Here is a 47,901-nt window from a genome sequence, read left to right as displayed (position 1 = left end):
TATCTCGGGTCTTATTTTAAAGGTTATAGCAAAAATGGACTTATGATACAGCCCCTCTCTTTTTAAATTATTTATGACTAATTCCAGGACTTGTCATTTTTTCTGGAGCTAAAATACTTTCTAATTCTTCTTCATCTAGTATCTCTTCAGATAAGATGATATCTCTAACACGTTCATTGTTATTGAGTGCCCGTTTGGCAATTTCGGCAGCCTTCTGATAGCCAATATGAGGTACTAGGGCAGTAATCGTTCCGACACTTTGATCAACAAGTTCTTGACAACGTTCAGGATTAGCAGTGATGTCGGCAATACAATTATCAATAAAGGTCGCAATGCCATTTTGAAGAATTTTAATTGACTCAAAGAGTGAATAGAAAATGACAGGTTCAAAGGCATTCAATTCCAATTGTCCAGCCTCGACTGACATGGCGATTGTAGTGTCATTACCAACAACTCGATAAGCAATTTGACTCACTACTTCAGGAATAACAGGGTTTACCTTACCTGGCATAATAGAAGAGCCGTTTTGCTTTTTAGGTAGGTTAATTTCGTTAAAACCTGTTTTTGGTCCTGAAGACATCAAACGTAAGTCGTTAGCAATTTTTGAAAGACTAAGAGCGAATGTTCTTAGAACACCTGAAACAGCTGAAAACGAATCAATGTGCTGTGTGCCATCTACTAAGTCTTCGCTTTGTTGTAATGAAAGGTCGGTAATTTCAGCTAGAGTAGGAACAATTTGTTCGACATATTCCACATCCGCATTCAAACCAGTCCCAATAGCAGTTGCTCCCATGTTTACTACTAACATCTCTTCAATTACTTGAGTAAGTCTTTGATGAGAGCGACGCACTGCGCTGGCATAGGCTTTAAATTCTTGTCCTAAACGAATTGGGATGGCATCTTGCATTTGAGTACGGCCCATTTTGATGACATCGTTAAATTCTGAGGACTTTTTAGTAAGTGTTTTTTCTAAACGCTCTATTTCTTTAAGAAGGCCTTGAGATAGTTGATAAATCGTCAATTTACCTGCAGTTGGGATGACATCATTGGTAGATTGGCCATAATTCACATGGTCATTAGGGTGAACAGGATTATATTTACCTTTTTCTTTGCCTAGGATTTCATTGGCGCGATTCGCAACAACTTCGTTAATATTCATATTCATAGAAGTCCCTGCGCCACCTTGGATAGGGTCTACAATAAATTCTTGGTCTAATTCGCCTGTAAGAACTTCCTCACAAGCTTTAATGATTGCTTGCATAATTTCTTCACTGATAAGTCCCAGCTTACCATTTGTCATGGCGGAAGCTTTCTTAATATAAGCCAGGCTTTGGATAAAAATAGGATCTAGTAATTGTCCAGTAATAGGGAAATTTTCTTTTGCTCGGATAGACTGAACACCATAATAGGCAGTTTCCGGCACTTGATGAGAACCAATCGAATCATATTCTTCTCTAAATTCCTTGTTTTCAGAGTTTTTCATGGAATGCCTCCTAAAGTATTAGTATTTCTTGTTCATTATATAATGAAAGGGCTTTAACTTCAACATGGATTGAGTTATACTGGATATAACATAAATTTTATAAAGGGGTGCGGTAATGTTTCATGGAAAAGAATATGTTATGACCGTTTTTGAAGAGCAATCCTTTTCAAAAGCATCAGAACGTCTATTTGTCTCTCAACCCTCACTAAGTGCAAATGTTAAGCGGATTGAGAAACGTTTGGGTCATGATATCTTTGATCGATCCACTATACCGATCAAATTAACCGAATTTGGGGTGGAGTATATTCGTAATGCCAAGGAAATCCAACGAATAGAAGAAGATTTTCAGCAATATATTTCGAAGGTCGATAATTTACAGTATGGACGCATTGCTATTGGGGGAACAAGCCTCTTTGCTTCAATGATTTTACCCAAGTTAATGGCTAAGTTTAATGAGATTTATCCTGAAATTCAAATTGATTTATTTGAAGAAACATCAAGTAAACTAATCGCTTTATTGCACGAAGGAGAAATTGATTTACTACTTGATAACACTTTTTTAGATAGTCGTTACTATGATCATTATCAGTTTGTAACGGAATCTTTACTCTTAGCGGTTCCCGAAAAGTTTGAAGTGAATGACTTATTACAGGATTATCAGCTAAGTCTAGAAGTAATTAAAGCGCATGCTTCAGATTCTCTCAGTCTCCCGCTAAAATATTTGAAGGAATTTAAGGATGCACCCTTTGCTTTTTTGAAAGTAACCAATGATACTGGAGCTAGAGCAAGAACAATTTGTCAAGAAGCTCACTTTATTCCTAATATCGCTTTTGAAGTAGAGCAGCAATTAACGGCGTATAATATTTCTTCATCAGGTATCGCCGTTTCCTTCATTGGAGAAGCCTTGATCCAACATATTAGTCATACTGACCAAGTTAAATACTATCGTTTAGAGAGTGAAAATGCTAAACGACCGGTTAATTTCTATTGGAAGAGAGACCGCTATCAATCAAAAGCCGTCACTGCTTTTTTAGATATTTTGAGGGAAAAGTAAAATATTTTTTGTAAAGGGTTTCATTTTAGAACTTAGAGTGTATAATTGGTGATATAAGCTAAATGTTATATATTTTAAAAGGAGGAAGGCTTGTGAAAGTTAGAATTGAGCATGATTCGCTTGGAGAAATTCAGGTTCCAGCAGATAGGTATTGGGGGGCAGTGACGCAGCGATCTTATCAAAATTTTGAGATTGGTAGTGAAAAAATGCCTCGGGATGTTATTTGCGCCATTGCTTTAGTTAAAAAAGCGGCCGCAACTGCCAACCAGGCTTTAGGCGTACTCGATCAAGAACGCTCAGAACTGATTCAGCAGGTTTGTAACGAAATTTTAGCAGGCGATTTAGATGAACATTTCCCATTAATTGTTTGGCAAACAGGCTCAGGCACTCAATCTAATATGAATGTCAATGAAGTAGTTGCCAATCGTGGAAACGAGCTTGTAGGTAAACAATTACTTCATCCAAATGATCATGTTAATAAGTCTCAGTCTTCGAATGATGTTTTTCCAACAGCCATGCATTTGGCCGCATTAGTAAAAATCCATTCGCAATTGTTTCCAGTACTAGATCATATCATGGATACTTTAAGCATGATGGAAGAAAAGTACCGCCATGTTGTTAAAAATGGAAGAACCCACTTACAGGATGCTACACCCGTTACCTTTGGACAAGAAGTCAGCGGGTGGTTGTCATCGATTAAACAATCCAAAAGGATGATTGACTTAAGTTTACAACCTCTTTATGAAGTGGCATTAGGGGGAACAGCAGTCGGAACAGGCCTCAACACACCAGAAGGTTATGCTGAAAAAGTAGCACAAGTCTTAGCTGAAATAACGGATTTACCAATAGTTACTTCATCAAATAAATTTCATTCTCTAGCGAGCAAAGACGAATTAGTCTTTACACATGGGGCACTAGCAGCCTTGGCAAGCGATATGATGAAAATCGCTAATGACGTCCGTTGGCTAGCTTCCGGACCACGCAGTGGTATTGGGGAGATTACTTTACCAACCAATGAACCGGGCTCTTCTATCATGCCTGGAAAAGTGAATCCCACTCAATGTGAAGCATTAACAATGGTGGCAGCTCAAGTGATGGCTAATGATAGTTTAATGAGCTTGGCTAATTCACAAGGGAACTTTGAATTGAATGTCTATATGCCAGTGATGATTTATAACTTTATTCAATCCGTTCAATTGTTATCTGATGCGATTGCTTCATTTGATCATAAGTGTTTAGTAGGAATTGAAGTGAATGAAGGTCGTATGAAAGAACTAGTTGATCAATCGCTTATGCTTGTGACTAAGTTAAATACACATATCGGTTATGAGAAAGCGGCTGAGATTGCTAAAAAAGCTTTCAAAGAAGACACTACACTTAAAGAAGCCTGCTTAGCTCTAGGCTATCTAGAAGCAGAAGAGTTTGATCGTTTAGTTGATCCGTCTACAATGGTCTAATTAGAAAGGAAGTTAAAATGGATATTTTTGAAAAATCTTTAAAATTACATTATGATGTAGCTGGTAAAATTGAAGTAAATAGTCGTGTGAATATCGACACAGCTGAAGATTTATCTTTAGCTTACTCTCCAGGAGTAGCTGAACCTTGTCGTGTGATAGCTAAAGATTATGAAGAATCTTTTAAATTAACACGTCGTAACAATCTAGTAGCAGTTGTAACAAATGGGACAGCGGTTTTAGGTTTGGGAGATATTGGTCCAGCAGCTGGCATGCCAGTCATGGAAGGCAAATGTGCCCTATTCAAACGCTTTGCCGATGTGGACGCTTTCCCAATATGTGTGGATAGCAAAAACGTTGATGAAATCGTTGATACAATCGCTATGATTTCTAAAAGTTTTGGCGGGATTAATCTTGAAGATATCTCAGCACCCACTTGTTTTGAGATTGAAGCTAAGCTAAAAGAACGCACTGACATTCCTGTTTTCCACGACGATCAACACGGTACAGCTATTGTAACAGCAGCAGCTTTGATTAATGCTATTAAACTAACCAAAAAACCTATGGGTAAATTGAAAATGGTTATTAACGGTGCAGGAGCGGCAGGAATTGCCATTGCCAAATTATTAATTCAAATGAATTTTGGCGAAATCATTATGGTAGATCGTAAAGGGATTATTTGTGATGGGAATCCAGATTTAGATCCAGCAAAAGCAGCTATTGCAAAATTGACAAATTCTAGTAAAATGCAAGGTGAACTAGCGGATGCATTGAAAGGAGCAGATGTCTTAATTGGCGTTTCTGCCCCAGATGTTGTGAGTAAAGAAATGGTAAAATCTATGAATGAACCATTAATTTTTGCTATGGCAAATCCGGTTCCTGAAATTATGCCTGAAGATGCAATCGCAGCAGGTGCTAAAGTAGTTGGAACGGGCAGATCAGATTACCCAAATCAAATTAATAATGTTTTAGCTTTTCCAGGAATATTTAAAGGAGCTTTATCAGTGCGTGCAAAAGAAATTACTGATAAAATGAAGGAAAGAGCAGCTATCGCAATTGCAGAAATGGTAGCTGAAGAAGACTTACGCCCGGACAATATCATTGTCTCACCCCTAGCGGATGGAGTGGCAGATGCTGTAGCTAAGGCTGTAGCAGATTGTGCAGTTGAAGAAGGTGTCGCTAGAATTTAGGGGTTCGTTTAATAAATCAAAGGAGTCGGTTAGCACCCTGCTGATTGACTCTTTTACTTATAGGAGTGTTTAAGATTGAAGCAAAAGATTAATAACAGGGATTTTCTAACGCATGGCCCTATGTGGAAAGTTATCTTAACAATTTCGGCCCCCTTAATGATTAATAATTTGGTACGTACCTTTTATACTGTGGCAGACGGTTTATTTTTGGCTCAACTTTCCGCTGAGGATTTTGCAGCCTCTGCTTTTTCGTGGCCTTTAAACTTTTTTTTTATTTCACTAGGCATGGGAATAGGAGTAGCAGCCACAGCTCTTTTATCAAACTTTTTAGGGTCCAAACAGTATGAACGAGTTCAAGTATATGTAGATAATACCTTGCTGTTGACATTAAGTCTGGGTATTGTTCTTGCTTTCTTAGGTTATCTAGCAACTCCTTGGATGCTGTCAGTTATGGGCGGAAGCGGAAGTTTTTTAGACAAATCAATTATTTATTTTAAAATAAGTTTTATTGGTCTTGCCTTTGATTTTGCTTACTTCACCTACCAGGCCATCTTAAATGCTCAAGGGAACACCAAAATTATGACGGCTATTTCTGCTATTTCGATGACAATCAATATTATATTAGATCCTATATTTATTTATGACAAAGTCCCAATACTTAATATTCCTGGTTTAGGTTGGGGAATAGCAGGTGCTGCTTGGGCTACTGTTGTATCTAAGATTGTATTAATTGTGCTAGCTATTTATGTAGTTAGCCAACAATCTAGAATTCAACCTCAATTGAAGGGGATTCGCTTTGATTGGCCAACCAGTCAACATATTATGAAATTGGCTTTACCATCTTTCTTAGGTTATGGGGGGTCTTCATTAGGATTTACGGTTATGAACGCTTTGATTACCTCATACGGAACAAATACACTGGCAGCTTTTTCTATGGTTAATCGTATTTCAGATATTGTGATGCAACCGCAAATGGGAGTAGGGATGGCACTTACTTCAATCGTTGGTCAAAATATGGGAGCCAAACTCTATACTCGCGCCAATCAAATTTTTAAACGAGCTATTATTTTCATTTTGTTTATGTCGGTAATCTCTTCTGCTTTGATGATTCTTTTCCAACAACCGATTTTAAGTATCTTCATTAAAGAATCAGCAGATAGCGACCTCTGGATGCAAGCCAAAGAGTACCTAGCTTATACAGCTTTCATTATTTTCTTTATGGGTTTATTTGCTGCCCTCAATGGTTTTTTCCAAGGCTGTGGTCAAACCAAATATTCTATGTTAATGACCTTGGGACGTTTATGGTTTATCCGTGTACCAATTGTCATGTACCTGCGTTACTTTACAGACTTAGGATCGACAGGTATTTGGATTTCTATGCTGGTTTCTAATATGTTGATTGTAGTATGGGGCTTCTATATCTATCGTAAAAAAGATTGGAAGACCTTGGTACAAAGGCAGATAGGTTAGTCTAAAAACTTAAGCAAAAATTAAAAGTGTAGGTGAAATTTTCACCTACACTTTTAATTTTTAATTATATCAGGCCATGCATCTGAATGAGTTGAACAATTTTTTGATAAGAGGCTATATCTGCTGCAGTTGCATAATTCTTACCCAAATCAAACTTTAAACAAGTTTCTTTACAGTTAGCAAAGATATCAGACATAATTGCTTGTAGTTTGTGATCGACATCTTCAAAAGACCACTGGAGACGCATTGCGTTTTGTGACATTTCTAAACCAGAAACAACCACTCCTCCCGCATTAGCTGCTTTAGCTGGAGCCCAAATAAAATCTTTACTCTGGTTGAACACCTCAATAGCTTCCGACATGCATGGCATATTGGCTCCTTCAGCTAAAAAACGCACACCATTAGCGATTAAGTTTCTGGCTTGATGAGCATTTATTTCATTTTGTGTGGCACAAGGTAGGGCAATATCTGCTGCAATTTGACGCGACCAGATTGAGTCTTGTGAATAAGAAGCATGAGGGAACTCTTGAGTGTAAATAGATAGGTCTTTCTTATGGTGCGCAAGAATATCTTCTAAGTGATTAATATTGATGCCTCTTGGATCATAAAGTGATCCTTGACTGTTGGATACAGCTAATACCATTCCACCTAATTGCATAACCTTTTTGATAGCATTTAAACCAACATTTCCAAGCCCTGAGATCATAAAGCGTTTTTGTGATATTTGTTCCTTCTCTTCATTTAACATGGCTTGAAGGAAATAGATGAGACCGTACCCAGTGGCTTCTTCTCGACCAAGTGATCCATTAGCCAAGATAGGTTTTCCAGTCAAGCTTCCTAGCTCAACCCCCTTAAGGCGTTTATATTGGCCATACATATAACCAATTTCACGCTTTCCAACGCCGATATCACCGGCAGGAACATCTATTTTTTCATTAATATGTTTAGCTAGTTCAGTCATATAGGATTGACAAAAGCGCATAATCTCTTGATCAGATTTACCACGTGTTGAAAAATCACTTCCTCCTTTACCACCTCCCATAGGTAGACCAGTCAGGGCATTTTTCAAAGTCTGTTCGAAAGCCAAAAATTTCATTACACTCTCATTAACTTGTGTATCAAAACGTAAGCCTCCTTTGTAGGGGCCAAGTAAAGAAGAATGCTGGATACGATACCCCCAGTTTACATGGACTTGACCTTGGTCATCTTGCCAAGGGACTCGGAATTTAATGATTCTTTCCGGTGTAACCATACGCTCAAGTATCGCTTCTTTTTCTAGACTTTCATCTTGTTCAACTAGGGGCTCGATGGCGGATAAAAACGCTTTAACTGCCTGCAGATACTCGACTTGTTCACTGAATTTTGCTTGAAGATCATCATAAACATATTTCACATAGGGGTTTTTAAACATAATTGAGCTCCTAACTTATATTTTGAAATAAGTATAACATATAGAACAAAAGTTTAAGAGCAACCATCATGTTTGAGATCAATATAAGGTAAGTAAATTTATTTAGCGTCTATGCTAAAATATAAAAGTAATTGAAAAGAGAAAAAAGGGATGAGAATAATAAATAAGAAAAATTATTCATATATTTTAGAGGGTCTAATTTTATCAGCGCTGGGCATAGCTCTCTTGCTGTTTAAGCTAAAAATTGCAAATATACTTTTAAATGGTCTAGCTATAATCATCTTAATAATTGGAGGGGTAGATTTTCTGGCGTATCTATTGGGTCATATATTTAATAACTCATCAAAAGTGAGGTTTTCACCACCAATAATAAGTCTAGGGCAGATTATTTTTGCATGCGGACTCTTGACTAATTCGCCCAATTTTTATTTATGGATGGTGCGTTGCGTAGGAATTTATCAGTTATTATTGGCTCTCTTAAATTTCTTTTCTTATTACCTAATGTTTAAAGATAAGGCCTTTGAGCGTTATCAACGTTTAGCTTTTGCAATTGCGAATTTTATATTTGCTATTGATAGTATTTTAATAATGAATCAGGGTTATCCTGCTTTGCTTCGTTTGGGTATCTACCTTATTTTTCTTGGAATCAGCTATCTATATGATGGGGGCTTTAACCTACTTGATCTTGAAAAGCAGCATATTTGGCGAAGAAGTCTACGCCTACCCTTGCCAGTGCTCTTTTCAGCTTTGTTTCCTCAGAAGTTAATTAGAAAAGTAGATGAAATACTGATAGACACGACCCAAGATATTGAATCCGATTATAGAGCGTCACTTTTGGCTAATGAAAATGACTTGCCAAAGCAAGAAGACAATTTAATTACTATCCAAATACCTGTTGGAAAATCAACATTTGATAGGGTGGGTCATATGAACATTGCATATAAAGATACTGTTTATTTTTATGGCAATCAAGATGATGACACTAGAAATTTGTTGGATACAAGTGGAGAAGGTGTCTTGGCCTTAATTGATCGTTCAGAATATCTATCCTTTTCATTAAAAAATCGTCTGACGATTGTAGAATATGATATCGCGCTTTCTAAACAACAAGCCCAGCAGTTAGAGGAAAAGTTGAATGGCATTAAAGAAAAAACAATTAATTGGCATCCTCAATCCAAGACAGTCCTAAATTCTTTTGTAGGAAAATTGATGCGTCAAACTAAATATACAAAATTTTATAAATTCAAAGAAGGGCAATTTCAAACATATTTTGTTTTTTGGACAAATTGTGTTTTATTTTCTGATGATATTATTAAGGAAATAGGGTTGGCTCTTTCCCCTTTGGTTGGAATCCAAACGCCAGGGACTTATTATGATTTCTTGGAAAGAGAATACCAGAAAGAAAAATCAATTATTTTAGAGCGAAGAGTTTACAATCGAGCTTTAGGAAATTATTTATCAAAGCTAGAATTATCAGCGGCTAAAAAGGGAAATTAAAATTGTAAAGGGATTTTCACTTTTCAAAGAGAATAGTATGGATACTTTACCCAGACATGAAACTTTCCTATAATAAGGCTATTGAATTGTAAAAGAGGGTAGAGAATGAAACGTAGTGATTTAAAAAATGCAAAACGAATTATTATTAAGTTAGGAACAAACACAATATTGTCCGATGAAGGGATTAATTTCACTAAATTAGATCGCTTAGCTTATGTCTGTGCTAGTTTGATCCAAGAAGGTAAAGAAGTTGTCATTGTTTCCTCGGGAGCTATTGGTGTAGGGAGTATGGACTTAAATGAAGCCAACTATCCAACTACCATTGCAGACCAACAAGCAGCTTCAGCTGTCGGTCAGACGTTATTAATGGGACACTATTCTCGCTTCTTTAAATATTATGGCGTGAATGTCGGCCAAATTCTTTTAACACGAGATGTAGTTGATTATCCTCAATCGCTACAAAATGTTCAAGTAGCCATGGATACCTTATTAAGACGAAAAATTGTCCCCGTTATTAATGAAAACGATGCGGTAGCAGTTGAGGAGTTAAATCATCAAACCAAGTTTGGTGATAATGACACCTTATCTGCTATTGTAGCTAAAATTACAGATGCTGACCTTTTAATTATTCTTTCAGATATTGATGGTTTATATGACTCAAACCCACAACAAAACCCTCATGCTCAGTTAATTGATCAAGTGACTGAAATCACACAAGAAATTCAGCAAATGGCAATGGGAAAAGGCTCAGAATTTTCAACTGGAGGTATGGCTACTAAATTGAATGCAGCCGAGGTCATCTTTACTACCGATTCATCCTTAGTCATTACCTCAGGAGCCGATCCTTCGATAATTTTTGATATTCTAAAAGGTAAAAGTATTGGAACTTTTTTCCATCGGAAAGGGGATAAATAAAATGGCAACATCGATCGAATTATTAACCATTGGAAAAAGAGCAAAAGAAAGCTTTGAAAAATTACGTAAGTTAAGCAGTCAAGCGAGAAACCAAGCTTTATTAGCTATGGCTCAATCTTTAGAAGAAAAGCAAGAAAGTATTTTAGAGCAAAATATTCAAGATGTAGAGAACGCGCGTGCGGATGGCATGGTAGCTGCCATGATCGAGCGATTAACCCTAGATGAAAAGCGTTTTGCATCAATGGTAGCAGGTATTCGAAAAATAGCTCAGTTAGCAGATCCATTAGCTAACACACGCAAGCAATGGGTGAATGAATTGGGCTTGCGCATTAGTCAAAGACCTGTCCCACTAGGTGTAATTGGCATTATTTATGAATCACGTCCCGATGTGACAGCGAATGCTTCTGGTTTATGTCTAAAAGCAGGAAATGCTGTTATTTTACGAGGAGGTAAAGAAGCCATCGCCACCAACCGAGCAATCGTTGAAGCCATTCAAGCAGGCCTTGAAATGGCTGGCTTATCTAGGTACTGTGTTCAGTTAATTACAGACCCTGATCGACAGTTAGTTACTCAACTCATGCAAATGAATCATTATGTTGACTGCTTAATACCAAGAGGAGGAGCAGGTTTAATTCAAAATGTGGTGAAAAATGCCACTGTTCCTGTTATAGAAACGGGAGTAGGCAATGTCCATATTTATATACATGAAAAAGCAGACTTTAAAATGGCTCAGACGATTGTTGTCAATGCTAAAACACAACGTCCTTCTGTATGTAATGCTGTTGAGACAATCATTGTTGATGAGGCTTTCGCTAAGGCTTACTTACCACAAATAGGAAATGCCTTGTTTGATGCCAATGTTCAAATCTTAGGAGATGAGCAAACACGTGACTTATTGCCATATTCCGTACAGGTTAGTGAGGAAGATTATGAGACAGAGTTCTTAGATTTAGTAGTGGCAATAAAAATTGTAAAAAATTATGACCAAGCGATTGACCATATCAGCCGTTTTTCAACTGGACACTCCGAAGCTATTATTACGCAAGACTATTCAGTGGCGCAAGATTTTATGAATGATGTCGATTCGGCAGCTGTTTATGTAAATGCTTCGACGCGTTTTACGGATGGTGAAGTCTTCGGATTCGGAGGAGAAATTGGTATCTCAACTCAAAAACTTCATGCCAGAGGGCCTATGGGATTAGAGGCTCTGACTACTTACAAATACCTCATTGAAGGTTCTGGTCAAATTAGAGAATAAAACAAGGGGCTGGGACAAAAGCCTTGAATAATTAAAGAAAGTCCGGTCAACGATATAATCGTTAATCGGACTTTTTCTTTAACAATATAAACAAAGAAAGCGTTTCCTGCTGTAATCGTAGTAATCACAAAGCCATTCAGGAGGGGCTTTCTATCTAGCAACAGTATACTATGAATCAAACTTGCTTGCTACTGGAAATGGATTGTTTATTCCCTGAAAATCATAATGTTTAGGCGGATTCATGAGGTAGTCAAACAGATTCAATCTGAGATTCAGCAGCTCTTAAGTGAAGAAATTGAAACGCTTAACTGAGCGATTGAATCGCAAACTGTTGCCGGAGCGGATGAACGCAAAAAGAACGCGGTCGTCTCAAAAGTATCACCGAAAAATTGCCAGGATTTTATTCCTCGTGAAGAAAAACACACCACTCATCAAGCGATATTTAACGGTCGTAATAGCTTTTCTAAGACCGATGTCGAGCGGATATTTATGGCCAATAATCTACGTAAATACCCAAAGCAGCGAGCCTAGATTGGAAAGTTACTTTCCAATCTAGGCTCGCTGTAAATATTGAGGTGGCTGAGAGGTCCTTTTGTCCCAGCTTTTTTGATAGGCTTATTGATTATATTTGTCAGCGAACCCACTTAAACGCATAATAAATTTAACAATTTCTACCACCACCACAATTGAGAGGGCGGCTGCGACAACAATTCCCCATTGTCCAGCTGTTAAAGCATGAACATCAAAGAATTGACTGATACCAGGAATTAATACAACACCTAAAAGCATTGCTCCGGATACTAAGAAGGCTAAGTTTAGCCACTTGTTGTCAAAAGGATTACGGCTGAATAGGGAAGCGAAAACGGATTTGACGTTATATGAATGGAATAGTTGGATTAAACCAAGTGTAATGAAGGCCATAGTCTCAGCAAGAACGTGTCGTTCCTCTCCTATTAAGGATGTTTGCATTGGGCCTTCAGCAGCATACCAATATACGAATAGCGTAATTAAAGCTTCTAGAATCCCTTGATAAAGGATAGAGGGTGCCACCCCAAAGGATAAGAAAGAATCTTTTTTAGTACGTGGACGGTGTGACATTACATCAGACTCTGCTTTCTCCATACCTAATGCGATAGCAGGGAAGACATCCGTTACTAAGTTAATCCACAGGATATGAATTGGTTCTAAAATCACCCAACCGAATAAAGTGGCTGTAAATAAAGTGATCACCTCTCCAAGGTTAGCAGAAAGTAAGAACTGAACAGCTTTTTGGATATTAGCAAATACTTTTCGTCCTTCTTCGACTGCTACAACTATGGTTTGGAAATTATCATCAGCTAAGACCATGTCTGAAGCACCCTTAGAGACTTCTGTACCAGTGATACCCATACCGACACCAATATCTGCTTGTTTAAGAGATGGCGCATCATTAACTCCATCACCGGTCATTGAGACAACGGCATCATTGGCTTGCCAAGCACGGATAATACGCACTTTATGCTCTGGTGAAACCCTAGCATAAACTGAGTAATTTCCAACTTCTTTAGCTAACTGATCGTCTGTAATTTCATCTAATTGGGCTCCGGTCATTACGTGACGTTCATTTTCGCTGTCATTTGGGTCTAAGATAGTTAAACGTTCAGCAATGGCCTGAGCAGTCATTGCGTGGTCTCCTGTGATCATGACAGTACGAATACCAGCCATACGCGCTTTTTCAATAGAAGCTTTGGCTTCTGTTCTTTCTGGGTCAATCATACCGACTAAACCAGTGAAAACTAGGTCCTTTTCTAAGGTTTCCGTTGTAACTTCAGCGGGAATCTCATCAATTATTTTATAGGCACCTGCTAAAACTCTTAATGCTTGCCGACCTAATTTAGCATTGACTTCTATAATTTCTTCTCGATCAGCCTCAGTCATTGCAGTAACTTCTTGGGCTTTTTGAATAGAGCTTGAGCGCTTAATTAATTGATCAGGAGCTCCTTTAACAAAGACTAGATAACGGCCATCATCGGTCTCATGAATGGTTGACATTAATTTACGGCCTGAATCAAAAGGAATTTCCTCTACTCGAGGGAATTGTCTTAATTGTCCTTTGAGATCCATCCCATGGTCTAAGGCGTATTGAATGAGGGCTGTTTCAGTAGGGTCACCGTTGACATTTCCTTGAGCATCGACTTTAGAGTCATTAGGGAAAGCGAAAGAGCAAATAAATTTACCATTATTATCAAGTGGATCTTGAGCATAATGCAATTGACCATCATAATAAACCTTTTCAACAGTCATTTGATTCAGTGTTAAAGTACCGGTTTTGTCTGAACAAATAACCATAGTTGATCCTAAAGTTTCAACAGCAGGAAGAGTTCTTACCAAGGCATTTCTGGCAGCCATGGTTCGCGTGCCTAAAGATAGAATAATGGTTGAAATAGCAGGTAAGCCTTCTGGAATAGCGGCAACTGCCAATGAAATAGAAACTAATAACATTTGAATTGGCGAGAATCCTTTAAGAAAGACACCAACAATAAAAGTTATGATAGCGATTGCGATAATTAAATAGGTAAGTGTTTTACCCAATTTTTCTTGGTCTTTTTGAAGTGGAGTGAGCTGCTTTTCCGTCGAAGACAACATGGCTGCAATATGTCCAACTTCTGTATCCATCCCTGTGTGAGTGACGATTCCTAAAGCGCGCCCATAGGTAATATTGGTTGAAGAGAAAGCCATATTGGATCGATCACCAATCCCAGCTTCTTTTTCAATAACCGCTTCGGCATGTTTTTCAACTGGAACAGATTCGCCAGTTAGTGCCGCTTCTTCGACTTTTAAGGAATTGGTTTCAACTAAGCGTATGTCCGCAGGAACGATGTCACCAGCTTCTAAACTAACTACATCACCAGGAACAAGTTCAGTTGATTTGATTTTCATATATTCTCCATCGCGTAATACGTTGGCTTCAGGTGAAGACATATCACGCAAGGCGTTAATGGCATCTTCGGCCTTAGCCTCTTGGAAAACTCCAAGCACTGCATTTAATAGGACAACAATCAGAATAATAATTGAATCAGTTGGTCCTTCTCCCTCCATATATCCAACAAATGCAGATATGACAGAAGCAACTAACAGAACAATGATCATAAAATCTTTAAATTGGTCCACAAATTTTTGTAGAAGAGACCTTGTTTCTTCTTCTTTCAAGGTGTTTTCACCGTATTGCTCCAAACGCTTTTTTACTTCTGTTTGACTTAATCCGCTCTTAATATCGGTATCTAATTCGCTTATAATCTCTTGATTTGATTTAGTATAAGCAACAAAATCTTTGCTAGACATCCACTTTCCCCCTTTAATTTAACGTGTTTATAAGATTGACTTCGAATAGAAAAAAGACTCATGCCACTTGGGCAACACAAAGCTGCGCTCAATGGCATAAGTCTCACTATTTCAGACTGTACCAGTAGTAAAACTACTTAACGTTGTTGATACAGCCAAGATATCATCTATCTTAAGTTACTCCCTTATGAACATCTAGCTAAATTATAATCAATAGCACATTTTTATGCAAATTTTTTTGTAAAGATAGTCAAAGTTTTAAATCAGGAGTAGTTGTCAAATTTGAAGAAAGATTGATGAAATTTAGTAAAAACCTTTATAAATTTTGATAATTAAGCATTCTAAGGTCGTTGGCTCTTGATTTATGGTAAAGTATAATTGTAGACGAAACATAGTATTTAAGGAGGTTATCAAGATGTTTAAGAGAAAAAATATTTTATCATTTGTTCTAGTGAGCAACCTATTGGCAGTACCAATATTTCAAACCCAAGAAGTTTTAGCTCAAGTTGAAACGCAAGCACAAGAAAATTTTGTAGAGCCTACTTTTAATATTTTTTTACAAGTAGATGAGAATGTCCCCCAAGCTCAAAAAGAGATTTCCTATGATATTATTGATATAGCAAGTCAAGAGGTTGTTTATTCTTATCGTAGTGACAATACTGAACAGCAACCAATTGAATTGACTGCTGGTGAATATATCTTCCGTTTATATGATGACGGGAAGTTTCAAAGGGGAGGACAATCAGTTCGACCTTATCAAGTTCAAATCGTTCAAGAAAAACAAGAGAAGGCTGATGAAATTGCTGAGGATTCAGGAGAAATTGTTGAGTTGGCCGATCAAACGATAGTATATGATTATGCCTTTATAATTGACGGCAATTATTTAGAAACACCTCCGATTTTTAACATTTATTTAGTCGGTGATCAAGTTCAAAACCCTCAAGTACCAAAGATTGAATCACCAACTGCAGACAGTAGTCAAGAAGCTGATAATAGTGAAGAAAACAGTCAAACAGAAGTTGCTGACGAATTAGGAAACGTTAATGTAATTCTTAAGGATAGTGTGGGTAATGTCGTTCCGAATGTAGGAATAGTGATCAATGGGCAGGAAGTTTTAACCGATGAACAAGGGATCGCTCAATTTCAAGAAGTTCCTACTGGTAACTATGTAATGAAATTTGGTCGATTACCAGAAGCAATGTCAGGATATGAAATTGAAGAAAATGTTGAGATTTACTCAGGTCAAACTTACGACTTTCCTTTGACATTGTCAGGTGTTATCGAAGATTCAACAAGTTCTCAAACAACTGTAGAAGCTAAAGCTGATTTACAAATCGAAGTATATGATCAAGAGGAAGCACCGGTTGAAGGAGTTAAGATTGAATTGACCAAACGGGATGATCCTCAATTTAAACAAGAATTAGTATCCGACCAATTAGGTGTCGCTCAAGCTTCTGATATTCCCACTGGCAATTACCAATATCAAGTAATCGAAACACCGGAAACACATTCAGCTCAAGGAACATTATTAGAAACACAAGTTTCTGCTAATGAAGAAAATCGTCAAGTAATTGGTATTACCAAGTTAGACCAAGTTGGTCAACTGAATATCTTAGTTACCGATACTCAAGGTCAAGCAATTCCCCAAGCTGAAGTTCAAGTGTTAGACCAAGTTTATACGACTGATGACAATGGCTCTATCTTTATTGATTCATTGCCAGTGGGTGATTACGATGTTACCTTGGTGACGACTTCAGGAAATGCTGATTTAGAGTCCAATGTTCAAAGGGTTGAAGTTTCAGTTAATCAGCCTACTGATTTAACATTTGAAATAGAAGAGCCGACTACAACAATGGAACCGACTACAACTGCTGAACCTACTACAGAAGAGCCAACTACGACGACACAGGATCCCAAAGCGGTTTTGACGATTAAAGTTCAAGATCAAAAGGCTGAAGCGGTAGAAGGTGTGAGCATACGCTTAATCAATACTGAAGATGGCCAAGAACAGGAAATAACGACTGATAGTCAAGGTCTAGCCTCAGCTAGTGATCTTGCTCTAGGTAACTACCAATACCAAGTCAGTCAAACCCCTGAAGGATATGTAGCCCAAGGCAATCTAATAGATGTAGCTGTAGAAAATGAAGCGCCAGAGTTACAAGCTGTGACTATTCAAAAAGAAGCTGAGGTGGGTCAAGTTTCAATAGCTGTCAGCAATAGTCAAGGTCAAGCTGTTGCAAATGTGCAAATGCAAATTGGCGAGTTGACTGTTGAAACTAACAAGAATGGAATAGCTTTAATTGAAGAAGTGCCTGTAGGCAGTTATGAAGTCCAGTTTGTTTCTATTCCTGAAGTTTACCGTGCAGATCAATTCTCTCCAGAAACGATTGAAGTGGTTGCAAACCAAAAAGTTGAACTAGCTTATCAGTTGGAAGAAAATGTTACGACTGATGAGCCTTCAACTACGCCAGAGCCGACAACCACAACTGAAGAAGTGATTACATCAATAGAGCCAACAACTACGACACTAGCATCAACTACACAAGAGTCAACTACCACAACTGTTGAGGAAACGACTGTTACCGAAGAAGCGACCGTTCCTGAAATGGTCTTTAAGGACTTAGAAAATGGAGGACAAGTCCTCTTAACCAAGGCAGACGCTAAAAATGTGGAGAAGGTTCTTATTCAAAAAGTTGATTTAAATGCCGCTAATCTCCCTTCTGAATTGAAAGGTAAAGATTTTGTAGCTTATGAAATCAAAGCTTTTAATCAAAACGGTAGTGAAATAAAATTGGAAAATCCAACAATAATCAAACTTCCTACCCGTCCAATTAATAGTCAACTTTTAGCCATGAAAGTTATGGGCCAACAAGTTGAAGGATTAAAAGTACGCCTTAACCGAGAAACAGCCACTGTTGAAAGCAAAGGCCTTGGTATTGTAGCCTTAGTATACAAAGACGCCAAAACTGATCAATCAACAACCACTCAAACTCAAGAGGATGGGAAAGCAGTTGTTGTTAAAAAGTCAACCAATCGTAAAGAAGCTGAAAAAGGCAATTTACCAACAGCTGGTGAAACAACTTCAAAAGTGATTTACTTAGTCGCAGGCATTTTAGTAGTTGGGGGAGCACTACTGATTGCACTAAGAAAAAGAAATCAATTGGAAGACAAATAGATTTTTGAAAACAATCCCTAATATTTTTAGGGGTTGTTTTTTGTGTCTAACAAATCTAATAAATGTTAGATAATTGGATGATGAGTAAATAAGAGTATGCTAAAATTGAGAGTGTGAATAGTAGAGGAGGCTTAACATGGATACACAACTTATGTTTGGATACGGCTCACAAGCGGTTGGATTAAGCTTAGACAAGTTGAATCGACATGGTCTTATAGCGGGAGCGACCGGAACGGGTAAAACGGTTACCTTAAAAGTTATAGCTGAACAGCTAAGTTTAGCTGGCATACCTGTATTTTTATCAGATATTAAAGGCGATTTGATATCTTTGGCTGAGATGGGTAGTTCTCAAGCATTTATTGAAAGATTACAAGCCACTCACTATGAAAATTATGATAATCAAGCTTTTCCTATCGAACTGTGGGATGCCCATGGGCAATCAGGGCTGCCACTGAGAGTTACTGTTTCCGAAATGGGACCCATTTTATTAGCCAACCTATTAGGTTTAAATGAGACACAAACTAGTATTTTGAATGTGGTTTTTTCGGTAGCAGACGAAAAAGGGCTTTTATTGATTGACTTAACAGATTTAAGAGCAATGCTAAATTTCGTAGGCGAACATGCCAAAGAATTAAGCGGTAGTTATGGGAATATTTCCAAAGCATCCATTGGTGTTATTTTGCGCAGTATTGTAGTTTTAGAACAGCAAGGAGCTGATGCTTTTTTTGCTGAGCCTAGTCTAGAGATTGAAGATTTATTAAGGGTAGATGAATCAGGAAAAGGCATTATAAACATTTTGAATGCCAGCAAGCTCTATCAAACTCCCACACTTTATGCCATGGTCTTGTTAGCACTCCTAGGAGAGCTCTTTGACAGTCTTCCGGAAGTGGGCGATTTAGCTAAACCTAAAATGGTTTTCTTTTTTGATGAAGCCCATGTTTTGTTTGATGGAACTCCGAAGGTGCTGGTTGAAAAGATAGAATTGATGGTTCGCTTAATTCGCTCCAAGGGGGTAGGCATCTTTTTTGTCACTCAAAACCCTATGGACCTTCCAGACAGTGTGTCTTCACAATTAGGCAATCGAATTCAACATGGCTTAAGAGCATTTACACCAAAGGAACTTAAAGTGGTCAAAGCAGTGAGTCAAACTTTCCGACAAGCAGAATCTTCAGCTGTTGATTTGGAAAAAGTGCTCCAAGCGTTAGCCACCGGAGAGGCTGTTGTTTCTACTCTAGATTCAAAAGGCACACCAAATGTTGCTGAACGAGTTATGATTTATCCTCCGATGAGTAAGTTGGGCCTTGTTGACCCTCAAACTATTTTGAAGACGATTAACCACTCACAACTCTTAGATAAATATAGTGAAACAATTAATCGTGAGTCTGCTCACGAACAATTAAATCAAGCTATGCAAGAAACACAAGAAGAAATGATTAAATCGATTGATGGCAAAGCAGAGGACCTCTCAACCAACCAACGCATTAAAGAGCTGGAAGCAGAATTAGCTAAACAGCTTAAGAAGTCAGGCAAAACAGCTTCAAGACGGACGGATTCAAATTTTGACCGCTTTACTAAAAATATGATGAGTCAGGTTGGTCGCGAGATAGGCCGAGTTATCACACGTTCGATATCTGGTATGTTCAAAAAGTAGACTTTAGCGATTAATAAAGGATGATGATTCTTAAAAAAATGTTATAATCAGTAGGGATGCAATATGATAAATGTTTAACACTTTATTCTAGCAATAATTAAAAAGGAGCATTAATTTCTATGACATTAAAACTCATCACTATTGACCTTGATGAAACACTCCTCAGGACTGACAAGACTTATGATCGGGATCGCTTTAACCGCGTTCTGAAACGGTTAAGAGAAGCAGGAGTGATCGTGGCAATTGCTACTGGTAATTCTTATCAGAAAATTGCAGATTACTTTGAAGAGTCTGTCTGGCCGGACTTATATTTTGCTTGTGATAATGGTAATTACATTGTCAAGAATGATCAGACCTTAAAGAAGATTGGCATTCCATATGAAGGTTTTACCCAAATTATCGACTTTTTAGATGAATTTCAAGCCTATTCTCCCGTTTTAGGATTAGGCGATGCGGCTTATTTTAGAGACACTAAGGGTCCATTATTTGATTTCATTTCACGCTACGCTAAAGATGTAAACTACATTCCTCAATTTTCTGAACTGCCTGAAGATTCTGTTGTAACAAAAATTGCGATTGCGACACAAGATACGCTTGACCGCAATAAAGTCTTAGCTCGTATAATCAACGAGCGTTATCAAGAAGTTACTGCAGTTACTTCAGGAGATGGATGGGTAGATGTATATAATAAAGAGGGTGGTAAAGGCAGCGCCTTGCTTTATTTACAAAACAAATACAATATTAAAGCTGAGGAATCGATGGCCTTTGGTGATTCTTTGAATGATGAAAGCATGATGGCTCAAGTCCACTACAGTATAGCAATGGATAATGCCGATAAAGACTTGGCTATGCAATGTCGCTATAAAATCGGAAATAATAATGACCAATCAGTTATTTGTGTGCTAGAAGATTATATACAATCATTTGAATTAGACTTTTTAGAAAAATACCGTACAATTAAAGAATAGTAGGTTGATTAAATGGTAAAGAGAACGCAAAAGAAAAACATCAAGAACAGAATGGACGAGATGGCTCAAATTGACGCTTTCTTAATTCCGGCTCATCAAGCAGAAATGTATAAAGTTTTAAGACAAGCAGTAGCCGAAGAAGCCATTGAATATTGGCGAGCAAAATATCCTCAGGTTTCTCGTATAAAGGATAATCCTGATGAAGGCGAGGCTATTCAAATTAAAAATGCTGAGGATCAAGAAGTTTTTCGTTTCTATCTTAATCCTTCTAATATTTCTCAAGCGCAAAAAGCAAGAGATAAAGATCAACTGGATAAGTTTTTAATCAAATTTGAAAATATAGACAAAAATTCCCCACCAATGGTTTAATCAACGGTGGGGTTTATTATTATACCTTCATTTTCAGAGCTTCTTGATAAATTGAAAATAGCTGTCGACCAATTTGAGGAAGGTCGCGTTCGATGGCAATTTCATAGGCTTTTTCTACTAATGAAGGGAGTTTGCCTTCATAGGCTAGTTGAATTTTTTCTTGAAAGGCTTTAAGGTCTATAGCTTTATGAACATTCACACCGTCTTCCAGCCAACCATCAAATACAGGGATATCACGCACAATAAAATCTGTTTTCATGGCGCAAGCTTCAATTGCAGGAATACCTTCAGTTTCTTCAAAAGTCGGGAAAATATAAAGATTGCTCGCTAACAAACCGGCCCGTATATCTTCATTAGGTACATAACCAGCAAATTTTAAGTTAGGTAATTTCGTAGTGACAGCCTTTTTTATTTCATCCGGTACATAGCGCAAGTCAAGATAGCCAAACCAAATAAATTGAATGTGAGGCATCCGTTTGGCTAATTCAACAAAGTCAAGAATCCCTTTGCGTTTTAAGTATAGTCCAATCCCCATTACAACAAAATCATCAGGCTGATAGTCGTACTTTTGACGGAAAACTTTCTTAAGTTTCTCAGTGTCTAGAGGTTGAAATCTAGATAGGTCTATCCCGTTAGAAACAGAATAAATCGGTTGATCGAGACCGTAATTTTCAAGCAGGCTCTTAGAATATGGAGTAGGGGTGATGAGAATATCACCCAAACGGTAACAAGTTAGCAGCCATTGTTTAAAACTAGGTGCTAGAAAATTTGAGAAACGGAAGGAGTTCTCAAAGTCCTCTTTAGTCGAGTGGGCATGATAAATGACTGGAATATTCTTGCGGCGACATTTGGCTGCTAAAAGATAGGATTTAGGGAAGTAGGTATTAATATGTAATAGGTCAAAAGAGTCCTTGGGATTCATGGTATAATCGATTCCCATATATTCCAATGCTTTTTGCTGATGATGAATGGCTTTGCCTAAGCCTGAGCGTTTGATTTGCTCGAGATTGCCTGAATAAAGTAAAACGCGCATCTACTTACCTACTTTCTCTTTTAAAAATCTTAAAAAACTTATTTTTAATGAATGTAATACTTATTTTATCGAACAGGCCCTATTTTAACAAGTTTTACTAAGTCTTGTTAAAGCAATTTAGTCTTTACCAATGATTTGATGTATAATCCAATAGATGAGCAAAGCGACTTTGAGAGGGGGCTTTTTAATGACAGGACATTTTGGTCAAATTTTCTTACTGCCTGGACGCTCGTTACTTGAAAAAGAAATTGAGAGGTTGCAAGTGGATTTATCGCAAGCTGTATTTGAGTATGATGAATTAATTTATAAGGATTGTTTTTATTTAGAAAAGCATTTTTATTTAAATTTTGGGAAAGAATGGCTCAATTTATTAAAAGCTCATTTTCAAGCTGTCTTCTTAGAAAGAAAGTATAGAATAATACGTCTTTATAAGGAAAAGAATCAAAAGCTAAAACTGCAACAGTTAGAAAAAGATTTATCTGTTTATCAGCAGTTAATTATTGAAACGGAAGAAAAGATACAATCAGCAGAACACTCTATCTACGAAGATACTTTAACAGAAGAAGAGGCGCGCTTGATGCGGGGAATGTACCGTCAAATAGTTTCTAATGTCCATCCTCTTCTATATCCTTTACAAACAAAACACCAAGAGGTACTTTATCAAAAAGCCTTGACTGCCTATAAAAGAGATAATAAAGAGATTCTTCAATTGATTTTAGATCATTTAAATGAAGATTATGCTCAAGCGTCTCCATTAAAATTAAGCCAACTAGTCGATGTGAGGAATGCCTTGTTAGTCTCTTTATATGAAAAGAGGAATCAATTGGCCTTAAGACGATCTGATTTTCCTTATCTCATTCGCGATTACGTTCTAAATGATGAATTAGGCGAGAAAATGCGACAAAGTCTGATGCAGAGACGAAGTCAATTTAAGCAAAAAATAAAACAATTGGAGTTAGAAATTGCTAAGTTAAAAGAGAGTTAATCCTCTATTTAGTCCTTTCACTTCAAGACCCAAACTTTTTAACCAAAACCTAAGGTAAATAACAGAGGAGCAATACATGGCAAATAATTTTGAAAAAAACCAACTCTTACAAGCAAGAGTAGAAGATTTAACTCATGAAGGGTTGGGTGTCGCTAAAATTGAGGGTTTTCCATTCTTTATTGAAGGAGCCTTACCGCAAGAAGACATTGAATTTAAAGTCATAAAAATCGGAAAAAAATATGGCTTTGGAAAGTTAGAAAAAGTAGTAAATAAAAGTCCTGACCGAGTAGCCATAACCGATGATATCGGGCGTCAAACGGGAACGATGACCTTACAACACTTGTCTTACGAGGCACAGTTAGCATTTAAAGAAAAGGTTGTGAGAGATGCTTTTGAACGTATTGGGCATTTTAAAGATTTGACCATTCAACCGACTATGGGTATGGATGATCCATGGGGATACCGTAATAAGGCTCAAATTCCAGTTCGGATGGTTAAAAGTAAGTTAGAAACGGGATTCTTTCGAAAAAATAGTCACGACCTCATTCCAGTTGAAGACTACCATATTCAAGATCCCGCTATTGATCAAGCGATTCTAATGGTTCGGGACCTTTTAAGAAAGTACCACATTCCGGCTTATGATGAGCAAGCTCACAAAGGCTGCATGCGTCATTTAATTGTAAGAAAAGGCCATTATAGTGGTCAATTAATGGTCATTTTAGTTTCTAAAGCTAAAAAAATTCCTCAACTTGAAGAATTAATGCAAGAGATGATTAAAAAAATTCCTCAGCTGGTATCAATTATTCAAAATATTAATCCCGCCAAAACAAATGTTATTATGGGAAAAGAGACTTATTGTTTATGGGGAAAAGAGTATTTTGAAGATCAGATGTTAGAGATGACTTTCCGAATATCACCGCAATCTTTCTATCAAATTAATACTCCTCAAGCTGAGCGTTTATATCAGCTGGCTATTGCAGCAGCAGAACTAGATGGCAGTGAGACTGTATTGGACGCTTATTGTGGTATAGGCACCTTATCCTTAGCGCTTGCCAAACATGCTCAAGCGGTCTATGCCATGGAAGTAGTGGTTGAAGCCGTCGAAATGGCTGAGAAAAATGCCGAAATCAATCAGATAGATAATGTGCATTTTGAAGCGGGTTTAGCAGAAGATTGGCTAGCAAGATGGAATCAAGAAGCCATTCGTTTTGATGTGGTGACAGTGGATCCACCGCGCAAGGGATTGGATCCTCAGTTTATTGAAAGCTTAGTGGAACAAGATCCAGCTAAGATTGTCTATGTTTCTTGTAATCCAGCTACCCAAGCGCGTGATTGTCAACTACTTGCTCAAGCGGGCTATCAAGTCAAAAGTATTCAACCGGTTGATCTTTTCCCATTCACTAATCATGTGGAGACGGTGGCGTTATTGTCCAAACTAGATATCAACCAACATATTAAAGTAAAATTAGATATGGATGAGTTAGATGTAACGGCTTCTGAAAGTAAGGCTACCTATGAAGAAATTAAAAATTATGTATTAAAGAAACACAACATGAAAGTATCTAATCTATATATATCACAAGTAAAGAAAAAATGCGGACTTGAAGTTGGTAAAAACTATAACGTCTCAAAGAAAGAAAATCCTATAGTCCCTAATTGTCCACCTGAGAAGGAAGAAGCGATAAGGGAAGCTTTAGAGTATTTTAAAATGATTTAATGTAAGGATATTAGAAAGACAAGCTAGTATTTCAAAAGGGCAAGATAAATGATATACTAGGCATAGTGTCTAAAATAATAATTAAAATGAATATATATTAAATCAGATATAAGGAGAGATAAAATGGGAGTATCTTATAGACCTTTATGGATAGAACTAGCCAAAAGAGAAATGGGAAAAGTTGAATTTCAAGAATATGTAGGTATTTCAGGAAATTTATTAGCAAAGTTAGGGAAAAATGACTACATATCCATGAGAAACTTAGAACAGATATGTAGGAAGATGAAACTTTCTCCTAATGAAGTAATTGAATTCAAGGAGGAAGAAAAAAATGATAACTAAAGACAACCTGAAAGAATTATTAATTTTTTTAGGTTATGAAGAAGTTGACGGTAACTATTCTTATCATTTTGAAGAAACTAACTGTGATATTCTTGTAGACTTTTCAAATGAAAAAATAATTTATCCTACGGAAAAGGGGATGATAGTAAATGAAAGGCAGACTACAAATTTTTCTAGCAATGAGAATTTTGTCGTTTTAGAATGTATTCATAGGCTATTAGAAAAAGGATATAAACCGTCACACATAGAAATTGAAAAAAGATGGTCATTAGGTCATTTACAAAAAAGTGGTCGTGCTGACATATGTGTTATGAACGCTACTGGCAATGATATGCTCTTTATAATTGAGTGCAAAACCTATGGAGATGAATTTGATAAAGAGCTTAAAACATTAAAATCAGATGGTGGACAACTATTTTCATATTTACAACAAGAAAAATCTACAAAATGGCTAATGCTATATGCTTCAAGCTTTAAAGATGGAAAGCTAAACCATCAAATAAAGACAATTCCAGTATTTGATACAGAAGATATCTTAGAAAAAGCAAAAAAAGACAAAAGTATAGACCTATATGAAAATGCAAATTCTAAAGAAAAGACTTTTGAAACATGGGTAGAAACCTATGATCAGAAAACATATGGAGACTTAATTTTTTCTGAGGATACAATTGCCTATAACATTGGAGAAAAACCACTTAGAAAAAAAGACTTAAAAGAGTTTAATCCAAGAGATAAAATTGTAAATAAATTTGAAGAGATATTAAGGCACAATAATGTATCAGATAAGGAAAATGCTTTTAATAAATTAACGGCACTGTTTATTTGTAAACTTGTAGATGAAATAAATAAAGAAGAAGATGATATAGTTGACTTTCAATATAAATTCGGAACAGATACTTATGAGACCCTCTTAGATAGACTTCAAAGGCTTTATAAAGAGGGGATGGATAAATTTATGAAAGAAGAAATATTTTATGTATCATCAGAATATCCTTTAAATTTATTTTCAACCTACAAAGGACAGAATAGGAAAAATGCTATAGAAGATTTAAAAGAAACATTTAGAAAGTTAAAATTCTATTCTAATAGTGATTTTGCTTTTAAAGATGTACACAATGAGGAGCTTTTTAGACAAAATGGTAAAATTCTAGTAGAAGTGGTTAAACTATTTGAACATTACAGGATTGTATACTCATCTAAACATCAATTTTTAGGAGATTTGTTTGAACAACTATTAAATCAAGGCTTTAAGCAAAATGAGGGACAGTTCTTTACACCTATTCCAATTACAAGATTTATTTGGGAAAGCTTGCCAATAAATAACTTAAAAAGTCTTTCAAAGGAAGATGGCTATCCTAAAATAATAGATTACGCTTGTGGTTTTCGTGTCATAATTATGACAACGGCAAATAGTAACGATAGGGACAGGGCTTCAAACCCTTTACAAAAATAAAACACTTCTAAATTCCCCAATTGTGAAAATATATGATTTTGGAAAGTTGAAGGATAAAAGGAGTAAGTATGAATCAAGATATTGATATTACAGGGGTAAGGTTAGAAACCAAATCTCTTATTTTAAGACCCTTTGAGAAAAAGGATCTAAATGATTTTTATGAGTATGCAAAGGTTCCTGGTGTTGGTGAGATGGCAGGATGGATTCATCATCAATCAATTGAAGAGTCTGAGAAAATTTTAGATATGTTCATGAGTGATAAAAAGACTTTTGCAATACAAGACAAAATATCTGGAAAAGTTATCGGTTCTTTTGGTATAGATAAGTACGATGAAAGACTAGCTGGCCAAGAATTCAAAAATTTAAAATGTAGAGAAATTGGATATGTTCTAAGTAAAGATTTTTGGGGGAAGGGATACATGCCAGAAGCCGGTTTAGCGGTTTTGAAATATTGTTTTGAGGATATCGGATTAGATGCAGTTTTTTGTGGATTCTTTAAGAAGAATAATCAATCAAAGCGAGTAAATGAAAAATTAGGTTTTACTTACCTCTTAGAGCATACCTTTAAGACTAGGTATGAAACTGAAGAAGAGGCAATTTTAACCGTAATACTAAAAAATGAATGGGATAATAAGAATAAAACTAATGTTTAAAAGAAACGTGATTCTGTATGATATTTTTAGTTTGTATGGTTAACAATCCACCTAAATTAACAAAAAATCAGCATCTATAAATGTTGATATCGCTATATGATTTTGCAGGTGGAAGTGGTCACTTTTTAACAGAGGGGATTGACCTAATCAATCAGATAAAAGAAAATACCAATAATAATTGGATAGCTGAAAATATCTATGGTATAGAAAAAGATTATAGATTAGCAAGAGTTTCTAAAATCTCTCTTTTTATGAATGGTGCAGGTAGTGGAAATATCATTTTTGGAGATGGTTTAGATAATCATAAAAGCAAAGGAATTGAAAATAACAGCTTTGATATCTTAGTTGCTAATCCTCCCTATTCTGTAAGGGCATTTAAGTCACATTTAAATTTAAAAGAAAATGATTTTGAACTAACAGAATCTATATCAAATGAGGGTAGTGAAATTGAGGTTTTATTCGTTGAAAGGATATCTCAGCTTTTAAAACCTAATGGTATAGCTGCTGTTATACTCCCATCTCCTATTTTGAGCAATACATCAAACAGTTATGTAGGTGCAAGAGATGAGATTTTAAAAAACTTCAAGATAAAAGCTATTTCTCAATTTGCAGATAAAACTTTTGCTGCTACAAATACAAACACGGTCATTTTATTTTTACAAAAATATAACGAGCCACCAAAATATTTTAAAATCATAGAAGATACAGTCCAGGCTGTTTTCAACAATGAGAAAACAGCTGAATGGATGGACAACGAAATATTAGAAGATTATCTTGAGCATATAGGGGTAGAAAAGAATTTATATCTTGAATTTATAGAAGAAGCTAGAGATTATACTGATTTATTGGAAAATAATTATTTTAAAATGTATGTAGATGACTTTAAAAGCTCTACAGAATTAAGAAATTTACAAGGTCGTAGTTCATTTAAAAATCAATCAGAATCAGAACAAAAAGAAAATGTAAACAATATTTTTTATAGCAATATTAAGGAAGTTGAAAAAGAAAAAATATTCTATTTTGCTCTTGTAAGAGAGCAGGAAACAGTGGTAGTAAAATCTCCGACAACGGCAACAGGACAGTATGATTTTTTAGGCTATCAATGGTCTAATCGTAAGGGGAGTGAGGGAATACGAATTAGAAATCTAGGAGGGAGATTATATGACCCTAAAGATAGAAACAGTGATAAACATATAGCTCCTATTATTAGAAATGCATTTAATAATAACATAGTAGATATTGATGATTCTCTAGAGGAATTTATAAATATTATTCAAACAAGGAATATGCTTGACTTTGAAAGGGAAAAGTTTGATAAGGGTATAAGCCTGATTAAAAGAGAAGTCATAAAGATTAAAAGTAAATATACTGTAAAGAAAATAAAAGAGATAAATGAATTGAGTATAATTAGAGGAGTAACATATCCTAAGAATAAAGAAAGTTTAAATATTACTAGTAATATTGTTTTAACTGCTGATAATATAACGTTGCATAATATTTTAGATATAAAAAAAGAAATTTATATTGAAGATGACTACGAATTACCTGCAGAAAAACAACTGTTAAAAAATGATATTTTCATCTGTTTTTCTAGTGGGAGCTTGAAACATATTGGAAAAATGGCATTTATATATGAAAACCTTAAAAAATATGCTGGTGGATTTATGGGAATAATAAGATTAGGATCGATAGAAGAAATACTCCCTAAATATTTATTTTTGGTTTTATCATCAAATAAAATTGATCAACAAATAAAAAGTATTGCATTAGGTGGGAATATAAAAAATATTTCATCAGATTTTGAAAATATAAAAATCCCAGTACCACCTATAGAAGTACAAAAAGAAATAATATCAGAATGTGAAAAAATAGAAGAAAAATATGAAACTACTCGTATGAAAATAGAAGATTATCAATCTCAAATTCAGAAAATATTTGAAGATCTTGAAGTCATAAAAAATGATGGGGGGGGTACAAACTAAGTGATACCAACGTGTTCAGCCTGTCTATTGGAAAGAGAGTTCTACAAAGTGAATTAACAGAAAAAGGTATACCAGTATACAGTGCCAATGTATTTGAACCTATGGGTAATATAGATAAAGCATTAATTGAAAGTTTTGAAACTGACTATATTGTGTGGGGGATAGATGGAGATTGGATGGTAAATATTTTTGAAAAAGGATATGAATTTTATCCAACTGATCATTGTGGATATATGACTATTGATGATAGTAAAATAAATCCTAGATATATGACTTATGTTTTAGAAAAAGCTGGAAAATCAGTAGGGTTTTCAAGAAGTCATAGAGCATCAATAGATAGAGTTAAAAGTATAACTATAAATGTTCCAAACATAAAGAAACAAAATGAAGAAATGGGAAAAGTTATTAAACTAGAAAAAGAAATTAAAAACTTAGAAAAAAATCAAATTGACTTAAATAGTGAAATAAGTAAAGTTCTTAATTCATATTTACAGTAGCAGAGAAAGCGATTAGAAATAAAACTCTAGTCGCTTTTTTTATGTCTAATTTTAAGAGGAGATGAAGAAATGAAAAATACAAAAAGATTAAATCAAGTAAAATATGAGATAGAAAATTTATTAGAAGAAAAAGAAAAATGTGAATTTGAACTTGAGCAATTAAAGAACCAAGAGAAGAAAATCAAAAGACAGATTAGTCAGAGAGAAAGGAAGAAAAGGACAAAAAGACTAATAGAAAGAGGGGCAATCTTAGAAAGCTATATTGAGAAAGCAGAAGAAAAAAGCAATGATGAAATTATTGAAATATTAGATAAAGTTTTTCTGAATATGGATTGATAGGAAAAAGGAAGAAGTTTTGAAAGAGAAAATAACATAATCAATCCCTTAGATTTTCTAAGGGCGCAATTATACACCCTAAAGGGTGTCCTTGCGACCTGCGGTGCTTGGCCCTTGCAGGGAGCAATAAAAGGCTAAAGCCTTTATCAAATTTTTCTAAAATACAATTTCATAAAAATATCCATTTGCTTTTTTATAGTCAAGGGTAAAATAAACTCGCTACCGCTCGCCCTTGACAATAAAAATTTGAAATGAATGGTAATCATTAAGCCGACATACTGAAATAAGAAAGTAAGTTTAGTATCGTCGGCTTTTTTTATTTTATCATTTCAAAACGCTCATTCACTAATTGGAGGTTCAAAAAAATTTATTAAGACCGACACCAAAAACAAGAAAGGAAGTTAGAAGATGGCAGAGAGTTTTCATTTTAATATTTCTATGGTAAGTAGAGGAAAGGGGAAGTCAGCAGTTTCTAGTTCAGCCTATATATCAAGAGAGAAAATAACCAATGAATGGGACGGAGTAACCCATGACTACCATAACAAAAAAGACTTAATCTACAAGGAAATATTTTTACCTGAAAATGCAAAAGAAGAATTTAAAGACAGGGCAACTTTATGGAATAGTGTGGAACTAAATGAAAAAGCAATCAATGCTCAACTGGCGAGAAGTTTTATTATAGCCTTACCCAAAGAATTAAGTATTGAAGAAAATAAAAAACTTATAGCAGAATTTATTGAAAGTAATTTTGTATCACAAGGAATGATAGCAGACCTTGCTATTCATGATGAAAGTGATGAGGGAAATCAGAATATTCACGCTCATATTATGACAACAGTCAGACCACTAAATGAAGATGGATCATGGGGGCAGAAAAGCAAAAAAGAATATGTCTTTGATGAAAAAGGGGAGCCAGTCCTTACAAAAAGTGGTAAACAAAAAACAAGAAAAATAGAACTCACTGATTGGAATAATCGGGGCAATGCTGAAAAGTGGAGGGCAAACTTTGCAGATTTATGTAATAAGTATCTTGAAGAAAATAATCTTCAAAAAAGAGTAGACCATCGTTCCTATGAAAGACAAGGACGAGATGAAATACCCACCATTCATATGGGAGCAAGTGCTTCTGCCTTAGAAATACAAGGCATAGAAACAGAAAAAGGGAATATCAACCGAGAGATTAAAAAACATAACAGCTTAGTCAAGGAAATTAAGAATAGATTATCTGAAATCAATTCATGGTTAGGAAGTTTAATCGGAAAACTTCAATCAAAGTATGATGAATATAAACAAGATAAAAAAGATGAGTTAGAGAACAAGGCAGAACTCTTTAATCTCTATGAATACATCTCAATTTACCATGATATTCAAGTGGATAAAAGAAAATACCTAAATAGTTATTGGAGAGAAAAGAAAGGTTTAGCCGACCTTAAACGATTTGCTAGTGCGAGAGTATATCTTCACGATAACAATTTAGAAACCATAGCAGATTTACAAGGGAAAATAGATAGCTTACAGGCTAAAAATAGAAAAGTATCAAAGGAAATAAAGGATAAGACAGAAGAAATAGACAAGCTGAATAAGTGCTTAGTCTATGCTGATATTATTAAAAACACAAAGGGAGTATATCAGACATGGGATAATAAAAAGGTATTTAAAGATAGCTACTACAAGCAAAATCAAGCAAAAATAGATAAATATAAAAGAGTGAGAACCTATTTAGAAAAGCAAACAGGTTCATCAGCCATAAAACCTAAAGAGTGGAAAAAGCAAGTTAATGATTTAGAGATAGAAATTGAAAGATTAAATCAAACAAAAGAAAATATTAAAGATGATTTTTCAAAGATTAATCACATTAAGTATGCAGTAAAAATAGTTAATGATGATTATGGCATTGACCTATCCATTGAAATAGACAAGTCAGTAAAGAGGGGAGAAAAGCCAAGTATCATTGAACAGATAAAAAAATTTGAAAAACAACAAGAAAAAGATGATGGATACAGACAGAAAGCAAGGGAGAAATACCAAAAAAATGAAGAAAGATAAGCACCGTTTAGAAAATAAAAGATGAAGTCCTAAATAGGAACAACATAAAAAAATAATTAGGAAATAGAGGACTGAATAAATTGTTCAGTCCTTATGAATTTAAGGAGGAGAAATGAGCGATAATAAAAAATACTACTATCTAAAACTAAAGGAAGATTTTTTTACAAGTGAAACTATAATTTTACTTGAAAGCATGAAAGACGGAGTTATGTATTCAAACATTCTACTAAAACTATATCTAATGAGCCTTAAAAACAATGGAAAGTTAATATTTAGAGATAATATACCTTATACAACAGAAATGATTGCTACTATAACTCGTCACCAAACAGGAACAATAGAAAGAGCAATTAATATATTTTTAGAACTCGAATTAATAGACCAATTACCTGATAACATTTTATATATGGCAGATATAGAATTATTTATAGGGAAATCATCAACAGAGGGGGAAAGAAAGAGAAGAGCAAGGCTTGAAAACAAAAAGAAACTAATAGCTTTAACGGACAATTGTCCACCAGAGTATAGAGATAAGAGAATAGAGAATAGAGATAAGAGAATAGAGGGGATAGAAAAAGACCAAATGTCCTCCACCCCCTTTTATGGTCAATTTAAAAATGTTAAGTTATCAGGAGAAGAATATAAAAAACTAGAGGAAGAGTTAAAAGACCACACTAAAATCATGGTAGATAAATTATCAAGGTATATGGAAAGTAGTGGTAAAGACTATAAAAACCACTATGTAACAATCCTTAACTGGTATGAAGAAGATAAGAATAAACTTATAAATAAATCAGATAAAAGAAAAACTACATCTAACTATGATGATAGTCCTAGCATATAAGAGGGTGGACAGGGATTTTTAGATGAGTTAATAGAAAAGATGATTAATTCTATAGGGAAGAATAAAAAAAGCCTTTAAATTAGCTTACACAATTTAAGAAATGAAAATCAATAAGAAGTACAAGGCGATTAGAAAAGTAAAAAATTCTAGTCGCTTTTTTATTACCACAAAGGGAGTAACGAATTGTTACCCCCTTATTTTTTTAGGAGGAGAAAATGACAGATAAAAATAATAACACCATAAAAATCAAAGGAGTTAATTTTAAGTACAATCTTGATAGGGATTATGAAAAAGAGGGGCATGTTTACTGTAAGTCTTGTAATGAACAAGTAGATGGAGAAGTAATAGACTTTATAAATAAAAAGATGATATTTAGAAGAGCCTGTAAATGTGATAGGGAAAGAGAAAAACTTGAAAAAGAAAGACAAAGAGCCTTAAAGGTGGAAGAAATTAAAAGAAGATGTTTTGTAGAAAGAAGTCAAAGTCAGTATACCTTTAGAAACTCTGATGAAGTCATAGATAAAGACCTAATCAGAAAGGCGAGAAACTATGTAGAGAAATTTGAAGAAATGAAAAAGGATAATATCGGTTTAATCATCTATGGGGGAGTGGGAAGTGGAAAAACCTATCTTACTTGTTCCATAGTTAATGATATCATTGAAAAACACCTTTATGAATGTAAGGTTATGAATTTTTCTCAAATACTAAATGATTTACAAAAGGGTGGATTTAACCTTGATAGAAATGAATATATAAATAGCCTAGCAAGTAAGACCCTACTAGTTCTTGATGATTTTGGCATAGAAAGAGATACAGAGTATGCTCTAGAACAAGTCTATAATGTGATAAATGCAAGGTATCAGAAAAGTAAACCGACCATTATCACAACCAATATAGATTATAGAGAACTGGAGAGGGAACAAGAAAACCTAATGCTGGCAAGAATTTATTCAAGAATACTAGAAATGGGAGTACCCTTAAAAGTAGATGGTAAGGACAGACGAAAAGAAAAACGAAAAGACAAGATAGCAAAAGCAAAAAAATTAATAGACAACTAAGAGCGACTAGAAAAGTAAAAAATTCTAGTCGCTTTTTTATTATCAAGAAGGTAGTAAGAATGTCACATTCTATTTTTAGAACGAAATAACAAGCTTAAAAGTCTCAATGTAGTCTCAAAAGAGTGTCAATCTTCGAGAAAAGCGGTCCAATAGGGTCATTTTTTCACTTTATAAAGTAGAGGGACATTTACTCTATTTGATCTTTGACAACTGAATAGACCACAACGAGACGTTATCCATTTAAGGAGCATGAGCTTAGATACGCCTAGACCTTCCTGCTTAGTAATCGGTTTAAATGAATACTAGAAAATTCTAAGGATAGAAGGAAGCAAGCGATAAATAAATGAGTTTAATTAAGGCGTGGAAACCTTAAGCGATGAATTAAGTGGTGATAATGATACTTCTACAGTTGACGCTGGCCCATCTAGAACAGGGGCAGAGGTGAGATGCCTATGTAGCAATTCCATTGCACTCGTTTATGTCATAAAACTAAATAATTCGCAAACAAGAAAGGAGGTGAGAGATTGGAGTATCAATGGAATGGATTAGCTAACTTATTAGCGGATTTAATTGGAAAATATGCTGAAGATTTGGATGTTAATAATTTGCCTAATCCTATTCCAATTACTTCTGATAATGAAGATGAAATAAAAGATATAAATTTTACAAAACTATCGCAGGAAAAAGGATTTAAATGATATAATAGTCGTGAGATAAATGTCCAAACTATTTTAAGAAAGCGAGGGTTTTGTATGAGAAAAGAGAAGAAAAAAGTTTATATTTACACGAGAGTTTCAACCACCTTGCAAATAGATGGATATTCTTTAGAGGCTCAAAAAGCTAAGATGAAAGCATATGCTGACTTTAATGACTATGAGATAGTCGGTGAGTATGAAGATGCTGGCAAATCAGGAAAATCTATTGAAGGGCGTGTTGCTTTCACACAAATGATGCAAGATATTAAGTCTGGTAAAGATTGCGTTTCCTTTGTCCTAGTTTATAAGCTGTCTAGATTTGCAAGAAATGCAGCTGACGTTCTATCAACTTTACAGGTCATGCAAGACTTTGGTGTAAATTTAATTTGTGTTGAAGATGGAATTGATTCATCAAAAGATGCTGGCAAGCTCATGATTTCTATTCTTTCTGCTGTTGCTGAAATTGAAAGGGAAAATATAAGAGCTCAATCTATGGAAGGTAGATTGCAAAAGGCAAGAGAAGGCAAATGGAATGGTGGGTTTGCTCCATATGGATATCAGCTTGTTGATGGTGAGCTACAGATAAACGAAGAAGAGGCTTATGCTATCCGTGTTATATTTGATAAGTATGTCAATACCACTATGGGAGCAAACAGCATAGCGAGATATTTAGACAACCAGGGCATAAAGAAGATTCCCAGACAAAATGGAAAGAATCCACTCTTTAGTGCAAGTCTAATCACTCGTATTCTAAAAAATCCTATCTATAATGGCAAAATTGCTTATGGTAGACGAAGAACAGAAAAGAAGCATGGGACACGTAATGAATATCAATTGGTAGAACAAGATGATTATTTAGTAGCTGATGGTATTCACGAGGCAATTATCAGTAATGAAGTATGGGAAGCAGCTCAGATTAAGGTCGCAAGCCAAGCTAAGAAATATGAATATTTACATAAGCCAAGAGGAACAACCACTCATTTGCTATCTGGCTTAATCAAGTGTCCTATTTGTGGTGTTGGCTTATTAGGCAATAAAAGCGTTAAGTATAAAAAAGATGGATCAAAGTATAAAGACTTTTTTTATTATGGATGTAAGCATAGAAAAAAAGTTCGTGGTCATAAATGTACCTTCAATAAACAAATTCGAAAAGAAATATTAGATGGGGCAGTAGCTGAAGTGATTACCAAGTTGGTAAGTAACCCAAAATTTGCTCGTCTAATGCAAGAAAAAATTAACATGAAGGTTGATACAAGTAATATAGATAATGAGATAGAAAATTACGAAAACGAGCTGAGAAAAAGTAACTTGTTAAAATCAAAAATCTTAGAAGATTTAGATAACTTAGATGTTGAGGATAAGTATTATAGTCGGATCAAAGAGGATTTCGAAAATAGATTATATAAAGCATATGACAAAATTGAAGTGATAGAGAGAAGTCTTATAGATTTAAAAGCGAAAAGAAGAAATATTGAAGCTGAAAAATTAACAGGGGATAATATATATAAGATATTGATTTATTTTGATAAATTGTATGATCTTATGAATGATGAAGAACGAAGAAAACTTATGGAAGTTCTTATTGAAGAGATTGAAATATATCAAGATAAGCAACCAAATGGACAATGGTTAAAATCTATTACTTTTAAGCTTCCAATCATTGAGGAAGATACATTAATAGGTTTGGAAAATGGAACACATGTGGAGACGGTAGCTTTATTAACAAAACTCAATAAATAAGATTTTAAACCAATGAAATTAAGAGCTGTTCCAATTTTCTTCAATAAGGAATTGGAACAGCTCTTTTTTATATGAAAAGTATAAATTGTATTAAATGATAAATAATACAATCAAATTAAAGTTTTTTAAAACGATCTTCGATTATAATCCTTTCGTCTTACTTCTATAATTAAGCTATAAAGAAAAAATACATTTTTGAAAGGAAAACATTATGATAGGAGAAAACATTTTACTCAGTTCCGTGTTTGTTGCCGGATTATTGTCATTTTTTGCACCCTGTACCTTCCCCTTAATTCCAGTCTATATTGGTTTTATGACGGATGAAGCAGGAGAATATCAAAAATTAAAAATTGGCAAGTTCGAAATCAATAAGGGAGGCATTATTAAAACCATGTCCTTCGTATTAGGACTTTCAACCAGTTTTATTATTTTAGGTTTTGGCGCAGGATGGTTAGGCCAAGCCCTAAATAATTCTTCCATTTTAATCTTTGCAGGCTTTTTAGTTTTTTTACTGGGTGTCCACCAAATGGATATCATCCACTTTAAAAAACTGGATCGTATGCGTGGAATACAAGTGAATGTAAAACAGAAAAAAGCCTTAGGAACCTATCTGATGGGTGTTTCCTTTAGTCTTGGCTGGACACCTTGTGTAGGACCAATATTAGGAGCTGTTTTAGTCACTTCCGCCAGCGGAGATACTCAATTTTACGGAGCCTTCTTGATGTTAATTTACTCATTAGGGCTAATGATTCCCTTTTTGATTATGGCGATTCTATCCACTTATATGTTAGACCGTGTTAGCTTTTTCAAAAAACATCTGGTAACCATCAAACGAACAGGTGGCTTCTTGGTAATGATAATGGGAATCGTCCTAATGACCAATCAACTTCCCAACTTAGTCGCTTATTTTAATAACTTATTCAATTAGGAGGAAATGAAATGAAAAGATTTATATTATTACTAGCTGTCGCTTCAATCGCAAGTGGTTGTGCCTTAGCTTCCAACCAAGAGACTACAGATGGCGAATCGAACAATTCAGCCCAAGAGCTTAAAAAGACAAATAAAGTTTCAGAGGATTCAAGCATATCTTCAAAAAGAGAAAGTGCTTATGATTTCACCTTAAAAGATTTAAAGGGAAAAGATTATTCTTTAGCAGAACAAAAAGGCAAGCCAGTTTATGTCAAGTTTTGGGCATCCTGGTGTCCGGTTTGTTTAGCTGGCTTAGAAGATTTAAATACTTTAGCTGGTCAAGAAAATGACTTTGAAGTTGTAACGATTGTTTCTCCTGGTTATAACGGGGAGAAAAACAAAGAAGATTTTATGGAGTGGTTTAATTCGCTAGAATACAATAATATGAAAGTACTTTTAGATGAAGAGGGTCAGACCTTTGCTAATTATGGAGTACGTTCAATGCCAACTAATGCCTTGATTGATAGTCAAGGGGTGCCAGTAAAGATTATTCCAGGTGAAATTCGCAAAGAAACATTAACTCAATTGTTTGAAGCCTTAGCAAAGGAGAATTAAGATGAAAAAGATATTCGTTTTATTGGCGTTTGCCCTATTTTTAGTCGCTTGTTCACAAGTGAGTTCTAACAATAAAGTGAATGACAGTAAATTAGCTGAAATTGACGCCATATTGGATCAAGAGAAAGCTAAAAGCAAAGTGAACCCTAACAAAGACATCGATTATTCTTCTGCTGATTTGAAAAAAATTTATTTAGCCGGTGGCTGTTTCTGGGGTGTTGAAGCCTATATGGAAAGAGTCTACGGTGTTGCAGATGTAATCAGTGGCTATGCGAATGGAAACAAGAGGGAAGTAAGTTATGAAGAAGTGATTAAAGGATCGGGCCATGCCGAAACGGTTGAGGTGACCTATGATCCGGAGCGCATTTCTTTAGATGGACTGTTAGATTATTATCTAAAAGTAGTTGATCCAACGAGTAAGAACCGTCAAGGAAATGACCGCGGTGTTCAATACCGCACAGGTATTTATTTTACTGAAACTACTGATCAAGCGATCATTCAAGCTCGCTTAGATAAAGAACAGGCCAAATATCGTAAAACCATTCAAGTAGAAGTAGAAGAATTGAAAGATTTCTATCCAGCTGAAGAATATCATCAAGATTATTTAGAGAAAAACCCCAATGGCTATTGTCATATTGATTTGAATAAGGCTAATGAACCTTTAATTGATCCGGCTCTATATCCAAAGCCAAGTGATCAAGAGCTCAAAGATAAATTAACAGCCATACAATATAAAGTAACGCAAAAAAATGATACAGAGTCTTCTTTTTCTAACGAATATTGGGATAATGAAGCAGCGGGAATTTATGTCGATGTAGCTACGGGTGAACCTCTCTTTAGTTCAAAAGATAAGTTTGATTCTGGCTGTGGCTGGCCATCTTTTTCTCGCCCCATCGCTAAGGAAGTCGTAACATATAATGAAGATTTAAGTTATAATATGAGTAGAATCGAGGTTAGAAGCCGTGCAGGCGATTCACATTTAGGTCATGTGTTTGAAGATGGGCCTGAAGAATTAGGCGGTTTGAGGTACTGTATTAATAGTGCTTCAATTGATTTTATCCCATTAGAAGAAATGAAAGCTGCAGGCTATGAATCCTTAATAAATTTTGTGAAGTAGGTTATTATGTTGAAATTATTGATAGCTGATGATGAATCAATCATTCGCAGGGGTATTAAACAATTAATTCCATTAGAAGATTTAGGCATTTCAGACGTTTATGAAGCAGAAGATGGTGAAGAAACTTTAAATGTGGTAGAAGACTTTCAACCTGATATTTTGCTTCTAGATATTAATATGCCTAAGCTGGATGGCTTGAGTGTGGCTGAATCTGTCAAGGCTAATTATCCCAAAATTTATATTATTATCTTAACAGGTTACGATTATTTTGAATACATGCAAAAGGCTATTCGAGCTAAAGTGGATGATTATATTTTGAAACCAGTATCCAAAAAAGACATTGAGTTCATCTTACAAACAGCGATTACTAAGATAAAAGAAAAACGTCAAAAAGATGAAATTCAGGCATTAGTTCCTGAAGAAGTCGATAGGGTTAAACGCTCAGATTTGATTGAAGACTATTTGGATAAACATATATTTCAAGCTGATTTGTCGCTTAGTCAGATGGCGGAAGCAATCGGCTATAATAGTAATTATTTGTCTGTTTTGATCAAAGATTACTATGGAATGAGCTTTCAGGACTATATCAATAAACGACGTATGGAGAAAGCAAAGCTACTTTTACTATCAAGCGATAAAAAGAACTATGAGATTGCGCATGAGATCGGAATCGAAGATGTCAATTATTTTATCACTAAGTTCAAAAAATATTATCAAATCACCCCCAAACAGTTTAGGCAGGCAAAAAAATGAAAACAATGCGCAACCGATTTGACCGAAAAATCAGTGTATACTTTTTCAGTATTTCAATGATGATCGTTTTAATATTATCTTATGCTAATTATAGGTCTTCAGTTAAAATTATTAAGCAAAATATCGAAATGGAAAACAGTCAGCAGTTGAAGACGGCTAGTTTATATATTGCTTCTTATCTTGAGAAGATGAAAAGTTTAAATAGTTTATTAGCCATGACCCCCGAATTAAATAGTGATCAGGAGCAAGCAATTGATGAGCGTGCTTTAAAAAGCACGCTTGATTTAATAAAATCGAGCGATAACATTATAAAAAATATTATGATAATTACTCAATCCGGTCAGTTAATTACTCAAACCGGAAGCGTAATGGAAAGTAAAGCGTCGGTGTTGAATGAAGACTGGTACCAAACAGCTTTAAAGTCGAATAACATGGCTCAAATTACTCGTGAAAATCATTCGGGCTTTACCATGAATAAAAGTGAACGAGTCATTTCCTTGAGTCATAAAATCGAAGATGCTAATAGACAATTTCAAGGACTTTCTATCATAGATGTCTCCTATAAGTTTATTGAAGATTATATTTCTACGGTAAATTTAGGGGAAAATGGTTTTGCCTTTATTGTAGATGAAAATAAGCAGCTGATTTTTGATTCTGAACAGATGAATGGTGATTCGCTAAAAGAAAAGGCCAATTACCTTGCTATTATTGAAGATTCGAGTGCTTTTAACAAAGAAGATTACATTATTTCATCAATCTATGTTCCGAATACAAATTGGCAATTGACGCAAGTTAGAAGTCCTGAAGAAATTTACATTCTAAATAGAAAGCTGATTACCGAAATGCTTATCTGGGCTTTTTTAATTCTACTTTCAAGTATTTTTCTTTCGATTTTCGTATCAAAAAAAGTCACCAATCCTATTGTGGACTTAATTGATGAGATGAAAAAAGTGAATCAAGAATTTTCGAATATCCCGGTAAACCAACAAGCTTCTCTAGAAATCAGAGAACTGACCTTGGAGTATAATTTGTTATTAAATCGGGTAAAAAAATTGACAGAGGCAATTGAAGAAAAGGAAAAAGCTAAGCGTACTTATGAATTAAAAGCCCTTCAAAGTCAAATTAACCCACATTTTATCTATAACACTTTGGATACTATTTTATGGCTGGTTGAACTAGGAGAAAAAGATCAAGCTGTCGAAGTTATTCAATCTTTAGGTAGTTTATTACGGACCACCTTGAGTGTGGATGAGGACGTTATTGAATTGAAGAGAGAAGTAGAGCAGGTTAAAAATTATATGAACATCCAAAAGATTAGGTATGATGATAAATTTGATTACGATATTTCGCTTGGAGCAAATACAGGTGAAATTTTAGTACCTAAGTTAATTATTCAACCGATTGTTGAAAATGCTATTTATCATGGTATTAAAACTAAAAAAGGCCAGTCGCATATCCAAATTACTTCCAGGATTGGAGCGAACGCTTTAATGATTCAAGTGGAAGATGATGGGATAGGATTTAAAGGTAAAGAGCATTCAAACAAGCCAAAGCCTAAACTAGGCGGTATAGGTATGGCTAATGTGGATCAAAGACTGAAAATCCTCTACGGAGAAGCTTATGGCCTAAGCTATACCAGTGATGATCAATTAACTAGGGTAACATTAAAGATAAAAATCTAAAAAGTATTTCTATCCTAAATTTCTACAAGACCGTTAAAAGAATTGAACCAGCGACACTGTAAAACGTTCCTGGTTCTTTTTGACTTGACAGTCCTAACCGTAAAATTTGTTATCAAACAATCAATCATTTAAAATGTAAATAAGAAAAGATAGCAATTTATTGACGCATTAAAAGTCAAAAATAGGATTAGTTAGAAGCTATTATGTATTTCATCAAAAAAATAAACCCTGAGCTTACTCAAGTAAGTAGAAGGGAGAAGATCTGAAAGTAATTCAACAATAAGTCTTGTGCCTTTTTGCTAAAGGAAAGCCTTTTTGATTAAGTGAGAAAATGTGAGCTAGAAATGATAGACAGCAAGTTAGATGGATCATAAAGTCATCGAGAGGAGGAATTATTCAATGACTAAAGACAGCAAAAAGGATTATCAAACAATTATTCATCCCTTGAAGCCATTCTATAAAAAGGACTCTAAAATCTTAATCTTAGGCTCATTCCCTTCAGTGAAAACGAGAGAGTATGGTTTTTTCTATGGACATCCACAAAACCGTTTTTGGCCTTTAATGGAAAAACTATTTAATGAAGCATTAAGTTCCAATATAGAAGAAAGAAGAAAATTTTTAATGAATCATAAAATTGCCGTTTATGATTCGATATATCAATGCGATATTGTCGGTTCGAGTGACGCTAGCATTAAAAATGTAATTCCTTCTAATTTAAAAATGATTTTTGACAAAGCATCTATTCAGCAAGTTTTCTGTAATGGAACTACTTCTTATAAGTATTATCAAAAATATCATGCAAAAAATATGGGTATTAGGGGAATTAAATTATCTTCTACCAGTCCAGCCAATGCGCGATTTCGTTTAGATGATTTGTTTTTAGAATGGAAAAAAATAATCACCTATCTAGATGAATAAAGGATTAGTGAAAAATGGGCCAGAATGGGTATAATGAACATACTCTATTAAGGATGGGAGAAAAAATAAAGTAGAGCAGACTCAAGATAATGGTATATGTCATGGTTGACTATTACTAATAGATGAGTGGGGAAGGACTGAATGTAAAAGAACAAGCAATATAAACAAATGATTAAATCAAAGGAGGAAAAGATGGAACGTTCAAGTGGGGTTTTAATGCATATATCTTCGCTACCCAACGATTATGGAATTGGGTCCTTTGGGCAAGCAGCTTATGATTTTGTTGATTTTCTATCGGATACTAAACAAAAATACTGGCAAATATTACCTCTAACAACGACTTCTTATGGAGATTCACCTTATCAATCTTTTTCAGCTTATGCCGGAAATCCTTATTTTATTGATTTAGACATACTGCAAAAAGAAGATTTATTAACGTTAGAAGATATAGAAGGAATCGACTTCGGCCAAGATAGAAAGTCAGTGGACTATGCTTTAATCTTTAAAAGTCGCCAAACTATCTTGGAAAGTGCCGTTCAACGTTTTAAAAACAAGAATCTAAGTGATAGCTACCAACAATTTATACAAGAAAATCAGGATTGGTTAAATCCTTTTGCTGAATATATGGCGATTAAAGAAACGTTTGATCTTAAAGCTTGGTATGAGTGGGATGAACCAGCAAGAAAACGGGAGGCTGATGCTATAGCTAGCTATCGTTTAGATTTAGCTGAACGACTTGATTATTATCGAATAACCCAATTCTTTTTTTACCAACAATGGCAATCCTTAAAAGCCTATGCCAATCAAAAAGGGATTGAGATTATTGGAGATATGCCGATCTATGTCTCGAGAGATAGCGTAGAAATGTGGACCCATCCAGAATTATTCAAAGTCGATAGAGAGGGCAATCCGACTCTAGTAGCAGGAACGCCACCTGATAACTTTTCCACCGATGGACAACTTTGGGGCAATCCAATTTATGACTGGGAATATCATCGTCAACAAAATTATAAATGGTGGGTCCAACGTTTTAAAGAGAGTTTTAAACTTTACGACTGGGTGCGAATCGACCATTTTAGAGGGTTTGAGTCTTTTTGGCAAGTTCCGCTTTCGGCTAAAACATCCGCTGAAGGAGCATGGTCTAAAGGACCAGGTTATGATTTGTTTGCTGCTGTCAATGAAGCGTTAGGAGACTTAAATATTATCGCTGAAGATTTAGGTTTTATGACAGCTGACGTGATTGCTATGCGAGAAGCGACCGGTTTTCCTGGGATGAAAATCTTACAGTTTGGTTTTGAGGAAGTGGGTGACTCACCAGATCTCCCCCACCACTATCCACACAATTCAATAGCTTATGTTGGCACTCATGACAATGAAACAGCTAGGGGATGGGCACAAGATACAGCGAGTCCGGCGTCTATAGATAAAATAAAAAATTATCTAGGAGAATTAAAAGACGAAAGTATAGCTGATTGTCTAAATCGTGGAATTGCTATGTCACGATCTTACTTAGCAATTTTTCGTATGCAAGATCTTTTGGACCTAGATAACCAATCACGAATGAACACTCCTGCAACATTAGGAGGAAACTGGAAATGGCGTATGACGAAAGAACAATTAACAGAAACTGTCAAGACTAAATTGTTGAAACTCACCCAAACTTATTATCGCTAAGGACAGTATTAATATTTCAACAGTAAAAGAAATGGCTATCCTGTTTCTTGCGGATGCTTATCATTGATTTCTTTCAGAAAGATTCTTGCTAATAGTTTCTGGCAATAATGCATTTCATGGATCAAAGAATTTAATTACTTTGCCTTTCAAAGATTTTAGAAGGGAGTCAATTTTATTATGATTTTCTTAGTGTCAAATTAATAGTGTAAGCTAGATCGCAAAATTATAATAAACAGACCAGCATTTTTACTCTTTTCTAATAGTCAGCTCGCATTTTGATGAGCTGTCGATTGCATTGATATGATTGAATATTTGCCTTGCAAGTATGCTCAGCTAAAAGGCGAGGGAAGCAAAGGGCGCTGACTCATCCATTCAAGCTACTTAGCGCATTGTTAGCTCTCTTTTTATTTTTTTGTGAACAGCTCCTTTTTGATCCACAAGGTGTTGAAGTTTGAAGCGGACTTTATCAAAGCTTCATGTATCCGATGTCTGAACTTTGCATCATACTCTGTGATATAACAAAAAATCGTTTTCTCCAGAGCTGCTGTATGAGGAAATTGTTCTTTCACTTTGCTGATTCGCTGGATTTGTTGATTAATTGCTTCTTTTGAATCATTTCCACGTCTAATAGGAGCAAAAGCAGGGCCACAATGAAGACAAACATAATCTTTTTATGGGGTGTTTTTGTTAGCCTTCGGCTTCCTATTTTTAAAATTAAGAAGGATCGACCGCTCTTTGTTCAGCAAAAAGTTAATGGCATCTTCTAAGGCTAGGCGCAAAATTACTGAACAGACTCACCTTGTGCGAGTGCAGTCATTCGTTTTGTGTTAAATTTTTCTATAAGGGACCTCCTGTTTGTGATTGTTTTGTGGCCATCACAATCTTATAAAAGGAGGTTTTTTCTATTGAGACTTCGAGCTTAGACCAAAAATTTTAGGCTGTGGAGATACTTTGTAAAAAAAGAGTAATTGTTTGTATTTAAAAACGTTTATTTATAGAATAAGTGTGAAAAAGAAAGGAGAGTCATTATGACAAAAATAATCGCATTTGGTATCCGGGATGAAGAAAGACCGATAGTTGAGGCTTGGGCCAATAAAGCCAATGTAGAAGTTAAGATGTTGCAAGATATTTTAACTGAAAAGACAATTTACCAAGTAGAAGGGTATGATGGGGTCACCTTATCCCAAGTGGCTCCTTTAGAGCAATCGATTTATGCTAAGTTAGAGGCATTTGGCATTAAACAGATCGCTCAAAGAAGTGCTGGAGTGGATATGTATGATTTGGAAATGGCTAAACGTCATCATTTGATCGTTTCCAATGTCCCTACTTACTCACCAGAATCAATTGCAGAATGGTCAGCTTTGACGGCGATGAATCTTATTCGGCATTATGATGCTATTCAAGAACAAGTGAAGAAGCATAATTTTTCTTGGACACCAAATATTAGAGGTCGAGTAATCGGAAATATGACCGTTGCAATTATCGGTACCGGTCATATTGGCCAATGTGTCGCACAAATTTTTAAAGGGATGGGCGCTAAAATAGTTGGATATGATTTATACCCAAATGATGAACTGAAGGATTTATTAGAGTATCAATCTTCGATAGAACAGGCAGTAGAACAAGCAGATATTGTTTCTTTACACATACCTGCTATTGAGGAAAATCACCACTTATTTGATGAGAAGATGTTTAAGAAGTTTAAGCAAGGAGCAGTCTTATTAAATATGGCAAGAGGATCAGTAATTGATACGACGGCACTACTAAATGCTTTAGATGAGGGCATCCTATTAGGAGCTGGACTGGATACCTATGAACATGAAGCGCCTTATATTCCCAAAGATTTTTCAGACAAGGAAATTGAAGATGAAGTCTTTGTAAAAGTATTAGACCATCCTAAGGTGATTTATTCTCCTCATATTGCATTTTATACGGATGAATCAGTAAAAAACTTAGTAGAAGGCGGCCTAAACGCTACATTAGATGTCATTAAAACTGGAACAACCAAAAATCGAGTAAATTAAGATAAAAATTAGATATACAATTTTGTATATCTAATTTTTATATAGGGGGTAGGAAGGAAAAATGAAAGCAAGAGTTTGGTTTGATGAAAAACGTCAAATGAGTTATTTTGATCAAGTTATTGAGAAGGGGACAAATCAATTTGAGGGGGTATTAGCCGGTCAAAGTGAAGCAAATCTATGGAAATTATCAGAAGGTGACTGCTTGATGTATTCGACGGCTTTGTTTGAAAAGACAGCTAAAAAGAGTGGCAAACTGATCTATGAAGGAGACATTGTTAAGAGCCGATATATTCATGAACGATTAAATTGTGGAGGACTTAATACACCAGAAAATATCGGAGTGGTTGTTTTCAGACAAAATGAATGGCAATTGAAAGTTAAAGTAGAGAAAAAATTAGCTTATTTAAGGGATAACTATTTTTATTTTTCTTTGGATGATCCTTATAGCTATCGTCAAGTCATTGGAAATGAATTAGAAAATGATCTCGATCAATTAGTCGAGAAACACACCACCAAAATGTAAACCAAGAGAAGACAGCTCTTTGTCAATTATTTTAAGGGTTTTGTTTAGCTTGAGGATAAAATCAATAGCATCATAGATTTTATGTATTTTACCTTTGTTGAAACAAAACTTATAATAAAATTGTAAGCGCTTAATAAAAAATATAATGGAAGGTAGTGAAAACATGGTGAAGAAGCTAAGTAGTGTTGACTTTAACCAAGTTGTTGATCAGTATGCCAAACCTTTTGAAATGGTTCAAGTTTTAGACGAAAATGGAAAAGTTGTTGATCCAGAAACATTGAAATCAATAACAGATGAAGAGTTAGTATCTTTGATGGAAGATATTGTTTGGGGTCGTGCTCTCGATGAGAGAACAATTATTTTAAATCGCCAAGGAGCCTTGGGAAATTATGCAACGGCAGGAGGGCAAGAAGCGAGTCAATTCGGCTCATTGGCTGCCTTAACTCGTGATGATTTCTTAGTTCCGACTTATAGAGATTTAGGAGTATTGATTCGTCACGGATTGCCTATGTATCAAGGGTTCCTATGGTATAAGGGCCATGTTGCAGGTAACCAATTTGAGCAGGATTTTAATGCATATGCTCCCCAAGTAATGGTAGGAGGAACTTTACCTCCAGCAGCGGGTGTAGCCATTGGTAAAAAATTCAACGATTCAAAATCAGTTGTACTGGCTCTTTGTGGAGATGGAGCAACGTCACAAGGTGACTTCTATGAAGGAATCAACTTCGCAGGAGCTTATCAAGCACCATTAATTACAGTTGTTCAAAACAATAGATATGGTATATCTGTTCCAGTGGCACAACAAACAGCTGCTCAAACCTTGGCTCAAAAAGCGGTTGCAGCAGGTATTACTGCTGTACAAGTAGACGGCATGGATCCAGTCGCAATGTATGCAACAGTCAAGAAAGCACGTGAATATGCGATAGCGGGTAACGGTCCTGTATTAATTGAAGCCTTGACTTATCGTTTTGGACCGCATACGATGTCGGATGATCCAAAACGTTATCGTGGAGACGATGAACTAGCAGAATGGATGGCAAAAGATCCACTTATTCGTCTTCGCAATTATTTAACAGAAAAAGGCTTATG

The 47,901-nt window shown here is 35.3% G+C and carries 38 protein-coding genes (1 of these 38 cut by a window edge); 34 read left to right on the top strand and 4 right to left on the bottom strand.

Features of this window, described 5'->3' with window-relative positions; translation table 11 throughout:
* Positions 1-67 precede the first annotated feature (67 nt).
* Positions 68-1,483 (bottom strand): aspartate ammonia-lyase, encoded by a 1,416-nt coding sequence (locus tag ACQV2S_RS03165; protein WP_428874470.1) that lies wholly within the window; start codon positions 1,481-1,483, stop codon positions 68-70.
* 115 nt (positions 1,484-1,598) lie between these two features.
* On the opposite strand from ACQV2S_RS03165, the gene ACQV2S_RS03160 reads away from it, so the two are divergent.
* The 4 genes from ACQV2S_RS03160 to ACQV2S_RS03145 all read left to right on the top strand — a co-directional run bounded on the left by ACQV2S_RS03160 (position 1,599) and on the right by ACQV2S_RS03145 (position 6,651).
* The gene (locus ACQV2S_RS03160; RefSeq protein WP_428874471.1) at positions 1,599-2,537 is read left to right on the top strand and encodes a LysR family transcriptional regulator; all 939 of its coding nucleotides are present in this window, start codon (positions 1,599-1,601) and stop codon (positions 2,535-2,537) included.
* A gap of 92 nt (positions 2,538-2,629) precedes the next feature.
* Positions 2,630-3,994: a class II fumarate hydratase gene (gene fumC / locus ACQV2S_RS03155; RefSeq protein WP_428874472.1), complete on the top strand. Its 1,365-nt coding sequence runs from the start codon at positions 2,630-2,632 to the stop codon at positions 3,992-3,994.
* 17 nt (positions 3,995-4,011) lie between these two features.
* The gene (locus ACQV2S_RS03150) at positions 4,012-5,181 is read left to right on the top strand and encodes an NAD(P)-dependent malic enzyme (RefSeq protein ID WP_428874473.1); all 1,170 of its coding nucleotides are present in this window, start codon (positions 4,012-4,014) and stop codon (positions 5,179-5,181) included.
* Positions 5,182-5,256: 75 nt separating this feature from the next.
* Positions 5,257-6,651 carry an MATE family efflux transporter gene (locus ACQV2S_RS03145; RefSeq protein WP_428875008.1) on the top strand — a complete coding sequence of 465 codons (1,395 nt, stop codon included), beginning with the start codon at positions 5,257-5,259 and terminating at the stop codon, positions 6,649-6,651.
* A 64-nt stretch (positions 6,652-6,715) separates the two neighbouring features.
* Here the strand turns inward: ACQV2S_RS03145 and gdhA are convergent, their stop codons facing one another.
* Positions 6,716-8,062 carry an NADP-specific glutamate dehydrogenase gene (gdhA, locus tag ACQV2S_RS03140; protein WP_428874475.1) on the bottom strand — a complete coding sequence of 449 codons (1,347 nt, stop codon included), beginning with the start codon at positions 8,060-8,062 and terminating at the stop codon, positions 6,716-6,718.
* A 150-nt stretch (positions 8,063-8,212) separates the two neighbouring features.
* On the opposite strand from gdhA, the gene ACQV2S_RS03135 reads away from it, so the two are divergent.
* The 3 genes from ACQV2S_RS03135 (at position 8,213) to ACQV2S_RS03125 (ending at position 11,732) form a co-directional block, all read left to right on the top strand.
* Positions 8,213-9,559: a DUF308 domain-containing protein gene (locus tag ACQV2S_RS03135; protein WP_428885003.1), complete on the top strand. Its 1,347-nt coding sequence runs from the start codon at positions 8,213-8,215 to the stop codon at positions 9,557-9,559.
* Positions 9,560-9,664: 105 nt separating this feature from the next.
* Positions 9,665-10,474, top strand: a complete 810-nt coding sequence (proB, locus tag ACQV2S_RS03130) for a glutamate 5-kinase (protein ID WP_428885002.1) — start codon at positions 9,665-9,667, stop codon at positions 10,472-10,474.
* Between the two features lies 1 nt (position 10,475).
* Entirely contained in the window at positions 10,476-11,732 is a 1,257-nt protein-coding gene (locus ACQV2S_RS03125) for a glutamate-5-semialdehyde dehydrogenase (protein ID WP_428885001.1), read from the top strand.
* A 615-nt stretch (positions 11,733-12,347) separates the two neighbouring features.
* Here the strand turns inward: ACQV2S_RS03125 and ACQV2S_RS03120 are convergent.
* On the bottom strand, positions 12,348-15,053 hold the full coding sequence (locus ACQV2S_RS03120; RefSeq protein ID WP_428873454.1) for a cation-translocating P-type ATPase: 2,706 nt from the start codon (positions 15,051-15,053) through the stop codon (positions 12,348-12,350).
* Between the two features lie 415 nt (positions 15,054-15,468).
* Here ACQV2S_RS03120 and ACQV2S_RS03115 point away from each other — a divergent pair, with 415 nt between their 5' ends.
* The 4 genes from ACQV2S_RS03115 (at position 15,469) to ACQV2S_RS03100 (ending at position 21,216) form a co-directional block, all read left to right on the top strand.
* Entirely contained in the window at positions 15,469-18,228 is a 2,760-nt protein-coding gene (locus ACQV2S_RS03115; protein WP_428885000.1) for a SpaA isopeptide-forming pilin-related protein, read from the top strand.
* Positions 18,229-18,364: 136 nt separating this feature from the next.
* Positions 18,365-19,879, top strand: coding sequence for a helicase HerA-like domain-containing protein (locus tag ACQV2S_RS03110; RefSeq protein ID WP_428882324.1), 1,515 nt, complete (start codon positions 18,365-18,367; stop codon positions 19,877-19,879).
* A 119-nt stretch (positions 19,880-19,998) separates the two neighbouring features.
* Positions 19,999-20,847 (top strand): HAD-IIB family hydrolase, encoded by an 849-nt coding sequence (locus ACQV2S_RS03105; RefSeq protein ID WP_428875014.1) that lies wholly within the window; start codon positions 19,999-20,001, stop codon positions 20,845-20,847.
* A gap of 12 nt (positions 20,848-20,859) precedes the next feature.
* A complete protein-coding gene (locus tag ACQV2S_RS03100) occupies positions 20,860-21,216 on the top strand; it encodes a hypothetical protein (protein WP_428873458.1) in 357 nt (118 codons plus the stop codon).
* A 19-nt stretch (positions 21,217-21,235) separates the two neighbouring features.
* Here the strand turns inward: ACQV2S_RS03100 and ACQV2S_RS03095 are convergent, their stop codons facing one another.
* A complete protein-coding gene (locus ACQV2S_RS03095) occupies positions 21,236-22,249 on the bottom strand; it encodes a glycosyltransferase (RefSeq protein ID WP_428873459.1) in 1,014 nt (337 codons plus the stop codon).
* Between the two features lie 187 nt (positions 22,250-22,436).
* On the opposite strand from ACQV2S_RS03095, the gene ACQV2S_RS03090 reads away from it, so the two are divergent.
* From ACQV2S_RS03090 to pdhA, 23 genes are all read left to right on the top strand, one after another.
* Entirely contained in the window at positions 22,437-23,234 is a 798-nt protein-coding gene (locus tag ACQV2S_RS03090; RefSeq protein WP_428873461.1) for a hypothetical protein, read from the top strand.
* A 76-nt stretch (positions 23,235-23,310) separates the two neighbouring features.
* Positions 23,311-24,951, top strand: coding sequence for a 23S rRNA (uracil(1939)-C(5))-methyltransferase RlmD (rlmD, locus tag ACQV2S_RS03085; RefSeq protein ID WP_428873463.1), 1,641 nt, complete (start codon positions 23,311-23,313; stop codon positions 24,949-24,951).
* Between the two features lie 123 nt (positions 24,952-25,074).
* The gene (locus ACQV2S_RS03080; RefSeq protein WP_428873464.1) at positions 25,075-25,293 is read left to right on the top strand and encodes a helix-turn-helix domain-containing protein; all 219 of its coding nucleotides are present in this window, start codon (positions 25,075-25,077) and stop codon (positions 25,291-25,293) included.
* A complete protein-coding gene (locus ACQV2S_RS03075; protein WP_428873466.1) occupies positions 25,283-26,746 on the top strand; it encodes an N-6 DNA methylase in 1,464 nt (487 codons plus the stop codon). Before ACQV2S_RS03080 ends, ACQV2S_RS03075 begins: the two co-directional genes overlap by 11 nt.
* 68 nt (positions 26,747-26,814) lie before the next feature.
* A complete protein-coding gene (locus tag ACQV2S_RS03070) occupies positions 26,815-27,399 on the top strand; it encodes a GNAT family N-acetyltransferase (RefSeq protein WP_428873467.1) in 585 nt (194 codons plus the stop codon).
* An 80-nt stretch (positions 27,400-27,479) separates the two neighbouring features.
* Positions 27,480-29,381: an N-6 DNA methylase gene (locus ACQV2S_RS03065; protein ID WP_428884999.1), complete on the top strand. Its 1,902-nt coding sequence runs from the start codon at positions 27,480-27,482 to the stop codon at positions 29,379-29,381.
* Positions 29,382-29,392: 11 nt separating this feature from the next.
* Complete coding sequence (locus tag ACQV2S_RS03060; RefSeq protein WP_428884998.1) at positions 29,393-29,878, top strand: restriction endonuclease subunit S; 486 nt, start codon at positions 29,393-29,395, stop codon at positions 29,876-29,878.
* Positions 29,879-29,947: 69 nt separating this feature from the next.
* Positions 29,948-30,214: a DUF3847 domain-containing protein gene (locus ACQV2S_RS03055; RefSeq protein ID WP_428873470.1), complete on the top strand. Its 267-nt coding sequence runs from the start codon at positions 29,948-29,950 to the stop codon at positions 30,212-30,214.
* A gap of 408 nt (positions 30,215-30,622) precedes the next feature.
* Entirely contained in the window at positions 30,623-32,260 is a 1,638-nt protein-coding gene (gene mobQ / locus ACQV2S_RS03050) for a MobQ family relaxase (RefSeq protein WP_428873471.1), read from the top strand.
* Between the two features lie 112 nt (positions 32,261-32,372).
* The gene (locus ACQV2S_RS03045) at positions 32,373-33,104 is read left to right on the top strand and encodes a phage replisome organizer N-terminal domain-containing protein (protein ID WP_428873472.1); all 732 of its coding nucleotides are present in this window, start codon (positions 32,373-32,375) and stop codon (positions 33,102-33,104) included.
* Between the two features lie 215 nt (positions 33,105-33,319).
* On the top strand, positions 33,320-34,162 hold the full coding sequence (locus ACQV2S_RS03040; RefSeq protein WP_428884997.1) for an ATP-binding protein: 843 nt from the start codon (positions 33,320-33,322) through the stop codon (positions 34,160-34,162).
* Positions 34,163-34,686: 524 nt separating this feature from the next.
* The gene (locus ACQV2S_RS03035; protein ID WP_428873476.1) at positions 34,687-34,860 is read left to right on the top strand and encodes a hypothetical protein; all 174 of its coding nucleotides are present in this window, start codon (positions 34,687-34,689) and stop codon (positions 34,858-34,860) included.
* Positions 34,861-34,914: 54 nt separating this feature from the next.
* Entirely contained in the window at positions 34,915-36,597 is a 1,683-nt protein-coding gene (locus ACQV2S_RS03030; protein ID WP_428873478.1) for a recombinase family protein, read from the top strand.
* Between the two features lie 211 nt (positions 36,598-36,808).
* Positions 36,809-37,525, top strand: a complete 717-nt coding sequence (locus tag ACQV2S_RS03025; RefSeq protein WP_428873480.1) for a cytochrome c biogenesis CcdA family protein — start codon at positions 36,809-36,811, stop codon at positions 37,523-37,525.
* 11 nt (positions 37,526-37,536) lie between these two features.
* The gene (locus tag ACQV2S_RS03020; protein ID WP_428873481.1) at positions 37,537-38,121 is read left to right on the top strand and encodes a TlpA family protein disulfide reductase; all 585 of its coding nucleotides are present in this window, start codon (positions 37,537-37,539) and stop codon (positions 38,119-38,121) included.
* Between the two features lies 1 nt (position 38,122).
* A complete protein-coding gene (gene msrB, locus ACQV2S_RS03015) occupies positions 38,123-39,238 on the top strand; it encodes a peptide-methionine (R)-S-oxide reductase MsrB (protein WP_428873483.1) in 1,116 nt (371 codons plus the stop codon).
* Between the two features lie 6 nt (positions 39,239-39,244).
* Positions 39,245-39,991: a response regulator transcription factor gene (locus ACQV2S_RS03010; protein WP_428873485.1), complete on the top strand. Its 747-nt coding sequence runs from the start codon at positions 39,245-39,247 to the stop codon at positions 39,989-39,991.
* Positions 39,988-41,673, top strand: coding sequence for a cache domain-containing sensor histidine kinase (locus ACQV2S_RS03005; RefSeq protein WP_428882298.1), 1,686 nt, complete (start codon positions 39,988-39,990; stop codon positions 41,671-41,673). Before ACQV2S_RS03010 ends, ACQV2S_RS03005 begins: the two co-directional genes overlap by 4 nt.
* A gap of 399 nt (positions 41,674-42,072) precedes the next feature.
* Complete coding sequence (locus ACQV2S_RS03000) at positions 42,073-42,591, top strand: DNA-deoxyinosine glycosylase (RefSeq protein WP_428884996.1); 519 nt, start codon at positions 42,073-42,075, stop codon at positions 42,589-42,591.
* A gap of 192 nt (positions 42,592-42,783) precedes the next feature.
* Positions 42,784-44,265, top strand: a complete 1,482-nt coding sequence (gene malQ, locus ACQV2S_RS02995) for a 4-alpha-glucanotransferase (RefSeq protein WP_428884995.1) — start codon at positions 42,784-42,786, stop codon at positions 44,263-44,265.
* A gap of 1,028 nt (positions 44,266-45,293) precedes the next feature.
* On the top strand, positions 45,294-46,289 hold the full coding sequence (locus tag ACQV2S_RS02990; protein ID WP_428873490.1) for a D-2-hydroxyacid dehydrogenase: 996 nt from the start codon (positions 45,294-45,296) through the stop codon (positions 46,287-46,289).
* A gap of 61 nt (positions 46,290-46,350) precedes the next feature.
* Positions 46,351-46,812, top strand: coding sequence for a YopX family protein (locus ACQV2S_RS02985; protein WP_428873491.1), 462 nt, complete (start codon positions 46,351-46,353; stop codon positions 46,810-46,812).
* A 163-nt stretch (positions 46,813-46,975) separates the two neighbouring features.
* Positions 46,976-47,901 carry the 5' portion of a pyruvate dehydrogenase (acetyl-transferring) E1 component subunit alpha gene (gene pdhA, locus ACQV2S_RS02980; protein ID WP_428873493.1) on the top strand. Its footprint extends 181 nt past the window's final position, so 926 of the gene's 1,107 nt are visible here — the first part of the coding sequence; it begins with the start codon at positions 46,976-46,978; the stop codon falls past the right edge of the window.

The organism is Facklamia sp. P13064 (genome assembly GCF_050409425.1).
In the GTDB taxonomy this organism is placed as follows: Bacteria; Bacillota; Bacilli; order Lactobacillales; family Aerococcaceae; genus Facklamia.
The sequence above is the reverse complement of the archived record's forward strand: the minus strand, read 5'-3'. Positions and strand labels throughout refer to the sequence as shown.

Coding starts and splice junctions, on each gene's coding strand:
- ACQV2S_RS03045 (WP_428873472.1), top strand. CDS start 32,373: ATGAGCGATAATAAAAAATACTACTATCTAAAACTAAAGGAAGATTTT.
- ACQV2S_RS03165 (WP_428874470.1), bottom strand. CDS start 1,483: ATGAAAAACTCTGAAAACAAGGAATTTAGAGAAGAATATGATTCGATT.
- ACQV2S_RS03080 (WP_428873464.1), top strand. CDS start 25,075: ATGGGAGTATCTTATAGACCTTTATGGATAGAACTAGCCAAAAGAGAA.
- ACQV2S_RS03100 (WP_428873458.1), top strand. CDS start 20,860: ATGGTAAAGAGAACGCAAAAGAAAAACATCAAGAACAGAATGGACGAG.
- ACQV2S_RS03025 (WP_428873480.1), top strand. CDS start 36,809: ATGATAGGAGAAAACATTTTACTCAGTTCCGTGTTTGTTGCCGGATTA.
- gdhA (WP_428874475.1), bottom strand. CDS start 8,062: ATGTTTAAAAACCCCTATGTGAAATATGTTTATGATGATCTTCAAGCA.
- msrB (WP_428873483.1), top strand. CDS start 38,123: ATGAAAAAGATATTCGTTTTATTGGCGTTTGCCCTATTTTTAGTCGCT.
- ACQV2S_RS03055 (WP_428873470.1), top strand. CDS start 29,948: ATGAAAAATACAAAAAGATTAAATCAAGTAAAATATGAGATAGAAAAT.
- ACQV2S_RS03005 (WP_428882298.1), top strand. CDS start 39,988: ATGAAAACAATGCGCAACCGATTTGACCGAAAAATCAGTGTATACTTT.
- ACQV2S_RS03150 (WP_428874473.1), top strand. CDS start 4,012: ATGGATATTTTTGAAAAATCTTTAAAATTACATTATGATGTAGCTGGT.
- ACQV2S_RS03040 (WP_428884997.1), top strand. CDS start 33,320: ATGACAGATAAAAATAATAACACCATAAAAATCAAAGGAGTTAATTTT.
- ACQV2S_RS03065 (WP_428884999.1), top strand. CDS start 27,480: ATGTTGATATCGCTATATGATTTTGCAGGTGGAAGTGGTCACTTTTTA.
- ACQV2S_RS03020 (WP_428873481.1), top strand. CDS start 37,537: ATGAAAAGATTTATATTATTACTAGCTGTCGCTTCAATCGCAAGTGGT.
- ACQV2S_RS02990 (WP_428873490.1), top strand. CDS start 45,294: ATGACAAAAATAATCGCATTTGGTATCCGGGATGAAGAAAGACCGATA.
- rlmD (WP_428873463.1), top strand. CDS start 23,311: ATGGCAAATAATTTTGAAAAAAACCAACTCTTACAAGCAAGAGTAGAA.
- mobQ (WP_428873471.1), top strand. CDS start 30,623: ATGGCAGAGAGTTTTCATTTTAATATTTCTATGGTAAGTAGAGGAAAG.
- ACQV2S_RS02985 (WP_428873491.1), top strand. CDS start 46,351: ATGAAAGCAAGAGTTTGGTTTGATGAAAAACGTCAAATGAGTTATTTT.
- ACQV2S_RS03105 (WP_428875014.1), top strand. CDS start 19,999: ATGACATTAAAACTCATCACTATTGACCTTGATGAAACACTCCTCAGG.
- ACQV2S_RS03000 (WP_428884996.1), top strand. CDS start 42,073: ATGACTAAAGACAGCAAAAAGGATTATCAAACAATTATTCATCCCTTG.
- ACQV2S_RS03090 (WP_428873461.1), top strand. CDS start 22,437: ATGACAGGACATTTTGGTCAAATTTTCTTACTGCCTGGACGCTCGTTA.
- ACQV2S_RS03135 (WP_428885003.1), top strand. CDS start 8,213: ATGAGAATAATAAATAAGAAAAATTATTCATATATTTTAGAGGGTCTA.
- ACQV2S_RS03070 (WP_428873467.1), top strand. CDS start 26,815: ATGAATCAAGATATTGATATTACAGGGGTAAGGTTAGAAACCAAATCT.
- ACQV2S_RS03120 (WP_428873454.1), bottom strand. CDS start 15,053: ATGTCTAGCAAAGATTTTGTTGCTTATACTAAATCAAATCAAGAGATT.
- ACQV2S_RS03115 (WP_428885000.1), top strand. CDS start 15,469: ATGTTTAAGAGAAAAAATATTTTATCATTTGTTCTAGTGAGCAACCTA.
- ACQV2S_RS03010 (WP_428873485.1), top strand. CDS start 39,245: ATGTTGAAATTATTGATAGCTGATGATGAATCAATCATTCGCAGGGGT.
- proB (WP_428885002.1), top strand. CDS start 9,665: ATGAAACGTAGTGATTTAAAAAATGCAAAACGAATTATTATTAAGTTA.
- ACQV2S_RS03075 (WP_428873466.1), top strand. CDS start 25,283: ATGATAACTAAAGACAACCTGAAAGAATTATTAATTTTTTTAGGTTAT.
- ACQV2S_RS03110 (WP_428882324.1), top strand. CDS start 18,365: ATGGATACACAACTTATGTTTGGATACGGCTCACAAGCGGTTGGATTA.
- ACQV2S_RS03160 (WP_428874471.1), top strand. CDS start 1,599: ATGTTTCATGGAAAAGAATATGTTATGACCGTTTTTGAAGAGCAATCC.
- malQ (WP_428884995.1), top strand. CDS start 42,784: ATGGAACGTTCAAGTGGGGTTTTAATGCATATATCTTCGCTACCCAAC.
- ACQV2S_RS03030 (WP_428873478.1), top strand. CDS start 34,915: ATGAGAAAAGAGAAGAAAAAAGTTTATATTTACACGAGAGTTTCAACC.
- ACQV2S_RS03095 (WP_428873459.1), bottom strand. CDS start 22,249: ATGCGCGTTTTACTTTATTCAGGCAATCTCGAGCAAATCAAACGCTCA.
- ACQV2S_RS03125 (WP_428885001.1), top strand. CDS start 10,476: ATGGCAACATCGATCGAATTATTAACCATTGGAAAAAGAGCAAAAGAA.